The organism is Lelliottia sp. JS-SCA-14 (genome assembly GCF_035593345.1).
GTDB lineage: Bacteria > Pseudomonadota > Gammaproteobacteria > Enterobacterales > Enterobacteriaceae > Enterobacter > Enterobacter wanjuensis.
In genome coordinates, this window is record NZ_CP141606.1 from 4765290 (window position 1) to 4822960 (window position 57671).

Sequence of the window (57671 nt, forward strand, 5' to 3'; positions counted from 1 at the left end):
AGCATAATGGAGGGGATCACACGCAACGGATCGGCGGCAGCAAAGGGAATCGCCCCTTCCGTCACGCCCACGCAGCCCATCACCAGCGCCGCTTTACCCGCTTCGCGCTCTTCCGCATTGAAATTCTTACGATTAATCAGCGTCGCCAGGCCGAGACCTAAAGGCGGGACGCAGATCCCGACCGCCGCAATAGCGACCACCGTATACACCCCCTGCGCCACGCAAATCAGCATGAAGGCGTAGGCCACTTTGTTGATAGGGCCACCCATGTCGAAGGCCAGCATCAGCCCCATGATGACGGCGAGAACTACGATGCTTCCCTGCTGCATGCCCTGCAGCCAGTGCGTTAAGCCGGTGGTGAGCGCGCCGACAGGTTCGCCGAGACCCCACATCATGATCCCTGCGGTCACAAATGTGCCAATGATAGGAATGATGAAAATCGGCATTACCGAGCGCAGCACTTTCGGCACCGGCAGTTTTTTCAGGTAGAAGACCACGATACCGCCGAGGATCCCGGCGATGATGGCACCGAAGAAACCGGCACCGAAGCTGTTACCGACCCAGGCCGCGATAGCACAGGGCGCGAGCGCCGCACGTTCGGCAATGGAGTAACCGATATAGGCCGCCAGGAATGGCACCATCAGCGTTAAGCCCGCCACGCCGAGATCGAACAGTTTTTTCAGATTGGGATCGGTGGCGGCGTCCGGGACCGCGCCCTTACCGTAAAGCATGACCGAAACGGCCAGCAAAATACCGCCTGCGACGACGAAGGGGATCATGTGCGACACCCCAGTCATCAGATGCTGCCGCGTGTTCTTGAGAATATGCACCAACTCTTTCATGTGTCGCTCCCGGGCTTTTATCTGCCCATATCCATAGAGATGTTGTGGCAAACAATAGGCAATCGGGAAGACGGCTGACAGTGGACAAAAAGGCCATTTGCTGGATTTTTGTAATGTAGAAAGAAAAATGCGATCCGCCTCGTAATTTCCGTCCCGCGTCGAATCGCCCAAAAACAGAGAACCTGTGAGTCAAATCTCACTTTTAGCCTGACATTACATTTGTCCAGCGTTTGGCAGTTTTGTCACATGGCGCGGTTCGTCGTCACGCTCGTATGCTTTCCCCTAATAGTGGTTTGGGATTTCAGGAGTGTGCGTATGACCCAGGTAGTAGAGTTTGTCTGTGAGTTGCCCAATGGCGTCCATGCCCGTCCGGCAAGCCATGTTGAAACGCTGTGCAATACCTTTGCCTCGCAGATTGAGTGGCACAATCTGCGCAGCGATCGTAAAGGGGACGCCAAAAGCGCGCTGGCGCTGATCGGCACCGACACCCTGACGGGCGATGCCTGCCGACTGCTCATTACAGGCGCAGACGAGCTGAACGCCCATCAGCGTCTGACGCAGTGGCTCAAAGAGGAGTTCCCGCACTGCGACGCCCCGCTGGCCGCCGCCATCAGTACCGATCTCGATCCGCTGCCGGAATCCCTGACCCGCCTCAATCCGACGCTCTTTCGCGCCCTGCCGGTGTGCAGCGGGAGCGGTCGCGGCGTACTGACGCTACTCACTTCACTCGATCTCAACGCGCTAACGTCTCTTCCTGCTGCGAAAAGCCGCGAAGAGGAGCAATCTTCGCTGGATCAGGGTCTGACGCTGCTGGTGAAAAGCATCGAACTTCGCGCCCTGGACAGCGACAGCACGGCGAGTGCGATTCTGGAAGCCCATCGCTCGCTGGCGACAGATACCTCGTTGCGCCAGCACCTGCTGGCGGGCGTCAATCAGGGGCTGAGCAGCGCCCAGGCGATCATCGCCACCGCAAATCATTTCTGCGCCGAGTTTTCTCGTTCCAGCAGCAGCTATTTACAGGAACGCGTGCTCGACGTGCGTGATGTCTGCTATCAGCTGTTACAGCAGATCTACGGCGAACAGCGATTCCCGGCTCCGGGCCAGCTGACTCAGCCGTCCATTTGTCTTGCCGAGGATCTCACGCCAGGTCAGTTCCTCGAGCTGGATAAAACCCTGCTGAAAGGTTTGCTGCTGAAAAGCGGCGGTACCACCTCTCATACGGTGATTCTGGCGCGTTCCTTTAACATCCCGACGCTGGTCGGCGTGGACAGCGACAGCCTGCTTTCGTGGCGCGACCAACCGGTGTTTATTGACGGCAATGCCGGAGCGGTGGTGGTGAATGCCAGCCCGGCGGTTGCCCGTTATTACCAGCAGGAACAGGCGGTACAGAAAGCACTGCGCGAACAGCAAAGCGTCTGGCTCGATCGCGAGGCGAGAACCGCAGACGGGTTGCGCATTGAAATTGCCGCTAACATTGCCCATTCGGCAGAAGCACAGGCCGCCTTTGGCAACGGCGCAGAGGGGGTGGGCCTGTTCCGCACCGAAATGCTCTACATGGACCGCGCCAGCGCGCCTTGCGAAAACGAGCTGTATAACATTTTTTGCCAGGCGCTGGAGAGCGCGAACGGGCGTAGCATTATCGTGCGCACCATGGATATCGGCGGCGACAAACCCGTTGAGTATCTGAATATCCCGGCGGAGAACAATCCGTTCCTCGGCTATCGCGCGGTGCGTATTTATGAAGAGTATGCCGCGCTGTTCACCACCCAGCTCAGGGCGATCCTTCGCGCCTCGGCCCACGGCAGCCTCAAGATCATGATCCCGATGATCTCCTCGATGGAGGAGATCCTGTGGGTGAAAGAGAAACTTGCCGAAGCCAAACAGCAGCTGCGCGCGGAGCATATTCCGTTTGAGGAGAAGATCCCGCTCGGCATCATGCTCGAAGTGCCGTCGGTGATGTTTATCATCGACCAGTGCTGTGAAGAGATTGATTTCTTTAGCATCGGCAGCAACGACCTGACGCAATATCTGCTGGCGGTCGACCGGGATAACGCCAAAGTCACACGCCATTACAACAGCCTGAATCCGGCGTTCCTGCGGGCGTTCGATTTCGCCGTGCAGGCCGTGCATCGTCAGGGGAAATGGATTGGGCTTTGCGGCGAGCTGGGGGCAAAAGGGTCGGTGCTGCCGCTGCTGGTCGGGCTGGGGCTGGATGAGCTCAGTATGGGTTCGCCGTCGATTCCGGCGACCAAAGCACGCCTGGCCCAGCTCGACAGCCGCGCCTGCCGCCAGTTGCTCAACCAGGCGATGGCGTGTCGCACCTCGCTGGAAGTGGAGCATCTGTTAGCCCAGTTCCGCATGAATCAGCAGGACACGCCGCTGGTGACGCCGCGCTGTATTTCACTCGATAACGACTGGGCCAGCAAAGAAGAGGTCATGAAAGGCATGACCGACAAGCTGCTGCTGGCCGGGCGCTGCCGCTATCCGCGCAAGCTTGAAGCCGATTTATGGGCGCGCGAAGCCGTGTTCTCAACCGGTCTGGGTTTCAGTTTTGCCATTCCCCACAGCAAATCTGAGCACATTGAACAATCCACCATCAGCGTCGCGCGCCTCAAAGCGCCCGTGCAGTGGGGTGACGAAGAGGCGCAGTTCATCATCATGCTGACCCTCAACAAACACGCCGCAGGCGACCAGCACATGCGCATTTTCTCGCGTCTGGCGCGGCGCATCATGCATGAAGATTTCCGCAACGCGCTGGTCAACGCCAGCTCCGAAGAGGCCATCGCGGCCCTGCTGCAACGTGAATTAGAACTGTAAACAGAGGAAGAGTCATGGAACTGTATCTGGATACCGCCAACGTGGCGGAAGTTGAACGCCTCGCCCGTATTTTCCCGATTGCTGGCGTCACCACCAACCCGAGCATTGTCGCCGCGAGCCGCGAATCGCTCTGGGATGTATTGCCGCGCCTGCAAAAAGCCATCGGCCCGGAGGGCATTCTGTTTGCTCAGACCATGGGCCGTGATGCCGAAACGATGGTCGCCGAAGCCAAACGACTGAGTAATGCCTTTCCCGATATCGTGGTCAAAATCCCGGTAACCGCTGAAGGTCTGGCGGCGATCAAGATCCTGAAAAAAGAAGGTATTACCACACTCGGCACCGCCGTTTACAGCGCAGCGCAGGGTTTACTCGCCGCGCTGGCAGGGGCGAAATATGTCGCGCCTTACGTGAACCGCGTCGATGCCCAGGGCGGGGACGGCATTCGCATGGTGCAGGAGCTGCAATCCCTGCTGGAACTGCACGCCCCCGAGAGCAAAGTGCTGGCCGCCAGCTTCAAAACTCCGCGCCAGGCACTCGACTGCCTGCTCGCCGGATGTGCGGCAATCACCCTTCCTTTAGATGTAGCGCAACAAATGCTCGGTACGCCCGCGGTAGAGTCGGCTATAGAGAAGTTCGAGCACGACTGGAAAAACGCGTTTGGTAACCTCAATCTCTAAGGGAGAAACGTTATGGACCGTATCATTCAATCACCGGGAAAATACATCCAGGGCGCGGATGTGCTTACCCGCCTCGGCGACTACCTGAAACCGCTGGCCACACGCTGGCTGGTCGTTGGTGATAAATTCGTTCTCGGCTTTGCCGAAGAGACACTGCGTCAAAGCTTCAAACATGCTGAACTGCACGTCGAAATTGCACCCTTTGGCGGCGAATGTTCCCAGAATGAAATCGACCGTCTGCGCAAGCTGGCGAAAAGCGCCGATTGCCAGGCTGTCCTCGGCATAGGCGGCGGCAAAACTCTGGATACCGCCAAAGCGCTCGCCCACTTTATGGATGTGCCCGTCGCCATCGCCCCAACCATTGCCTCTACGGATGCGCCGTGCAGCGCCCTTTCGGTTATCTACACCGACAGCGGCGAGTTTGATCGTTATCTGATGCTGCCGCACAACCCAAACATGGTAATCGTCGACACCAAAGTGGTGGCCGGAGCGCCTGCGCGTCTGCTGGCCGCCGGGATCGGCGATGCGCTGGCGACCTGGTTTGAAGCGCGCGCCTGTTCCCGCAGCGGCGCGACAACCATGGCGGGCGGGAAATGCACCCAGGCCGCGCTGGCGCTGGCCGAGCTGTGCTACAACACGCTTCTCGAAGAGGGTGAAAAGGCGATGCTCGCCGCCGAGCAGCACGTGGTAACACCCGCGCTGGAACGCGTGATTGAAGCCAACACCTACCTGAGCGGCGTGGGCTTTGAGAGCGGCGGGTTAGCCGCGGCGCATGCGATTCACAACGGCCTGACCGCCATCCCGGATGCACACCACTATTATCACGGTGAAAAAGTTGCGTTCGGTACGCTCACCCAGCTGGTGCTGGAAAACGCTCCGCTGGAGGAGATCGAAACGGTGGCCGCGCTGTGCCACAGCGTGGGCTTGCCGATTACCCTGGCGCAGCTGGATATCAAAGAGGATATTCCGGGGAAAATGCGTCTGGTGGCAGAGGCATCCTGTGCGGAAGGCGAGACGATTCACAACATGCCGGGCGGTGTGATACCGGATCAGGTGTACGCGGCATTATTGGTCGCCGACCAGTATGGGCAGCGTTTTTTGCATGAGTGGGAATAAAAGCGATCCATGGGTTTTGTAGGCCGGGTAAGGCGCAGCCGCCACCCGGCAATAAAAAAATCCCCGCCTCGGCGGGGATTTTCATGAGCTCAGAATCACTGCACGTCGAAACGGTCCAGGTTCATCACTTTCACCCAGGCGGCAACGAAGTCCTTCACGAACTTCTCACCGGCATCCTGGCTGGCATAAACTTCCGCAAGTGCGCGCAGAACCGCGTTAGAACCGAACACCAGATCGGCACGCGTTGCGGTGTATTTCACCTCTCCGCTCGCACGATCGCTGCCAGCAAACAGTTCGTTTGAACCATCGGTGGCTTTCCATTGGGTGTTCATATCCAGCAGATTGACGAAGAAGTCATTGCTGAGCACGCCCACGCGGTCGGTGAAGACGCCGTTCTGGCTGCCGTCAAAGTTGGCACCCAGCACGCGCATCCCGCCCACCAGCGCGGTCATTTCTGGCGCGGTGAGCGTCAGCTGCTGTGCTTTGTCGATCAGCAGAGATTCTGTTGTCGCGGCATCCTGCTGGGAACGGTAGTTACGGAACCCATCGGCAACCGGCTTGAGCAGATCGAACATCTCGATATCCGTCTGATCCTGACGCGCATCCACACGGCCCGGCGTGAACGGTACGTTGACGTAAACACCCGCCGCTTTCGCCGCCTGCTCAACGCCCACGACCCCGGCCAGCACGATAATGTCGGCGAGTGAGGCTTTGTGCGCCGATTTATAAATCGCTTCCAGCGTTGGCAGCGCTCGCGCCGCCGCCGCATTCACATCCCAGTCGCGCTGCGGAGCCAGGGCCAGACGCGCACCGTTCGCACCACCGCGCTTATCGCCGCCACGGAAGGTGGACGCCGACGCCCAGGCAACCGACACCAGTTCGCTGACCGTTAGCCCGGAAGCGGCAATATCCGCTTTCAGACTTTCAATATCCGCCGCCGTTGGCTGGAAGAACGCCTGTGGCAGTGGGTCCTGCCAGATCAGATCTTCTTTCGGTACTTCTGGTCCGATGTACCGTGCTTTTGGTCCCATATCCCGGTGCGTCAGTTTGAACCACGCGCGGGCAAAGGCTTCGTTGAACGCCTGCGGATCGTTGAGGAAACGACGAGAAATCTTCTCGAATTCCGGATCCATGCGCAGGGTCAGGTCGGTGACCAGCATGGTTGGTTTGCGTTTTTTCGACGGGTCGAACGGATCAGGAATCATCTCTGGCGCATCGACAGCTTCAAACTGAATCGCGCCTGCCGGGCTGCGCGTCTGTACCCATTCGAATTTGAACAGGTTCTCGAAGAAGTAGTTGCTCCACTGAGTTGGCGTTTGCGTCCAGACCACTTCCAGACCAGAGGTGATGGCGTCTGCGCCCACACCGCTACCGTGGGTGCTCGCCCAGCCCAAACCTTGTGATTCAATCGGAGCCGCTTCAGGGTCAACGCCGACGTGCGTCGCTTCTGCGGCGCCGTGGGTTTTACCCAGCGTGTGGCCGCCTGCGATCAGCGCCACGGTCTCTTCGTCGTTCATACCCATGTTGCCGAAGGTGGCGCGAATAGCCGCCGCCGCAGACAGCGGTTCACCGCTGGCATTTGGCCCTTCCGGGTTGACGTAAATCAGCCCCATTTCGGTGGCCGAGAGCGGGCGTTTCGCCAGCGCTTCAGGATCGCGATGCGCCAGCCAGGCTTTCTCGTCGCCCCAGTTCACATCCAGATCCGGTTCCCAGACGTCTTCACGCCCGGCACCAAAACCAAAGGTACGGAAGCCGGAGTTTTCCAGCGCCACGTTGCCCGCGAGGATAAACAGGTCGGCCCAGGAGATTTTCTGGCCGTATTTCTGCTTAATTGGCCATAACAGACGGCGCGCCTTATCGAGGCTGACGTTGTCCGGCCAGGAGTTCAAAGGAGCAAAACGCTGTTGACCGCGCCCTGCGCCGCCGCGACCGTCGACAGCACGGTAAGTGCCTGCGCCATGCCACGCCATACGAATAAACAGACCCGCGTAGCTGCCCCAGTCGGCTGGCCACCAGGGTTGGGAATCGGTCAGAAGGGCTTTGAGATCGCCTTTCAGTGCGGAGTAATCGAGTTTGCTGAATTCTTTGCGGTAGTCGAAGTCTTCACCCAGCGGGTTCGAACGGTCGGAATGTTGATTCAAAAGATCGACGCGGAGTTGTTTTGGCCACCAGTCGCGAGTGCTTGTTCCAGCCCCCGCGCTTTGGTCAGGCCCGCCGTGATGAAAAGGGCACTGTCCGGTTGATAACGTGTTATGGGTATCTTCTGTGCTCATATCTCTATGCTCCCTCTACTGTATTTACCTTAAAGATATACACCTCTGCTTAGAAGGTATAGTTGAGATAACGCACGGATTCGATAGTTATTTCCGTTTAATACACCCTGGAAATTATAAGTTCATTGTCAGGCGAGGCGGGAGCGTTGATATGGCAGGAAAAGCGGGAAAGTCTAAAAACAAAAAACCCTCCGGAGAGGGTTTTTAAATCACAGGCCAGGGCGGACGCCGAGGGTGTGACAGATGGCATAACTCATTTCGGCGCGGTTCAGGGTGTAGAAGTGGAAGTCTTTCACCCCTTCGCGGCTCAGGATTTTCACCATGTCCATCGCGATATTCGCCCCCACCAGCTTGCGGGTTTCGGCGTCATCATCCAGCCCTTCGTACATTTTCGACATCCACAGCGGGATGCGCACGTTGGTCATGTCGGCAAATTTCTTCGCCTGCTTGAAGTTCGACACCGGCAGGATGCCCGGAATAATTTCCACATCGATGCCCGCGGTGATGCAGCGGTCACGGAAACGCAGATAGCTTTCGACGTCGAAGAAGAACTGGGTGATCGCGCGGTTTGCACCGGCATCCACTTTGCGTTTCAGGTTGAGCAGATCCGCCTGCGCGCTTTTCGCTTCCGGATGCACTTCCGGATACGCCGCCACGGAGATATCAAAATCGCCGACCTCTTTCAGGAGCGCCACCAGATCGGTCGCGTACATGTCCGGCTTGCCGCTGCCCGGCGGCAGGTCGCCGCGCAGGGCCACGATATGGCGAATGCCGTTGTTCCAGTAATCCTGAGCGATAGTGCGCAGTTCGTCGCGGGTCGCGTCGATACAGGTCAGGTGCGGTGCCGCTTCAAGACCAGTGCGATCCTTGATGCCTTTAATAATGCTGTGCGTACGGTCGCGCTCACCGGAGTTCGCGCCGTAGGTCACCGAGACAAACTTCGGCTTCAGGCTGCTCAGGCGATCGATAGAGCTCCACAGGGTTTGCTCCATTTCACTGGTGCGCGGCGGAAAGAATTCAAAAGAGACGTTAATCTGGCCCTGCACTTCAGCCAGGCTCTGATTCAGGGCTTCCCGCTGGTTGGCGTGAAAAAAGCTCATACCTTACCTCATCAATCGCGTGTCATTGTTGTTGTGTTGTGAACTGCTATACGTTTAGACGTCTAGATGTAAAAATGACGGAAAAGCGGGATGCCGTCAACAGAAATCATTGGCAAACACGGTGAGGAATGTTCAGGGAAGATGAAGAAGGTTCATGATGGTGGGTGGGTGAGTGCGGCCTGAGCCCTCTCCCACAGGGAGAGGGAGAATATCGGCGTTGATTCTTGTAGGCCCGGTAAGCGAAGCGCCACCGGGCACAGACAAAACCTACAGCAGCTGCGCCAGACGATTAATATCCGACTGAATCGCCCCGGCGGTGACGTCGCGTCCCGCGCCTGGGCCGCGAATCACCAGTGGATTATCACGATACCAGCGGCTTTCGATGGCGAAGACGTTATCGCACGGCAGCAGTGCCGCCAGCGGATGCTCAGGACGAACCGCCTCCACGCCAACGCGCGCTTTGCCGTTGGCGTCAAAACGGGCCACGTAGCGCAGGACCAGCCCCATTTCGCGCGCGGCTTCCAGGCGTGAGACCATCTGTTCGTTCAGCTCGTCGCCGTTCTCGAAGAAGTGATCGACAGATCCCTCTTCGCAGCCCGACGGCACCAGCGATTCCACCCGCACCTGGCCCGGCTCGATGTCGTAACCCGCTTCACGCGCCAGGATCACCAGCTTGCGCATCACGTCTTTCCCGGCGAGATCCACGCGCGGGTCGGGCTCGGTCAGCCCCTGCTGCCAGGCTTGATCCACCAGGTCCGTAAACGGAACCGTACCGTCGAACTGCAGGAACAGCCAGGAGAGCGTGCCGGAGAAAATTCCGCTGATAGCCAGAATGCTGTCGCCGCTGTCAATCAGGTCGCGCACGGTGTGGTTAACAGGCAAACCGGCGCCCACGGTGGCGTTATACAGCCAGTGACGACCGGTTTTTTCAAACGCGTCGTGGATCTGGCGGTATTTATCGGTGCTGCTTGCGCCTGCCAGTTTATTGGCGCTGATGACGTGAAAACCGTGGCTGGCGAAATCGAGGTACTGATCGGCCAGCTGCTCGCTGGCGGTGACATCCAGCACCACCAGATCGTCGTACGGGTGCGCACGCATCCACAGGAACAGGGACTCTTCGTCCTGCTCGACCGCTTCATCGTTGAAGAAGGCCAGCGCACGGCTGGCGTCGAGACCCTCGTAGTTCAGCAGACTGCGGCGGCTATCCACCACGCCAGCCAGCACAAATTCGAATCCGGTGCGCGCAGAGAGCGTGGTTTGCTCGCGGGCAAACAGCTCCAGCCAGCGGGAACCGATGTTGCCCTTCCCGAACAGCACCAGACCGATGCGTTTTTCGGCTCGGAACAGGGTGGTGTGCAGCCCCTGAATCAGGCTCTCGGTTGGGCCTTTACGCAGTACGGCCACCAGGCTGATGCCCTCTTCCGACTGCCAGGTGAACTCCACCGGCTGGCCTTTCAGCTGTTGCCAGAAACGGTGGCAGTGCAGCGGATTACGGGTGACACCCGCGCCGACCATCGCGACCAGCGCCAGCCCCTGACGCAGGCGAAGTTCGCCCGGCAGACCCGCTTCATCAAGAATTTTCAGCGCGCTGTCCGCCACTTCTGCGGTGTAGCAGAACTGCAGCAGCTGGCGGTCATTGTGTACGCCAACGGCCAGCGGACGCACCTGAGCGCGCTTGAGGATCAGGTCGATATCTTTGTGCGCCAGTTTGAAATCTTGTCCGGCAGGCACCTGGAATTCGATCAGGCAAATATCATCGTGGCTGGTGACGATACGCGCGCCTGTGCCTGAGGCCAGCACGCGTTCGATGCGGGTCGAGCCCTTATCCGGCGTGTAGCTGCAGCGCAGTTGCAGGTCGATATCGCTGCCGGAAACCGGCTGTAAGGTACGCGCGTGAAGCACCGGCGCGGCCAGACGGGCCAGCTCGCTGGCTTCGTCGAGACGCAGGAGCGGCAGCAGACAGGCATCTTTCACTTTGCGCGGGTCGGCGCTGTAAACCCCCGCCACGTCGCTCCAGATGGTGACGCGTGATGCGCCTGCCAGGGCACCGATTTGCGTTGCCGAGTAGTCCGAACCGTTACGGCCCAGTAGCACGGTTTCGCCCGCATTACTGCGGCTGATAAAGCCCGTCACGACGATGCGTTTGCCCGGATGCTGCACTAACAGCTGTTGCAGAAGCGGATAAGAGAGGCCTTCGTCGACCTGCGGCTGTGCCGCACGTTCCGCGCGCAGGAAATCACGCGCGTCGAGCCACGCCGCTTCCAGCCCTTGCTGTTCGAGGACCGCAGCCATCAGGCGCGCAGACCAGACTTCGCCGTGGCCTACTACCTCAGCGTAAACCGCATCGGTAATGCCGCTGTCCAGCAGTCCGGCCAGACGCTCAAGGTCGTGCACAAAAGCGCTGATAAGAGCATCTGCCGCGTCCGCTGGCAGGAGACCCGAAATCAAATCGCTCTGATAGCGGCGTAATGTTTGTTGAACCTGATGCGCAGAAAGGCGATCGGTCTGGCTTAATTTCAGCCAGCTAATCAACTGGTTGGTAGTGCTGCCTGCCGCCGAGACAACCATCATGTCGCCCGGCATCGAATACTCCGCCATGATCCCTGCGACACGCAGGTAACATTTCACATCAGCAAGACTACTACCACCAAACTTGTGCAGCTGACGACCCTTCGCCCCTGCCTGCGCTATCACACTCATGATTACCCCTTGGCTGCGACCCGGAAGGCATTTTCCAGATCGGCAATTAAATCTTCACAGTCTTCAATACCGGTTGAGATGCGTAACAGCGTCTCGGAAATTCCGGCGGCGGCACGCGCCTCTGGCGCCATGCCTGCGTGCGTCATGGTCGCGGCGTGGGAGATCAAGCTCTCGACTCCCCCTAAGGATTCCGCCAGCGTAAACAGTGACAACCCGCTCAGGAAGCGACGCAGCGTTTGCTCATCGCCATCCAGTTCAAAACTTAACATCGCGCCAAAACCTTTCTGCTGGCGCGCGGCAATCTCGTGGCCCTGGTTTTCCGGCAGCGACGGGTGATACAGCTTTTTCACCAGCGGCTGGTTCTTCAGGAACTCGACAATCGCCTGGGCATTGCGCTGCGCCACTTCCATGCGCGGCGACAGCGTACGCAGACCGCGCAGCAGCAGATAGCTGTCGAACGCTGCCGCAGTGACACCAATGTTATTGGCCCACCATGCCAGTTCGGTGACAACATCAGGATCTTTGGCAATCACCACCCCGGCGACCACGTCAGAGTGGCCGTTCAGATATTTAGTGCATGAATGCAATACCAGATCCGCACCCAGAGAAAGTGGGTTCTGTAGCGCCGGACTGAGGAACGTATTATCCACTACACTTATCGCTCCCGCATCCCTTGCGAGCTGACAAATTTTCGCAATATCGACGACGCGCAATAATGGATTGCTTGGACTTTCCACCAGGACCAGCTTTGGCTTTTCGGCCAGCGCCGATTTTAGTGCCTGCTCATCGTTCTGATCGACGAATAAAACGCGATAACAGCCGCGTTTCTCCAGGCTGTCGAACAGACGGTAGCTGCCACCGTAGCAGTCGTGCGGGGCCACCAGCAGATCGCCAGGTTTCAGGAACACGGTGGTCACCAGGTGAATGGCCGACATGCCGGTATTGGTCAGGACTGCGCCTGCACCGCCTTCCAGCTCCGCCAGCGCGCGTTGGGTCACGTCACGCGTAGGGTTACCACGACGCGAGTAGTCATGCGCACGGGGTTCATTAAATCCGGTGAAATTGTAAGTACTGGAAAGATGAATCGGCGGGACAACGCAGCCGTACTGCTCGTCATCATTCAATCCGCTACGCACTGCGATAGTGGCCTGTTTACGCGTCATGGTGAAGGCTTCCTGGCTAATGAGTTGAAAAGTCAGGCACCAGAGTAAACACTGAAACTATAGACGTCAATACATCTGGACATCTAAACTTCTTTGCGTATAGATTGAGCAATGCGAGAATAGCCGTTAAAATTACATGCTTTAGTGCACGCCGCAGTGGCAATATCCGTGTCACGGTATCGTCCTTACGGTAAACTACGCGAGATTACGGTTGAAAGCCTTATCGAATGTAAGGTTTTAGCCTTTATTAATGACAAAGAGGATTAAAGGTCTCATGGCTGAATGGAGCGGCGAATATATCAGCCCATACGCTGAGCACGGTAAGAAGAGTGAGCAAGTAAAGAAAATTACGGTTTCCATTCCTCTGAAGGTGTTGAAGATCCTCACCGATGAACGCACGCGTCGTCAGGTGAACAACCTGCGTCATGCGACCAACAGCGAACTGCTGTGCGAAGCATTTTTGCATGCGTTTACTGGTCAGCCGTTGCCGAACGATGAAGACCTGCGCAAAGAGCGTAGCGATGAAATCCCGGAAGCGGCGAAAGTGATCATGCGTGAACTGGGTATCGACCCGGATACGTGGGAATACTGAATTGCAGATACAAAAAAAGCGCCTTTCGGCGCTTTTTTTTCGGGTAGCTTATTTAGCGCCCGGGATGCTGAAACGCTTGTTGAAGCGGTCAACACGGCCACCGGTTGCAACGTCACGCTGCTTACCAGTGTAGAACGGGTGGCACTGACCACACACGTCCAGGTTCAGATCGTGACCCACTGTAGAGCGGATTTTGATCGCGTTACCGCAAGAGCAGTTTGCAGTAATAAAATCGTATTTCGGGTGAATATCTTTTTTCATGGGGAGAACCTCAGTTAAGGCCGCGTCGCTCTTCCAGCCCTAACGCCAGACACCACGCGATGTTGAATGTATGTTCTTTGAAGCAAAATGCACCAAAGGCGGCGAATCATACAGAATATGACCAGCGGTTGCAAACTGATCCGCACACCTCCAGCATCTAATGTGTATACTAACGCGCCACTTTTCAAGTCAGGAAGATTCGATGCCCGTCGCTCACGTTGCCCTGCCCGTTCCGCTTCCCCGCACCTTTGACTACCTGCTGCCCGACAGCATGAGCGCCAAGGCGGGCTGTCGCGTGAGCGTGCCGTTTGGTAAGCAACAGCGCGTCGGGATCGTGGTGTCCGTGAGCGACAAAAGCGAGCTGCCGCTCAATGAACTCAAAGCGGTGGTGGAAGTGCTGGACGACGAGCCCGTTTACTCGTCCAGCGTCTGGCGACTGCTGCTGTGGGCCGCGGATTACTATCATCATCCAATTGGCGACGTGCTGTTCCACGCCCTGCCGATTCTGCTGCGTCAGGGCAAAAGCGCCAGCCACGCGCCGATGTGGTACTGGTTTGCCACCGAGCAGGGTCAGGCGGTGGATATCAACAGCCTGAAGCGCTCCCCTAAACAGCAGCAGGCGCTCTCCGCGCTGCGTCAGGGACGGATCTGGCGGCATCAGGTGACAGAGCTGGATTTTAACGACGCGGCGCTGCAAGGGTTAAGAAAGAAAGGTCTGTGCGAGCTCGCCAGCGAATCCCCGGCGCTGCTGGACTGGCGCGACGGGTTTTCCGTGTCGGGCGACAGGCTGCGTCTCAACACCGAACAGGCCACCGCCGTCGGGGCAATTCACAGCGCGTCGGATCGTTTCTCCGCGTGGTTATTAGCGGGCGTCACCGGTTCCGGTAAAACGGAAGTCTATCTGAGCGTTCTCGAAAACGTCCTCGCCCAGGGCAAACAGGCGCTGGTGATGGTCCCGGAAATCGGCCTGACGCCGCAAACCATCGCCCGTTTTCGCGAGCGCTTTAACGCTCCGGTGGAAGTGCTGCACTCCGGTTTAAATGATACCGAACGCCTCAGCGCCTGGCTGAAAGCCAAAAACGGCGAGGCGGCGATTGTGATTGGTACTCGCTCGTCACTCTTTACACCCTTTAAAAATCTCGGCGTCATCGTGATCGACGAAGAGCACGACAGCTCCTATAAACAGCAGGAAGGCTGGCGCTATCACGCCCGCGATCTGGCGGTGTATCGCGCCCACAGCGAACAGATTCCGATCATTCTTGGCTCGGCAACGCCCGCGCTGGAAACGCTGCACAACGTGCGCCAGCGGAAATATCACATGCTGCGCCTGACGCGCCGCGCGGGGAATGCCCGCCCGGCCACGCAGCACGTACTGGATCTGAAAGGTCAGCCGGTGCAGGCGGGCCTCGCGCCCGCACTCATCAGCCGTATGCGCCAGCATTTGCAGGCCGATAATCAGGTGATCCTGTTTCTGAACCGCCGCGGATTCGCCCCGACGCTCTTGTGCCACGACTGCGGCTGGATCGCCGAGTGTCCGCGCTGCGACCACTATTACACTCTGCATCAGGCGCAGCATCACCTGCGCTGTCACCACTGCGACAGTCAGCGCCCGGTGCCGCGCCAGTGCCCGTCGTGCGGCTCTACACACATGGTGCCGGTGGGTCTGGGTACCGAACAGCTCGAACAGGCCCTCGCGCCGTTTTTCCCCGGCGTGCCGCTGTCGCGTATCGATCGCGATACCACCAGCCGCAAAGGGGCGCTTGAGCAACAGCTGGCCGAAGTGCATCGCGGTGGCGCGCGGATCCTGATTGGCACCCAGATGCTGGCGAAAGGCCACCACTTCCCGGACGTGACGCTGGTCGCCCTGCTGGACGTTGACGGCGCGCTGTTCTCCGCCGATTTCCGTTCCGCCGAGCGCTTTGCCCAGCTTTATACCCAGGTCGCAGGTCGCGCCGGACGCGCCGGAAAACAGGGCGAAGTGGTGCTGCAAACCCATCACCCTGAACATCCGCTGCTGCAAACCTTGCTGCATAAAGGCTACGACGCCTTTGCCGATCAGGCGCTCGCCGAGCGTCAGACGCTGCAACTGCCGCCGTGGACCAGCCACGTGATTATCCGCGCGGAAGATCATAACAATCAGCAGGCGCCGCTTTTCTTACAGCAGCTGCGCAATCTGCTGCAGGCCAGCCCGCTGGTCGATAATCAGCTGTGGATTTTAGGCCCGGTCCCGGCGCTGGCCCCTAAACGCGGCGGCCGCTATCGCTGGCAGATTCTGCTCCAGCACCCGTCGCGCGTGCGTTTGCAGCACGTTATCAGCGGCACGCTGGCGCTGATCAACACCCTGCCCGAAGCGCGCAAAGTGAAGTGGGTTCTCGACGTCGATCCCATCGAAGGTTAAAGAACGGTGCGAGAGCGATCGAAAAGTTGAACGCATCTCACACTTTTTATGAAAATTCTGTAACCGCTTCCACAAACTATCTGTAAAAATGGATGAGTCAGAAGTTCTGTGGTCCTGCGAGGAGAAGACGTTGAAGTCCAGGAAAGAGGTTGCTTCGGCGACCATGAAAGACGTTGCCCAGAAAGCCAAAGTATCCACGGCAACGGTGTCCCGCGCATTAATGAACCCGGATAAAGTCTCTCAGGCGACGCGCAATCGCGTCGAGCAGGCGGCGCTGGAAGTCGGCTATTTGCCGCAGGCCATGGGGCGTAATGTTAAGCGTAACGAATCGCGTACCATTCTGGTTATCGTGCCGGACATTTGCGATCCCTTCTTCAGCGAAATTATCCGCGGCATTGAAGTCACCGCCGCGGAGCAAGGCTATCTGGTGCTGATTGGCGACTGCGCCCACCAGAATCAGCAAGAAAAAACCTTTATTGACCTGATTATCACCAAGCAGATCGACGGCATGCTGCTGCTCGGCTCGCGCCTGCCGTTTGACGCCAGCATCGAAGAGCAGCGCAATCTGCCGCCGATGGTGATGGCGAACGAGTTCGCACCAGAGCTGGAACTGCCGACCGTCCACATCGATAACCTGACCGCCGCCTTCAACGCCGTGAACTATCTTCAGGAGCTGGGGCACAAGCGCATCGGCTGTATCGCCGGGCCGGAAGAGATGCCGCTGTGTCACTACCGGTTGCAGGGCTACGTTCAGGCGCTGCGCCGCGCGGGCGTGACGGTCGATCCGCATTATATTGCCCGGGGCGATTTCACCCTCGAAGCGGGTGGACTGGCGCTGGAAAAATTACTCGCGCAGCCTGAACCGCCGACCGCTGTGTTCTGTCACAGCGATGTGATGGCGCTGGGCGCGTTGTCCTATGCCAAACGTCGCGGTCTGCGGGTGCCACAAGACTTGTCGATCATCGGCTTCGATAACATTTCGCTCTCCGAGTTTTGCGACCCGCCGCTCTCGACGGTCGCCCAGCCGCGCTACGATATCGGCCGCGAAGCGATGCTGTTGCTGCTCGATCAGCTGCACGGCCAGGCGGTCAGCAGCGGCTCGCGTTTGCTCGATTGCGAACTGATCATTCGCGGCTCCACACAGGCGCTTACTTAAAGTAAACGCCTTTCAGACTCCCGTATCTGGTCAAAGGCCCGCCGCTTAAGTAACATGGCGGGCTGACGAACGAATAAATACAGCGAAACGATAGTGGCACAACGAGATTATGTACGTCGCGGCCAGCCGGCACCTTCGCGACGCAAAAAGAGCACCTCACGGAGCAAGCAGCGTAGTCTGCCTTCTGTCTCGCCAGCAATGGTCGCGATTGCTGCCGCCGTTCTGGTGGCCTTCATCGGTGGTCTGTACTTTATTACTCACCACAAGAAAGAAGATGCTGAAGCCCTTCAGGGCAGCAAAGTGGTGGGAAATGGTTTGCCGCCGAAACCTGAAGAGCGCTGGCGCTACATCAAAGAGCTGGAAAGCCGCCAGCCGGGCGTGCGTGCGCCCACCGAGCCTTCTGCCGGTGGTGAGGTGAAAAACGCCGATCAGCTCACCAACGAACAACGCCAGTTGCTGGCCCAGATGCAGGCCGATATGCGCCAGCAGCCGACGCAGCTGAACGAAGTGCCGTGGAACGAACAGACGCCGCAGCAGCGCCAGCAAACCTTGCAACGTCAGCGTCAGGTTCAGCAACAGGTGCAGCAGCAACAGCAGTGGACGCAAACGCAGCCAGTGCAGCAGCCTCGTACTCAGCCTCGCGTGACGGAACAGCCGTATCAGCAGCCGCAGCAGCAAACGCGCACGGCGCAGACCCAGCCGGTTCAACAGCCGCCGAAAGCACAAACGCAAAAACCTGCGACGTCGACTCAGCCGTATCAGGATCTGCTGCAAACGCCTGCCCATACCGCCGCGCAGCAGCCGAAAGCACAGCCTCAGCAGAGCGCCCCGGTGACTCAGACTACCGAAGCACCGAAGCAAACGGCAGAGAAAAAAGACGAGCGCCGCTGGATGGTGCAGTGCGGTTCGTTTAAAGGCGCAGAGCAGGCCGAAACCGTCCGCGCCCAGCTCGCGTTCGAAGGATTTGATTCACGCATTACCACCAACAATGGCTGGAATCGCGTGGTGATTGGCCCGGTGAAAGGCAAAGATAACGCGGATGGCACCATCAGCCGTCTGAAGGTCGCTGGCCACACAAACTGCATTCGACTCGCCTCTGGGGGTTGAAACCCCCAAAATCCCCCCCATCTATCATTCTATTCAGCCCCGAGCTCAGGCTCGGGGTATCTGTTCCCAATTTGTAACCAGGGGGTCTGCTCGTGACAACAATTGTAAGTGTACGCCGTAACGGCCATGTGGTAATCGCCGGCGACGGCCAGGCCACGCTGGGTAATACCGTCATGAAAGGCAACGTGAAGAAAGTTCGCCGTCTGTATAACGACAAAGTGATCGCCGGTTTTGCAGGCGGCACCGCAGACGCCTTCACGCTGTTTGAACTGTTTGAACGTAAGCTGGAAATGCATCAGGGCCATCTGGTCAAAGCCGCCGTTGAGCTGGCGAAAGACTGGCGTACCGACCGCATGCTGCGCAAACTAGAAGCGCTGCTGGCCGTCGCCGATGAAAACGCCTCCCTGATCATCACCGGGAACGGCGACGTCGTTCAGCCTGAAAACGATCTGATTGCTATCGGCTCCGGCGGTCCTTACGCCCAGGCCGCAGCGCGCGCTCTGCTGGAAAATACCGATTTGAGCGCCCGCGAAATTGCCGAGAAGGCGTTGGGTATTGCAGGTGATATCTGCATCTACACCAACCACTTCCATACCATCGAAGAATTGAACTCTAAAGCGTAAGGATCTCCCATGTCTGAAATGACCCCACGCGAAATTGTCAGCGAGCTGAACAAGCACATCATTGGCCAGGATAACGCCAAACGCTCCGTTGCCATTGCCCTGCGTAACCGCTGGCGCCGCATGCAGCTCGACGAAGAGCTGCGCCATGAAGTGACGCCAAAAAACATTCTGATGATCGGCCCGACCGGTGTCGGTAAAACCGAAATCGCCCGTCGTCTGGCGAAACTCGCCAACGCGCCGTTCATCAAAGTCGAAGCGACTAAGTTCACCGAAGTGGGCTATGTTGGTAAAGAAGTGGACTCCATCATCCGCGATCTGACCGACTCGGCGATCAAAATGGTCCGCGTTCAGGCGATTGAGAAAAACCGCTATCGTGCCGAAGAGATGGCGGAAGAGCGTATTCTCGATGCCCTGATCCCACCGGCGAAAAATAACTGGGGCCAGTCAGAGCAACCGGCTGAGCCATCCGCGGCGCGCCAGTCTTTCCGCAAGAAACTGCGTGAAGGTCAGCTTGACGACAAAGAGATTGAGATCGATCTCGCGGCGGCACCGATGGGCGTCGAAATCATGTCCCCTCCGGGCATGGAAGAGATGACCAGCCAACTGCAGTCCATGTTCCAGAACCTGGGCGGCCAGAAGCAAAAACCGCGTAAGCTGAAAATCAAAGACGCGATGAAGCTGCTGATTGAAGAAGAAGCGGCGAAACTGGTGAACCCGGAAGAGCTGAAGCAGGACGCGATCGACGCGGTTGAGCAGCACGGCATCGTGTTTATCGACGAAATCGACAAGATCTGTAAACGCGGCGAATCCAACGGCCCGGACGTGTCTCGCGAAGGCGTTCAGCGCGACCTGCTGCCGCTGGTCGAGGGCTGCACCGTGTCGACCAAGCACGGCATGGTCAAAACTGACCACATCCTGTTTATCGCGTCCGGCGCATTCCAGGTGGCGAAGCCTTCCGATTTAATCCCGGAACTGCAGGGTCGTCTGCCGATTCGCGTTGAACTCCAGGCGCTGACCACCGAAGATTTCGAGCGCATCCTGACCGAGCCAAATGCCTCCATCACCGTGCAGTACAAAGCGCTGATGGCGACCGAAGGCGTGAACATCGAGTTCACCGAAGACGGTATCAAACGTATCGCTCAGGCCGCATGGCAGGTGAACGAAACCACCGAGAACATCGGTGCGCGTCGTCTGCACACGGTGCTGGAGCGTCTGGTGGAAGATATCTCTTACGAAGCCAGCGATCTGACCGGTCAGAGCATTACCATTGATGCAGATTATGTGAGTAAACATCTGGATGCGTTAGTGGCAGATGAAGATCTAAGCCGTTTTATCCTATAATCGCGCTTAATGTAATTTCATCATCATTGATGGGGGCTACTGCCCCCATTTTTATTGGCTAAATACTATGACTGATATCAGCCGTACTCAGGCGTGGCTTGAAAGCCTGCGTCCTAAGACCTTACCCCTGGCGTTTGCCGCCATCGTTGTGGGCACCGCTCTGGCCTGGTGGCAAGGGCATTTCGATCCCCTGGTGGCAGTCCTGGCGCTGATCACCGCCGGTTTGCTGCAAATCCTCTCGAACCTCGCCAACGACTATGGCGACGCGGTGAAAGGTAGCGACAAACCTGACCGCATCGGGCCGCTGCGCGGGATGCAGAAAGGGGTGATTACCCAGGCGCAGATGAAGCGCGCGCTGATTATCACCGTGGTGCTGATCTGCCTGTCAGGGCTGTCGCTGGTGTCGGTCGCCTGTAAAACCACCGCGGATTTTATTGGCTTTATGGTGCTGGGGCTGCTGGCGATTATCGCGGCGATTACCTACACCGTCGGCACACGCCCGTACGGTTACATTGGCCTGGGTGATATCTCCGTGCTGGTGTTCTTCGGCTGGCTGAGCGTGATGGGAAGCTGGTATCTGCAGGCTCACACGCTGATCCCGGCGCTGTTCCTCCCGGCAACTGCCTGCGGTTTACTCGCGGCGGCGGTGTTGAACATCAACAACCTGCGCGATATCGACAGCGATCGTCTGAACGGCAAAAACACCCTGGCGGTACGCTTAGGCCCGGTGAATGCACGTCGCTATCACACCGGTCTGCTGATGGGCGCGCTGGTCTGCCTGGCGCTGTTTAACCTGATTTCCCTGCACAGCATCTGGGGCTGGTTGTTCGTCCTGGCCGCACCGCTGCTAGTCAAACAGGCGCGCTTCGTGATGCGCGAGAAAAGCCCCGCTGCGATGCCGCCGATGCTCGAACGCACGGTAAAAGGGGCGCTGCTGACTAACCTGTTATTTGTTATCGGAATTGTGCTGAGTCAGACGGTCGGTTAACTGACAAATATCAATTAACAATTGATGATTTTGCAAACAATGCGATTCGCGCGATATACTGAACACATTCGCAGCAACCAGACAGTAAACCTATGAAATACGATACTTCCGAGCTTTGTGACATCTACCAGGAAGATGTCAACGTCGTGGAACCGCTGTTCTCCAACTTTGGTGGACGGTCGTCGTTTGGCGGACAGATCATCACGGTAAAATGTTTCGAGGATAACGGGTTGCTGTATGAACTTCTCGAACAGAACGGCCGGGGTCGCATTCTGCTGGTCGATGGCGGGGGTTCAATGCGTCGCGCGTTAATCGACGCCGATCTTGCCCGTCTTGCCGTGCAAAACGAGTGGGAAGGCCTGGTGGTGTACGGTTCTGTGCGCCAGGTGGACGATCTGGAAGAGCTGGATATTGGCATCCAGGCCATCGCGGCCATTCCAGTGGGCGCGGCGGGTGACGGCATCGGCGAAAGCGACGTGCGCGTCAACTTCGGCGGCGTGACCTTCTTCTCCGGCGACCATCTCTACGCCGACAATACCGGTATTATCCTTTCCGAAGATCCGCTGGATATCGAGTAAAAAAAAAGCCGGGTGGCGCTTGCGCTTACCCGGCCTACTTTTCTGTATAAGCTACGGAATTAAACCTCTTCCATACGCCCCAGCAGCGCCTGCAGACGATCCTGCCAGCCGTTCTGCTGCTCACGCAGCTGGCTGTTTTCGCGCTCTAACTCTTCGCGGCCGTGCTGAGCAGACTGCACTTCCTGCGACAGCGAATTATTCTTTTCTTTCAGCTCTTCGATTTCCATCTGCAGCAGCGTGATGGTGTCAATCGCCTGCTGTACTTTCGATTCCAGTTTCTCAAACACTTCTAATGACATGGTCATACCTCTCCTGAATTGCAAGGCGACGCTTTAACGAAAACGCGCACGACATATAGTTGTCGATTGTATGGAGCGCCGTCGTCCCTGTCCAGCGGCACGCCGCGCAGATTGCGGTTTGCAACACTTTTCGGCCTGGTCCTGGTGCGTTCGCCGCATATACCCCTAAATTGTTAATACTTTAGTTAATGAAATTATTCAGCTCTCATTTTCAGAATGATGCAAAAATGCGCTTTATGGCGCGATAACGCTCATTTTATTGACGCAGCACACACATTTTGATTTCGATATTTCTCGTTTTTGCTCGTTAACGATAAATTAACACCATGTCTACAGGACATCGTGGCTGTCCGCTGTCGCTGCGCTAACAATAACATTCATCTTTCTTCAGGATTCCGATTATGAGTCAGACATCAACCTTAAAAGGCCAGTGCATCGCCGAGTTCCTTGGTACCGGGTTGTTGATTTTCTTCGGGGTAGGCTGTGTCGCAGCACTGAAAGTGGCGGGCGCCACCTTCGGTCAGTGGGAAATCAGCATTATCTGGGGTCTGGGCGTGGCGATGGCCATCTACCTGACCGCAGGGGTTTCCGGTGCACATCTCAACCCGGCGGTGACCATCGCGCTGTGGCTGTTCGCATGCTTCGACAAACGCAAAGTCGTACCCTACATCATTTCACAATTTGCCGGCGCCTTTTGCGCAGCGGCATTAGTTTACGGGCTTTATTACAATCTTTTCATCGACTTCGAACAGACGCATCATATGGTGCGCGGCAGCGTCGAAAGTCTTGATCTGGCCGGTATCTTCTCCACTTATCCGAACCCACATATCAATTTTGTGCAGGCGTTCGCGGTTGAGATGGTGATTACCGCTATTCTGATGGGCGTCATTATGGCGCTGGGCGATGACGGCAACGGCATTCCGCGTGGCCCGCTGGCACCGCTGCTGATCGGCCTGCTGATTGCGGTGATCGGCGCATCCATGGGGCCGCTGACCGGCTTTGCGATGAACCCGGCGCGTGACCTTGGACCGAAAACCTTCGCCTTCTTCGCAGGCTGGGGCGACGTGGCCTTCACCGGCGCGAAAGATATTCCTTACTTCCTGGTGCCGCTGTTCGGCCCGATTGTAGGGGCTGCGCTGGGTGCGTTCGGCTATCGTAAATTAATTGGTCGCCACTTACCGTGCGACACCTGTGTGGAAGAAGAGAAGGAAACGACCTCTGCCACACAACAAAATGCTTCGCTGTAATCTGACTACGGGACACATACTATGACCGACAAAAAATATATCGTTGCGCTCGACCAGGGCACTACCAGCTCCCGCGCTGTCGTAATGGATCATGACGCGAATATCGTCAGCGTGTCACAGCGCGAATTCGAACAAATTTACCCTAAGCCAGGCTGGGTTGAGCACGACCCGATGGAGATTTGGGCGACGCAGAGCTCCACGCTGGTCGAAGTGCTGGCGAAAGCCGACATCAGCTCCGACGAAATTGCCGCGATCGGCATTACCAACCAGCGTGAAACGGCGATTGTCTGGGAACGCGAAACCGGTAAGCCAATTTATAACGCCATCGTCTGGCAGTGTCGCCGTACCGCGGACATCTGCGAAAAGCTCAAGCGCGACGGCATGGAAGAGTACATCCGCAGCGCCACCGGCCTGGTGGTTGACCCGTACTTCTCCGGCACCAAAGTGAAGTGGATTCTGGACCACGTGGAAGGCTCCCGTGAGCGTGCGAAACGCGGCGAACTGCTGTTCGGTACCGTCGATACCTGGCTTATCTGGAAGATGACGCAGGGGCGCGTACACGTGACGGATTACACCAACGCCTCTCGTACCATGATGTTCAACATCAACACCCTCGAGTGGGATGACAAGATGCTGGACGCACTGGATATTCCACGCGCCATGCTGCCGGAAGTGCGCAAGTCTTCCGAAGTCTACGGTCAGACCAACATCGGCGGGAAAGGCGGCACGCGTATTCCGATCTCCGGCATCGCCGGTGACCAGCAGGCGGCCCTGTTTGGCCAGCTGTGCGTGAAAGAAGGGATGGCGAAAAACACCTACGGCACCGGCTGCTTTATGCTGATGAACACCGGCGAGAAAGCGGTGAAATCAGAAAACGGCCTGCTGACCACCATCGCCTGCGGTCCGAAAGGTGAAGTGAACTACGCCCTGGAAGGCGCGGTATTCATGGCGGGTGCGTCTATTCAATGGCTGCGCGACGAAATGAAGCTGATCAGCGACGCGTTCGATTCCGAGTATTTCGCAACCAAAGTGAAAGACACCAACGGCGTGTACGTGGTGCCAGCATTCACCGGCCTGGGCGCGCCGTACTGGGACCCGTATGCCCGTGGCGCCATCTTCGGCCTGACGCGTGGTGTGAACTCCAACCACATCATTCGCGCCACGCTCGAATCCATCGCCTACCAGACGCGCGACGTGCTGGAAGCGATGCAGGCCGACTCCGGCATTCGTCTGCACGCCCTGCGCGTGGACGGCGGTGCGGTGGCGAACAACTTCCTGATGCAGTTCCAGTCCGACATTCTGGGCACCCGCGTGGAGCGTCCGGAAGTGCGTGAAGTGACGGCGCTGGGCGCGGCGTATCTGGCCGGTCTGGCGGTGGGCTTCTGGCAGAACCTGGACGAGCTGCAGGAGAAAGCGGTTATCGAACGCGAATTCCGCCCAGGCATCGAAACCACCGAGCGTAACGTTCGCTACAGCGGCTGGAAAAAAGCGGTGAAACGCGCGCTGGCGTGGGAAGATCACGACGAGTAATTCGACCATTCCCCTCACCCTAACCCTCTCCCAAAGGGAGAGGGAACTCGCCGGTTTTCTCCCTCTCCCCGTGGGAGAGGGCCGGGGTGAGGGCATCAAACCGCACCCTCGACCACTCTGTGATAAACTTCGTGCAATTCCTTTTGACTGCACGAGTATCTGATGAGACGTGAACTTGCTATCGAATTCTCCCGCGTAACCGAAGCCGCCGCCCTGGCGGGCTACAAATGGTTAGGCCGCGGCGATAAAAATATCGCTGACGGTGCTGCCGTCCACGCGATGCGCATTATGCTCAACCAGGTCAACATTGACGGTACCATCGTCATCGGCGAAGGCGAGATCGACGAAGCGCCGATGCTTTTCATCGGTGAAAAAGTCGGGACCGGCAACGGCGACGCCGTGGATATCGCCGTCGACCCGATCGAAGGCACCCGCATGACCGCCATGGGTCAGGCCAACGCGCTGGCGGTACTGGCCGTCGGCGACAAAGGCTGCTTCCTCAACGCCCCTGATATGTACATGGAAAAGCTGATTGTCGGGCCGGGCGCAAAAGGATCTATCGATCTTAACCTGCCGCTGGAAGAGAACCTGCGCAATGTCGCTGCCGCGCTGGGTAAACCGCTCGGCGAACTCACCGTCACCATTCTGGCAAAACCGCGCCACGACGCCACCATTGCGCAGATGCAGCAGCTGGGCGTGCGGGTGTTTGCCATTCCTGACGGCGACGTCGCGGCGTCGATTCTGACCTGTATGCCAGACAGCGAAGTCGATGTGCTGTATGGCATCGGCGGCGCACCGGAAGGTGTGGTGTCTGCCGCGGTCATTCGCGCGCTGGACGGCGATATGCAGGGCCGCCTGCTGGCGCGTCATGACGTCAAAGGCGACAGCGAAGAGAACCGTCGCATCGGCGAAGACGAGCTGGCACGCTGCAAAGCGATGGGCATCGAGGCCAACAAAGTGCTGCGCCTCGACGAGATGGCGCGCAGCGATAACGTCATCTTCTCCGCCACCGGCATCACCAAAGGCGATCTGCTGGACGGCATCACCCGCAAGGGCAATATGGCGACCACCGAAACCCTGCTGATTCGCGGCAAATCCCGCACTATCCGCCGCATTCAGTCGATTCACTATCTCGATCGCAAAGACCCGAACGTACAGACGCACATTCTGTAAGGCAATTTGTTCGAATGAGCTTTCCAGCCGCAGCAGGCTGGAAATCTCCCTCGCAAGAATGGAAGATAGCGTAAGAAAACAGCTCAGGAGAATGTTATGGCGGAGTGGGTAACAGGAAAAGTCACTAAGGTAGAGTTCTGGACCGATGCACTATTTAGCCTCACCGTGCATGCTCCCATTCACCCTTTTACCGCCGGGCAATTCGCCAAGCTGGGGCTGGAGATTGACGGCGAACGCGTGCAGCGCGCCTATTCCTACGTCAATGCGCCCGATAATCCGGATCTGGAGTTTTATCTGGTCACCGTGCCTGACGGTAAACTAAGTCCGCGTCTGGCAGCGTTGAAACCGGGCGATGAAGTTCAGATCGTCAGCGAAGCGGCGGGTTTCTTCGTGCTGGAGGAGATTCCAGACTGCGACACCCTGTGGATGCTGGCGACCGGCACCGCCATCGGGCCATATCTGTCCATTTTGCAGTACGGACAGGATCTGGAGCGGTTCAACAATATCGTGCTGGTTCACGCCGCGCGCTATGCCGCCGACCTGAGCTATCTCCCGCTGATGCAGGAACTGGAAAAGCGTTACGAAGGGAAGCTGAAAATCCAGACCGTGGTGAGCCGCGAAACGGCGGAAGGCTCGCTGACCGGGCGCGTTCCGGCGCTGATTGAGAGCGGAGAGCTTGAAGCAGCCGTTGGGCTGACGATGACCACCGAAAACAGCCACGTGATGCTGTGCGGTAACCCGCAGATGGTGCGCGATACCCAGCAGTTGCTGAAAGATTCCCGGCAGATGACCAAACACTTGCGTCGTCGACCGGGCCATATGACCGCTGAACACTACTGGTGATCAGAGGTACTTCACGTCCAGGGTGTCTTTCCCGTATTTATTTTCGCCCTGGGTGCCAACAAACGCGCCCAGGTCGATCACGGTCATCACAAAAATGACGGTCGGGATCAGTTTGCCCACCACCCACGGCAGAATGGACGGCAACATCGACCAGTTTCCTGCGACCAGCATCCACGCCAGAATGATCAGCAGCGCCCACAGGCCGGAGCGTCCGCGATCGTGCAGACGTTTAACCATCACCGACGCCGTTGGCCAGAGCAGACACACCAGCGCAAACGCCGCCGTTTGGGTGCCCAGCCAGTTGCTGTAGGCCAGGCCGAAAAGCACCAGCATCGCGACAATCCACGTACTAATCCAGATCCAAAAATCACGGCGTCCAATACGCCCTTTGAATGAAAACAACCACTGCTGTATGGTCATGTCAGGTTCCTTATTATCGTATGGCGCGTAGTTTACCCTGGAGTGGTGACTTTTTGACAAGCAGACCAGATATCGTTTTAATCATGAACAGTAACGTACAGGGACAATCTTCATGAAAAGTTGGGCTTACTCTTTTTGGCTGTGTTGCACCCTGCTGAGCGCCAGCTTTTCCATTTTCGCCGCCGACGCGCCGGCGACTGCGCCCTATCTTTTGCAGGGCGCGCCGTCGTTTGATCAGTCGATCAGTGAGTTTCGCGAAGCCTTCAACAAAGAGAACCCGAAACTGCCGTTGGGCGAATTCCGCGCCATCGACAGCGCCCGCGATACCCCTACCCTGACCCGCGCCGCCAGCAAAATTAACGAAAACCTGTACGCCTCCACGGCGCTGGAGCGCGGCACGCTGAAGATCAAAAGCATGCAAATCACCTGGTTGCCGATTCAGGGGCCAGAGCAAAAAGCCGCGAAAGCCAAAGCGCTGGAGTACATGAGCGCCATTTTGCGCGCCTTCACCCCGATTCTGACCAAAGCCCAGAGTCAGCAAAAGCTGCAAAAACTGCTGACCAGCGGCAAAAACAAACGCTACTACGCCGAAACGGAAGGCGCGATCCGCTATGTTGTCGCAGATAACGGCGAAAAGGGACTGACCTTCGCTGTTGAACCGATTAAGCTGGCACTATCTGACGCACTCGGAGGGGCGAATTAATGACAAAAAGCAAAGCCTTTCGAGGGAAAATCTCTATACTGATTCACAGACCATGCTGCTCTCACGGGCGGCCATAATCCTTAATTCGCTTATTGAGCGTGGAGAATTGAAATGCGACATCCTTTAGTGATGGGTAACTGGAAACTGAACGGCAGCCGCCACATGGTAAACGAGCTGATTGCCAACCTGCGTAAAGAGCTGGCTGGCGTGACCGGCTGTGCGGTAGCGATCGCTCCACCAGACATCTATCTGGATCTGGCTAAACACGCCGCTGACGGCAGCCACATCGTGCTGGGCGCACAGAATGTGGACGTTAACCTGTCTGGCGCATTCACCGGTGAAACCTCTGCAGAAATGCTGAAAGATATCGGCGCACAGTACATCATCATCGGTCACTCTGAGCGTCGTACTTACCACAAAGAATCCGACGAGTTCATCGCGAAGAAATTCGCTGTGCTGAAAGAACAGGGTCTGACTCCGGTTCTGTGCATCGGTGAAACCGAAGCAGAAAACGAAGCGGGCAAAACCGAAGAAGTGTGCGCACGTCAGATCGACGCAGTGCTGAAAACTCAGGGCGCAGCAGCGTTCGAAGGCGTGGTTATCGCTTACGAACCAGTCTGGGCGATCGGTACCGGCAAATCTGCGACTCCAGCGCAGGCACAGGCTGTTCACAAATTTATCCGTGACCACATTGCTAAAGCCGACGCGAAAGTGGCTGAGCAAGTGATCATTCAGTACGGCGGTTCTGTAAATGCGTCTAACGCAGCAGAGCTGTTCACCCAGCCGGACATCGACGGCGCGCTGGTTGGCGGCGCATCCCTGAAAGCAGACGCTTTCGCGGTGATCGTTAAAGCAGCAGAAGCGGCTAAACAGGCTTAATTGCCGATGTGGCGGGTGAGCCCCGCCCATGAGTCGTAGGCCCGGTAAGGCGAAGCCGCCACCGGGTTTTTTTACAGCCGTCCCAACACGCTAAACCACAGATAATCCAGCGGCAGCAGCACCACATACGTCGCCACCGCCAGCGCCAGACACAGCAACATCCCCGCTCTCGCAGGCACTTTCCCGAGCCCCATCGCCACCACAATCGGCGACGCCTGATACGGCAGCAGCGGCGTGGAATATCCCAGCACCTGAATCATAATCACCGACAGCAGCGGAAAACCGGTCGCATCCGAGAAACTTTGCGCCAGGGTGGTGTACAGCGCGGGCACGCCGTTGGCGGTCATGATGAAGTTGAGCGCCGTGGTGATGCCAGTCAGGGCAAGGAAACTGGTGAAGGGTTTATCCGCATCGAGCGGCATCAGGCGCAGCAGCGCCTCACCGACGGCGCTACCGATACCCGTTTGCGTCACGGTGATCGCCAGCCCCAGAATTCCTGCCACATAGATGCAGGTGCGCATATTCACCCCCGCCGAAAACTCTTCGCCGGTGATAAACCCAATGCGCGGCAGCATCACAATCACCGACGCCGCCAGCCCCGTCCAGGCCGGGCCTACGCCGTGCCAGCTCTCCGTCACCCACATCACCAGCACCACCGCCAGCAGCCACGCCAGACGCTTCTCATCGCGCCCCATCGGCTCAGCGGGGACGAGATCCCGCGCGGGTTTCGGCGCGCCTGGGAACAGCCAGCAGATCAGACCGATCAGAATCAGTCCTTTGAGAATACCGAGTACCGGCGTATGCAGCAGCAGATAGGGCACGTAGTTCAGGTGGATACCGTATGAGCCTTCCGCCGCGCCGCTCATCACGAGGTTCGGGACGTTAGCGGGCAGGATGGTCGCCGAGAGTTGAAAAGTGCCGAACCCGACGGCCAGCGCCAGGCCATACCACGCCCGCGAGCCGTCCGCGATGCTGGCCCGTTTCGCCATCGCCGCCACAATCGGCATCAATAGCGCGATGCGGCCCATATTCGACGGCATCACGAACGCGAGGGCGTAACTCAGCAACACCACGCTCGCCACCATCAGCGGCCACGAATCGGTGAGTTTCGCCGAGAGCGCCCGCGCGGCCCTGTCCGCCAGGCCCGTTTTACGGATCGCCACGCCGAGCACGAATCCGCTGAACACCAGCCAAAACGCCGAGGACGCAAAGCCGCCAAAAATCACATCCGGTGGCGCGATTTTGGCGGTCATCGCCGCCGTGAAGAACAGCAGCGCGGTGATAAATTCCGGCAGGAGCGAGGTCGCCCACAGCACGATGGTGACGCCAACGATAACCGAGGGCAGGAACAGTGGGTGGGTAAACCAGAGCGACATACCTGTCTCCTGTAGATTTTTTCAGCAAGTCTACGGGGACAGGCAGCGCGAGTAAACGCGATTTATGGTGGGGTTACTGGAGGATACGGCATTGATGATCCTGCAATTCCTCAGCGGACGCGCGGTTAAGCAGCAGCAGATTGCGCTCCGTCGCCAGCAGCACAAAGGAGCCGTCGGACTGCTGGGCCATCGCCAGCGCAAAGCGGCCCATGTGCTCGCGCGCTTCCGGCAGTTCATCGGCAAGCATCATAAACGGACTGCGCTGCACCAGCTCGTTTTCCGTCACCCGTCGCGCCAGATATTCATGCCCTTCCAGCCCGCCGGGGAACGGCAGCCACTGGGTGCTGATCTGCCCCTGATTCGCATCCAGCTTTTCCCGCACGTCGGCGCGCAGGCAGGAGATGTGGATATGGAAGTGATTCTGCGTGCGTCCGGTCGGGGAGTTGATGGTCAGGGAGACCGCGCTGTCAGGCACATCTGCCCCGCGTTTCATGCTCATAAAATTGCGCGACTGCCACGCCAGCCAGAAGAAGTTCGGCGTTTGCGGCTCGGTCAGCAGCGGGCTTTCGGTGCCGTTGATGCGGTACGTCGGCATCAGGAGATACTGCAGCGGGCCGTTACGGTCTTTAAACACCACATACCCGGCGTCCGGTTTAACCTGCGCGCACGGCGCGGGCTGACGGTTGTTCAGCTGATTCGGCACACACTGGTCGAGAACGATGTGGCGTAACGCGTCGGGATTGCCGGTCTTCATCCACAGCAAGCCGCCAGCGGCGAGGACAACGACAGCCACAATGAGGGCAATGATCTTCTTCATAACGCGTTCCCTGTTTTCGTAAGAGGCGAAAGAGTAACGCAAAATCATGACAAATAAAAAAGCCCGGCGGATTTCTCGCGCCGGGCCACCGTGTCATGCGTTGATTAGCGTTTGCTGATCTGGTCGAAGGTACCGCCGTTAGAGAAGTGCTCTTTCTGCGCTTTCGCCCAGCCGCCAAACTCCTCGTCGATGGTGTACAGCTTCAGTTTCGGGAACTCGCTGTCATATTTCTTCGCCACCGCCGCATCGCGTGGACGGTAGAAGTTCTTCGCGGCGATCTCCTGGCCTTCAGGCGAGTAGAGATATTTCAGGTAGGCTTCTGCCACCGCTTTGGTGTCTTTCTTCTCGACCACTTTGTCGACGATGGAAACGGTCGGTTCCGCCAGAATCGATTCGCTTGGCGTCACGATTTCAAACTTGTCTTTACCGAGTTCGTTGGTCGCCAGCAGCGCTTCGTTTTCCCACGCAATCAGCACGTCGCCGATACCGCGTTCAACGAAGGTATTGGTCGAGCCGCGCGCGCCGGAGTCCAGTACTTCAACGTTTTTGAACAGGGATTTGACGAAATCCTGGGCTTTGGCCTGGTCGCCGTTGTTGTGATGCAGGGCGTAGCCCCACGCCGCCAGATAGTTCCAGCGTGCGCCGCCAGAGCTTTTCGGGTTCGGGGTGATGACCGACACGCCTGGTTTAATCAGGTCGTTCCAGTCATGAATCTGTTTTGGGTTGCCTTTACGCACCAGGAAGACGATGGTCGAGGTGTACGGCGCAGAGTTGTCCGGCAGGCGTTTGATCCAGTTTTTATCAATACGACCACGTTCCGCAATGGCGTCAACGTCATAGGCCAGCGCCAGCGTGACCACGTCGGCTTCAATGCCGTTGATGACGGAGGTCGCCTGTTTGCCTGAGCCGCCATGCGACTGGCGAATCACCACGTTATCGCCGGTTTCTTGTTTGTAGTGGGCCGCAAAGGCTTTGTTGTATTGATCGTAAAGCTCACGCGTCGGATCGTACGACACGTTCAGTAGCTGGATATCCTTCGCCAGAACGCTGCTTGATGCCAGCAATAACGTTAACCCCACGCCCCATTTATTCATCTTCCAACTCTCATTGTGTTGTGTTTGATGAATGCAGCGTGCCAGAAAGCGAACCAATGATTAAAGAATAAAAAAAGATTGGCTATAACGGAGTGGAATAAAAAATGTTCAAAGGGAGAAAAAAGTAGGGCGGATAAGCGCAGCGCCATCCGCCTTTTTTTGCCCGGTGGCGCTGACGCTTACCGGGCCTACGATGTTCGCGAGAGCTAATTAATACAGCTTTTTCGCGCAGTCCAGCCAGTCACCTTTGAACGGACGCTTCATGTTTTCAATCGCGTCGATGATGTCATGGTGAACCAGTTTTTCGTTCTGAATACCGACGCAACGACCGCCGTGGCCCTGCAGCAGCAGATCGATGGCATACGCGCCCATACGGGAAGCCAGGATGCGGTCGTAAGGACCCGGTGAGCCGCCGCGCTGGATGTGACCCAGAACCGTGGCGCGGGTTTCGCGTTTGGTTTCGGTCTCGATGTATTTTGCCAGCTCGTCAACGTCGCAGATGTGCTCGGTAATCGCCACGATGGCGTGTTTCTTACCTTTCGCGATGCCCGCTTTGATTTCGTTAACCAGATCTTCGCGGCTGAATTCCACTTCTGGTACCACGATGAACTCACAGCCGCCCGCGATCGCTGCCGCCAGGGTCAGGTCGCCACAGTAACGGCCCATCACTTCTACGATGGAGATACGCTGGTGAGATGAAGAGGTGTCACGCAGACGGTCAATCGCTTCAACAACGGTACCCAACGCGGTGAAGAAGCCGATGGTGTAGTCAGTGCCTTTGATGTCGTTGTCGATGGTGCCCGGTAGACCAATGCATGGGAAGCCCATTTCAGTCAGACGTTTTGCACCCATATAGGACCCGTCACCGCCGATAACCACCAGCGCGTCGAGGCCGCGTTTCTTCATGTTTTCGATAGCCACTTCGCGGATGTGCTCTTCGCGGAATTCCGGGAAGCGCGCAGAACCGAGGAAGGTACCGCCACGGTTAATCATGTCAGATACGCTGTAGCGATCCAGTTGCACCATGCGGTCTTCATAAAGACCCAGGTAACCGTCATACACGCCAAAAATTTCCAGACCTTCTGTCAGCGCTGCACGCACAACTCCACGAATGGCAGCGTTCATGCCTGGCGCATCACCGCCGCTTGTCAACACACCGATTTTCTTAATCATGACTACCTCTGAACTTAGGAATGCAAAAATGAAATCTGTTGCCGGAAGACGTCTATTCGACCAACCAATACTGCAAATAGTATATCAATCACTTCCAGCTGAATTGATTCAGGTCAGACCCAATGGCGGTAATTTATCCACAAAATGCTGGCCTGGCTCACTTTTTTACAACGAATTACGAAAGCTCAAAATGTCCTTTGCCTTCCCTGGGTACGACTGAGCAGGGGTCCTGGTGAATAATCACGTCCGAACCCGGGAAACGCTGCAAAATCGCCTGCTCTACCTGTTCAGCCACTAAGTGGGCCTGAACCAGCGGTAAATTGTCTTCCATTTCTAAATGAATCTGAATAAAGCGGGTCGGCCCTGACTGCCGCGTACGAAGATCGTGAGCCCCGCTGACGCCGGGCCAGGAGGTGACGATTTCAAAGATTTCTTCTCGTTCGGTATCGGGAAGCGCGCGGTCGAGAAGCGATTGCACCGCTTCATACCCCATGCGCAGGGCGCTGTATAAAATATAAACCCCAATCCCTAACGCGAACAATGCGTCGGCACGATGCCATCCGTACCACGCCAGTCCGAGCGCAATAAGAATCGCGCCATTCATCATAACATCAGACTGATAATGAAGCATATCCGCCCGTACCGCCTGACTTTGCGTCCTGCGAACTACCCAGCGCTGGAAAGTTACCAGAACAATTGTGCTAATAAGTGCGATAACGGTGACCACCACGCCGACGCCCGGATCTTTCATCGGCGTCGGTGACGCCAGATGCTGAATCCCGGTCAAAAACAGGAACAGCGCCGAGCCGGAAATAAACATACTTTGCGCCAGCGCCGCCAGCGATTCCGCCTTGCCGTGGCCGAACGTGTGCTCTTCATCCGCCGGTTGCAGCGAATAGCGCACCACCAGCAGGTTAGTGAGGGACGCGGCGATATCCACCAGCGAATCCACCAGCGCCGCCAGAATACTGACCGAGCCCGTATACCACCACGCAAAAATTTTGATGATCAGCAAACACGACGCCATGACCGTCGCGGCGATTGCGGCACGGCTTACCAGCCTGCCATAGGATTGATTCATAAACACTCCTGTCATGCCATGCCGCTAGTATAACGGATGGAAAAGGAGTCAAAGGATGAATAAACGGTTAACAAACTTGAATGAAGGGCAAAAAAAACCCCCACATCATGTGGGGGAAGACAGGGATGGTGTCTATGGCAAGGAAAACAGGGTCTACTGGTTACTACGGGTATTGCTACTGAAAAACTTTGTCTCAGAGCTTTGTTGCATCCGGGCAACCTCACGCAACTGGTCCATCCGTTGCTGATGTTTGTCGTTCAAAACCGCTTGCTGCTCGGGCGATAGCAGGTGGAACATCTGGTTGCGAACCCTGGCCATTTCGACCTGGCGGGCAACTTGTTCCTGCGCCATCTTTTCTGCCTGAGCGCGTACAGCGCTTTCGTCAAAATTTTCTGCGGTGACAAGGCGATGCATTGTCTCCATTTCGCTAACATTAACAGGGAGTCGATCGTGTCGTGCCCTGTGCATCAGATCTCGCATCTGTTGACGCTGATGTTCGGTTAAACTTATGCCGTCAAACATGTTGCTTTGGCCACTGTGCTGCGTAATACCCTCTGCCGAGGGACCGTTATCGCCGGTGATGACTCCAGCAGCCTGGCTAAGAGCACTAAACGCCAGTGTTGAGGCCATGACGGCAGCGGTAACTTTGCGCATCACTTGCTCCCAAAATCTTTCGTGTCGCGATTCAACGAGAGCTAGTTTACGATTCGGGCTGCAAACATGCGTCAGGGGGTGTAAAACAACGTAAAGTCATGGATTAGATAGCCTTGATGTCGTAATTTCTGCCTCGGAGGTATTTAAACAATGAATAAAATCCTGTTAGTTGATGATGACCGAGAGCTCACATCCCTTTTAAAAGAGTTGCTCGACATGGAAGGCTTTAACGTTCTGGTTGCCCATGACGGGGAACAGGCGCTGAGTCTGCTTGACGACAGCATTGATTTGCTTTTGCTTGACGTGATGATGCCGAAGAAAAACGGTATCGATACGCTGAAAGAATTACGCCAGACACACCAGACTCCCGTTATCATGCTGACCGCGCGCGGCAGCGAACTGGATCGCGTTCTCGGCCTTGAGCTGGGCGCGGATGACTATCTGCCTAAACCCTTTAACGACCGTGAACTGGTCGCCCGTATCCGCGCGATCCTACGCCGTTCCCACTGGAGCGAGCAGCAGCAGAATACGGACAACAGTTCTCCGACCTTAGAAGTGGACTCCCTGAGCCTGAACCCAGGTCGCCAGGAAGCAAGCTTCGACGGCCAGACGCTGGAACTGACCGGCACCGAGTTCACCCTGCTGTATCTGTTAGCGCAGCATCTCGGCCAGGTCGTCTCGCGTGAACATTTAAGCCAGGAAGTGCTCGGCAAGCGCCTTACGCCGTTTGACCGCGCCATCGACATGCACATCTCTAACCTGCGCCGTAAGCTGCCGGAGCGCAAAGACGGTCACCCATGGTTTAAAACCCTGCGTGGTCGCGGTTATCTGATGGTTTCCGCTTCATGATAGGCAGTTTAACCGCCCGCATCTTCGCCATTTTCTGGCTGACGCTGGCACTGGTTTTAATGCTGGTTTTGATGTTGCCTAAACTCGACTCACGCCAGATGACGGAGCTTCTCGACAGCGAGCAACGTCAGGGCGTGATGATCGAGCAACACGTGGAAGCCGAACTGGCAAACGACCCGCCTAACGATTTGATGTGGTGGCGCAGGCTGTTTCGCGCTATCGACAAGTGGGCGCCGCCCGGACAACGCCTGCTGCTGGTCACCAGCGAAGGCCGCGTGATTGGCGCGGAACGCAATGAAATGCAGATCATCCGCAACTTCATTGGCCAGGCGGATAACGCCGATCACCCGCAGAAAAAGAAATATGGTCGGGTAGAGATGGTAGGGCCATTTTCCATCAAGGATGGGGAAGATAATTACCAACTCTATCTGATTCGCCCGGCGAGCAGCTCCCAGACCGACTTTATCAACCTGCTGTTTGACCGACCGCTGCTGCTGCTGATTGTCACCATGCTGCTGAGTTCTCCCCTGCTGTTATGGCTGGCGTGGAGCCTGGCGAAACCGGCGCGTAAGCTGAAAAACGCCGCCGATGAAGTGGCGCAGGGCAACCTGCGACAGCACCCGGAACTGGAAGCCGGGCCGCAAGAGTTCCTCGCCGCCGGGGCCAGTTTTAACCAGATGGTGACCGCGCTCGAGCGAATGATGACCACTCAGCAACGCCTGCTGTCGGACATCTCCCACGAGCTGCGCACGCCGCTGACGCGCTTACAGCTGGGCACCGCGCTGCTGCGTCGTCGCAGTGGTGAGAGCAAAGAGCTGGAGCGTATCGAGATGGAAGCGCATCGTCTGGACAGCATGATCAACGATCTGCTGGTGATGTCGCGCAATCAGCAGAAAAACGCGCTGGTGAGCGAAACGGTGAAAGCCAATCACCTGTGGCACGAGGTGCTGGACAACGCGGCGTTTGAAGCGGAACAGATGGGCAAGTCGTTCACCGTCAACTTCCCGCCTGGCCCATGGCCGCTGTACGGTAACCCCAACACGCTGGAGAGCGCGCTGGAGAATATCGTGCGTAACGCCCTGCGGTACTCGCATACGAAGATTGAGGTGGCGTTCTCGGTCGATAAAGACGGCATCACCATCAACGTGGATGATGACGGTCCTGGCGTGAGCCCGGAAGACCGCGAGCAGATTTTCCGTCCGTTCTATCGCACCGATGAAGCGCGCGATCGCGAATCCGGTGGGACAGGGCTGGGGCTGGCGATTGTTGAGACCGCCATTCAGCAGCATCGCGGCTGGGTGAAGGCCGATGATAGTCCGCTTGGTGGATTGCGGTTGACGCTGTGGTTGCCGCTGTACAAGCGTTCGTAGTCGCTGTGGTGCCGGGTGGCGGCTGCGCCTTACCCGGCCTACAGGTTCGGTTTGGGTTTTGTAGGCCCGGTAAGCGTAGCGCCACCGGGCAACGCAAGCCGCACGGAACCCCCTATTTCCCCCACAACCTCCGTGAATTATCCTCGATCTGTGCGCTAATACGCCGCTTCTGCATCGTTCTCGTCCAACTGGTGGATAACCCCGCTGCCGACAACAAACGACGATACTGCTCATCATCAAACGGCATATGCCACGCAATCGCGCAGGCATCATAAACCGACACATCGCTCAGGCGAGAAGCCAGCTCCAGGGGCGCATCTGCCGACACCTGCCCTGCCAGAATCACCCGATACAGCCAGCCGGTTTTACCCGCCGTTTGCAGCTGCGCGGACATATCGCTGATGCCGAAATGGTAGTTAAGCTTAAAGCACGGCGAGCGCGGCTGCGTCACCTGAATCAACGCATCACCCCAGCGGAAAATATCGCCGATAAACACGTTCTGTTCGGTCATCCCGTCCGTCGACAGATTTTCACCAAACGCCGGGGCAACGAACAGATCCGCCTGCTCGGGAAATTCCCGCGCCCAGTGCTGATAGTGCTCGCGCGGATAGTGGCACAGCGCGCGCTCTGGCCCGCCGTGGATTTTCTTCTCGGCCTGCTCATCTCCCGCCAGCCCGAGTTCGGTCAGAGTCAGTTCGCCGTCGACCTGGACTTTGGCAATAGCGCTCGGGCGGCTGCCGTCGTAGTCCCTGATCTTCCCTGTAAACACATTCACCGGATAGTGCATGGTTCGTTGCTCCTTGAGGCAAAAAAAGCGAGCCCTCAGACTCGCTTTTCCCTCTTCTGCGTGCAAGCTTTTTTGCCGCTATTGCACCGTCAGATCGACCGTCAGTTTGTAGTCAAACGTATAGCTGGAGTACCAGTCTTCGCCCCTGAAATTGATAATCCCGATGTAGTGCCCGGCTGGTAACGTCGGGTTATCCGCCTTATCGAAGGTAAAGACCGCATAGATTGGCGCATCGGTCACCTCACAGGTTACCGCAGCGTTCAGTGGCCGCCGCGTGCAAAGAGACTGGCGATAGCCTTTAACATTCACGCTGTACTGCTTTCCATCAGTGGCGACAAGGGCGATCGGCGTAGAGACACTCGCATAGCCCGAAGGCGCCCAGTCCAGTGACGTGGGTCCCACGGTCGGCGAGACGGTCACAAACCCTTGCGACGGGAAACCGACGATAGGCGGCGATTTGTATTCCGAGGTGGCAGAATTAATCACCCAGCTATCGTTGATGTTATTGATAAACACCACGTTATCCACTTTCAGCGTTGAGCCACCCGCAGAAGCTTGTGCTGTGACGGCGGCCAGGCCGATGTCGTGACCTGAAAGGCTGACGTACGCCAAGCCATCATTGCTGGTCAGGGTGCTTGCTGCTGTCAGCTTGTTGAGCGACGTCGTCCACACCACTTCTGCATTCGGCACCAGGTTTCCGTGGGAATCTTTCACCGTGGCGGTATATTTCACCGTGTCCGCACCGTTAGCCGCGACGGTTGTTTTATCCGACGTTAATGTCACCACCGTAGCGGTTTTGCTGTCGCCGATAAAACTCACTTTGGCGGCGTGCATCACTCCCCCCGTGACCGGCAGCGTTGCGGTAACCACCGCATCCCCGGCCTGGGTTGTCGAGCCCAGAATGCTCGCATTCCCCATCGCATCGGTGACGCTGCTGGTCCCGCTGAGCCCCAGAGAGGCACTGTCGCTGCTCCAGTTGACCGTGACGCCCGACAGATTATTCCCGTTACCGTCCTTCACGTTGGTCACCCAGGTCACTTTCTCCTGACCGTCCGCAACGGCCTTCGTTTTATCCGCTTTCAGGGTCTTAAGCGTGGCGCTGCGCGGATCGGCAATGTAATCGACCGTCAGCGTTTGCTTGCTGTTGTTGATCCCCACGCCGACGACCGTGGGCTTCGCGGTCGTCGCCATAAACGACGTCTCAGCGATACCATTGATATTGGTCACGCTGGACTCGCCTAACTGGAACACAACGCTGTCGTTGTCCGTGCGCCAGTACACTACCGCGTTGCGGACCGGGTTATCGTTTTCATCTGTGACCAATGCCTGCAGCGAGACGGTATCGACCCCCGCCACCAGCCCTGTCGTCTGGCTCGCCACCAGCGACGCCACTTTCTCCGTGGCGGTATCAGATATGTAAACCATTATTGGCGAGGTTTTTTGCGTGCTGTTAAAGGTGGCAACAGCTCTCAGCGGCCCACGGTCTGTCGAGGTTATCGTGACGCTCGACTGGCCATTGGCATCCGTCGGCTGATTGTCCGCTGATAAGCTGTAATCCATCGATGAAATCACCGCATGCCAGCTGACCATCGCCTGCTTCACCACGTTGCCGTACTGATCTTTCACCACGGTCGACAGGGTAATGGGATCGCTGCCGTTAGCCGTGGCGGTGTTTTTATCGACATCAATCGCCCCCGGCGTCGCGCTCTGCAGATCGGGCACGATGTCTAAGGTCAGCATTTTTGGGTTCTTATTGATCGCCCTCGCGGTAATCTGCGTCGGCATGGCCAGCGTGCTGCCATAGGTCACCGAAGCGATCCCATTACTGTCCGTCATGCTGTTCTCAGCACTGAATTCCCCGCTGGCATTATCGCCGCTCCAGGTCACTTTCATGCCCTCAATCGGCAGACCATTGTCGTCTTTCACCACCGCAGCAAGCGTTACGGTATCCCTGCCCGCGGTGATGTCCGCCGTTTTATCGGCGGTCAGCGTACGCACTGCGGCCGTGGCGACATCTGCGGTAAAAGTGACGGGCTGTGAGGTCTCTTCATCGCCGTTCACGACGCCTTTAACGAGATAGCTACCCAGTTGGTTAGCGCTCAGTTCGACGGAGACCTGACCTTGAGCGTCGCTGGTTACTGTGCTTTGCGAGAGCAAACCGGTGGACGGCGTGACCGACCACGCCACCGGGATGTTGTTCAGGGGATTGCCCGTTCTGTCCGTCACCTGGCCGCTGATGATGACTTTATCGACGCCATTCGCCACCGCCGTTGACTTGCTGGTTTTCAGACCGCCCAACTGTGCCGTCGAGACATCCCCAATCAACGTCACCACTGGCGCATTCCAGGCCGTGCCGCCCCCGGCTTTGGCGCTGACATTCACATCCCCGGTTGTCTTCGAGGTCATGGTGACGGTCGCCACGCCGGTGGCATCCGTCCGGGACGTCGCCCCGGACAATTTCGCCGTCGCAGGCGTCGCCGCCCAGTTCACCAGCTGATCGTTGAGCGGATTCCCCTCGGCATCTTTCACCGTTGCGCTGTACGTCACCACATCGGTCCCGTTTGCCAGCGCCTGGGTTTTATCGACCGTCACCGCCGTCACTTTGGCCGTTGCCGTATCGGCGATAAAGGTCATTTCCGCCGAGTTCACCGCCGCGCCCGCCGTTGAACTGGCCGACACGACCACCGTGCCAGGATGTTCAGAGGTCACAGTGATGACGCTCTCGCCCTGCGCGTTCGCCGTGGTCTGCGCGTCACTCAGCGTGGCCTGGCCCTGAACCACCGTCCATTTCAGCGGCGCTGTCGCCACCGGATGATCGCTGGCATCGACCACTTTTGCCGTCAGCGTCACCCAATCGTTACCATTCGCCGTAGCCTGGGTTTTGTCGGCCTGCACGGATTTGGCGGTAGCCGTGGTGCTGTCAGAGGTAAAGCTCAGCGTGGCCGAGGTCTGCGTTTGCTCCCCCAGCTTCGCCGAAACCTCCAGCGCTTCGACGGTAGATGAGGTCAGGCTGATACTGGCCTCGCCCTTGTCATCCGTGGTCGCCGTTGCAGCGGAGAGATGCGCCGTGGCGCTGGCCGTCTGCCAGGTCACTTTTGCCCCCTGAACCGGGTTCTTATTGGCATCGACGACTTTCACGCTCAGGGCGATCCCATCCTGGCCGTTAGCCAGTCCGGAGGTTTTGCTGACGGAAATCGCGCCCATCACCGCGCTGTCAGCATCGGCGGTGAAGGTTAATGTCTTCGATGACACCGCTGCGCTGCTGCCCGTGGCGGCAGAAATCACCGCGTCACCGGCCTGCGCCGCCGTCAGCGAGATCGTCGCCACGCCGTTGTCGTCCGTTGTGCTCTGGCTGTCCGATAAGTGGACGGCGTTTGTAGACGAAACAATCGCCCATTTAACCGGCTGGTTAGCCAGCGGATGTTCACTCGCATCGACCACGTGAGCGCTGAGGGTGATCGTCTCCTGCCCGTTCGCTTTCGCGCGCAGCTTATCCGCATCCACCTCAGCCACTTTTGCCGTTTGCAGGTCCGTCGTGAACTGCAGGACGCTGCTCTTCACCGTCTCGCCGTTTTCCAGCCCGGCGGTGACCGTCGCCCCCAGCACCGCTTTGCTGGTCAACATCACCGTCGCATGGCCCTGCGCGTCACTCACGCTTTGCTCTGCCGATAAAACCGCGTCGGGGTTATCCACCTGCCATGTCACCGGAACGCCCGCCGCGGGCTGGTTAGTGCGCGTGTTGGTCACCCGCGCCGTCAGGGTGATCGCATCCTGGCCGTTCGCCAGCGCGGCCGGTTTGGTCGCATCCAGCTGGACGAAGTGATACTGCGTATTGGCCGCCAGCAGCGTGATGGTCGCCTTGCTGAGCAGCGTGCTGTTATAGCGAGACTGAATGATGACCGTACCCGGCGTCGTGCCGCTGGTGTAGGTGCTGACGTAGACGCCAGGGCTTTGTTCGACGAATGGCGAGATATGTTCGACCGCAGACGGCGCTGCGCTCAGGCGTTTAACGCTCATCTTTTTCGCACTGACGGGATGGATGAGCTGGGCACTAAGCTGATCGGCTACGCCGCCGATCGGTTTTCCGGTTCCGGACATGACCGTCAATGTCACCGGCGTGGAGCTGACGCCGTCGGCAATGAGATTATCGCTGGAGACGGTGGTCTGCGTGGTCGCCGTCACCGGGTTATAGCCTTTCACTTCCACGCTAATCCAGGCTTTATCTGAGGCGTTACCTTTGCTGTCATAGGCCGTCGCGGACATAACATAAATATTCTTTTCCGCACCCTCTGGCTGATATTCCGGAAGAACAATCGACCATGCGCCGTTGTTTTCACTTATTTTTCCGCCATGGCTCATCAGCTCAGAATCCTGCCAGATAATATGACTTAAGGGATATTTCGTAGCTATTTTCACGGCGACAGGTAATGTCTGAGATTCAACCCCTTCAATATGCTGAGGAAGTGAAAGTGAGATTAATTCTTTTTTCCGATATTCCAGCACAATATTATTATTGCGGCTGACCAGATCTAAACGACTGCCGCGTAATGTCCGACGCGCCTGAACATTATCCGCATCCAGCTGATCGGCAAACGGCACACCCGCCATCCAGTTAATATTCATTTCGACCTGGCTTTCGTGCTGATCGCCCTTCCCGGCTTTATGATTCACGCCCAACGTTACCAGCGGAACCGGGGTGTAATTCAATCCTGCGGTCACAGCATAGGGATTGCGCTGGCGCTGGTCTTTATCGCTGCCCATCAACGCCACGTCTTTGCCGTAATACTGCTCCCACATCAGCTGCATGCCCAGCTGCGGGTAAGCGGGCAGATACCCTTCCGCCCGCAGGTCATAACCGTTCGCCACGCGTTCTTCGTAGTCCTTGTGCGCGGTGGAGTCTTTCCAGCCGGAGAGGCGCGCATAACCGTTGGCGCTGAGTTTGAGATAGTCCCAGCCCAGTTCGCCGCCCACGCCGAGACGCTGGTGCGTGTTGTCGGAAATCTGTTGATCGTAGAAGGTGTTCACCCCCCACATCCAGCTGTCGGAGAAATGGCGATAGCCGACGCCCAGATTGATCACATTGCGGTCGTCTGCGCGACGAATGCCCGACTGGGTGAAAATCAGGTGCTGATCTTTATCATAGAGTGGTAGCAGAAAATCGAAGTCAGCGCTGGCAAGCGAAAACTGCCTGTCGACGCCCACGTTGACGCGCGCCGTCCCATACTGCTGGAGCCATTGCTGAACTTCAGAGGTGGCTTTTCCGCTGGTGCTGTTGACCAGGCTATTAATGACGGCATCCATGCGGTCATTCTGACTTAATAGCGTTCCCGCGGATGAAACATCCGCCGCCAGCGTTTTTTCATCCGCCTGAGCCGGAAAAGAAAATAAGAAAGAATGAAAGACTAATAAATAACAATAGAGAATAATATTCAGAGAGGCTGTTATTTTTCCAGTACCGCGCATAAATACACCTGAAACATCCGGAAATAAGAATTTTCGCAATAATGTCTCAAAAGCGCACGCATTACCAATACAGAACCTGAGGTCTATCCGAAGAATAAATAATACGCCCGTAAATAAAGATAATTTAAAAATAGGCGTTGGGAAAAGTTGAGCGTTGGGGAGAGTAGTTTCAGCGTTGCTCAAAAACGCGCAGACAAAAAAAAGCCTGACCCACAGGCCAGGCTTTCGAACTCAGTGACGACTTACTTTTTAGCAGCGAAACGTGCTGCTGCTTCGTCCCAGTTCACCACGTCCCAGAAGGCTTTGATGTAGTCCGGGCGACGGTTCTGGAATTTCAGGTAGTAAGCGTGTTCCCACACGTCCAGGCCCACGATTGGGAAGCCGGATGCGCCAGAGATCGCTTCACCCATCAGCGGGGAGTCCTGGTTCGCAGTGGAAACCACAGCCAGTTTGTCACCTTTCAGTACCAGCCATGCCCAGCCAGAACCGAAACGGGTCGCGGCCGCTTTTTCAAACTCAGCTTTGAAGTTGTCCACGGAACCGAAGTCGCGCTCGATAGCGGCTTTCAGATCGCCCTGCAGGGTAGTGCCGGTTTTCAGGCCTTTCCAGAACAGGCTGTGGTTAGCGTGACCGCCAGCGTTGTTACGCAGAACGGTTTTCTTGTCAGCTGGCAGTTGATCCAGTTTGGTGATCAGCTCTTCAGCAGACAGGCTGGCGAATTCTGGCAGGCTTTCCAGCGCTGCGTTCGCGTTGTTCACGTAAGTCTGGTGGTGTTTAGTGTGATGGATTTCCATCGTCTGCTTGTCGAAATGCGGTTCCAGTGCGTCATAGGCATACGGCAGGGATGGCAGTGTATAACTCATAATCCTCTCCATTATTGTCGGGCGGCACAGCTGTTAATGCCGCGTAAGCAGTTGGTTCATTATAGTTAATTAAATGATATTGAAAATGATTATCAATGCCGTAGTTTTTATAAGGTTATTCGTTTTTGTACCAATGCCGAATTTGTGAGTCTGCTCACGCGGTTAACGCGCTGATTGCCATAGACAAGAAAAGTGCGGCAACCTTCTGAAGGTTCGCTCGCCGCTTAATTTTTACACTCATCGGGTCGGAGGGAAGCCACCGGCCTATAAAAACGATGAGGACGTAAAAAAATGAATCATGCGATTACGATGGGTATTTTCTGGCATTTGATAGGCGCAGCCAGTGCAGCCTGTTTCTATGCCCCGTTTAAAAAGGTGAAACACTGGTCATGGGAAACCATGTGGTCCGTGGGCGGTACGGTCTCCTGGCTGATCCTGCCGTGGACCATCAGCGCCATTCTGTTGCCCGATTTCTGGGGGTATTTCTCCTCCTTTAGCGCCTCCACGCTGCTGCCGGTCTTTCTGTTCGGCGCGATGTGGGGCATCGGCAACATCAACTACGGCCTGACCATGCGCTATCTCGGCATGTCGATGGGCATCGGGATTGCGATTGGCATCACCCTGATTGTCGGCACGCTGATGACGCCAATCCTGAACGGTAATTTCGACGTACTGATCAACACCAAAGGCGGCCAGATGACGCTGCTGGGCGTGCTGGTGGCGGTGGTCGGCGTGGGGATTGTCACCCGCGCGGGGCAGTTGAAAGAGCGCAAAATGGGTATTCGTGCGGAAGAGTTCAACCTGAAGAAAGGGCTGATTCTGGCGGTGATGTGCGGCATTTTCTCCGCCGGGATGTCGTTTGCCATGAACGCCGCCAAACCGATGCATGAAGCGGCGGCCGCGCTGGGCGTGGATCCGCTCTACGTTGCCTTGCCAAGCTACGTGGTGATCATGGGCGGCGGTGCGCTGGTTAACCTCGGCTTCTGCTTCATTCGTCTGGCAAAAGTGAAGAACCTGTCGGTAAAAGCCGACTTCTCGCTGGCAAAACACCTCATCATCAGCAACGTGCTGCTGTCGGCACTCGGCGGCCTGATGTGGTATCTGCAGTTCTTCTTCTATGCCTGGGGCCACGCCAGCATTCCGCCGCAGTATGACTACATGAGCTGGATGTTGCACATGAGCTTCTACGTGCTGTGCGGCGGGATTGTCGGGCTGGTGCTGAAAGAGTGGAACAACGCCGGACGGCGTCCGGTGAGCGTGCTGAGCCTGGGTTGCGTGGTGATTATTATTGCCGCCAACATTGTCGGTCTTGGCATGGCGAATTAATCACGCCGCTTTTCGACTGTGATGACGCCACTGAACCGGCGTCATCCCCACCTCGCGATTGAACACCACCGAAAAGTAGTTACTGTCCTCAAAGCCGCAGCGCGTCGAGACCTCACTCACCATCAGCTCCGTATGTTGCAGCAGATACTGCGCGTGGCAGATACGCAGCTGGCGCAGGTAGTGGTTCACCGTCATCCCCGTCTGGGTGCGGAACTGCTGGCGCAACGCGCGCTCGCTGCACTGCTCCTGCTCACAAAATTTCTCCAGCACAAAGCTACGGTTCAGACTTCCCGCGAGCGTGGTGATGAGCTTATCCAGCAGCGCTTCCTGCTCGGTGGCTGAAGGGTTGTCCGTGGCGTAGCGGTAGCGTTTGAGGGTCATCACCAGCTGGGCGAAGAGCAGCTCGGCCATCTCGTTCGCGCCCGGCTCGGCCTTCAGGCTCTCCTGTTCTAACTGGGTGATGACGTGGCGCACCTGGGTCATGCCGTTACTACTCAGGCGCCATTGCGGGGCGGTGTGCGCCTCATTAAATCCGGGGATATGCCCTGCCCAGTCGACATTGAGTTTGAGCCGGTCCGGGCAGTAAATCACGTTCTGTAAAACCAGGTCGTTGACCGAGGCGTAGGAGTGCTTGTCTTCCGCGCGGATATAAAACAGATCGCCGCGGGTGATGCGATACGGGCGGTCGTTGAGGACGTGCAGGCCGTTGCCGCGCCACACCAGCACCAGCTCGCAAAACTCGTGCGTGTGCTCGGCAAAGACGTTTTGCGGATAGCGATCGGCCACCGCGACGGCCTGCCCGGCGTTAGCAAAGAAATCGGTTTTACGAAGGATTAACGGAGCGCCCACAACACACCTCAGCGGCTAATAACCTGCCATTATTAGCCGTTTTGCGCTGAAAAAACGGTGATTGTCCTCGCGTTACTGAAGTGACGCATCCCGTCCCTGGCGGATTTCACGCGGCGACCAGCTAAATTCCCGGCGAAACAGCGTCGAAAAGTGGTTACTGTCGCCAAACCCGCAGCGATAAGCGATATCCGTCACGCTCTCGTCCGTGTGGCGCAGCAGGTGGCGGGCTTTGATCAGCCGCAGCCGGTTGAGATAGCGCTGCGGCGTCAGGCCCGTGTGCTGCTTGAGCTGGCGATGCAGCGTGCGCAGGGAGAGTGAAAACCTGTCTGCCACCGTCTCCCAGCACACCTCTTCCGCGAAGTGATCTTCCAGCCACGCCATCAGCAGATTGAGGCGCGCATCGTTGTTTTCCGCCCCTTCCACCAGGCTACTGCGGCGCAGCAACACCAGCAGCTGCATAAACAGCAGCTCCCGGCTGGCGCGGGCGTGGGTTTCGGCATTGTCTTCGGCGTTTTCCATCTGCCCCACCAGCTGACGCACCTGTTGCAGCGTCGACTGATTCACTCGCCAGTGCGATGGGTAGTGCCCGTCCTGCTCCTGCGGCAGCAGCTGGTTGAGCCCGGAGAGAAACTGGAACGCATCCGGAGAACGGTAGAGCACGTTGGTCAGGCACAGATTGTCCGTATGTTCATACAAGTGCCGGTCATGGTCACGCACGAAGCATACCGTCCCGCCGCTGATGGTGTAGGGCTGGCCGTTAAACACGTGAATGCCCGTCCCGTGCTCAACAATCACAATCTCATGAAAATCATGATGATGTTCAGGAAAAGCCGCCTGAGGCAGCCGCGGCTCGATCGCCACCGGCGAACTTCCTGAAGGGAAAAAATCCACGCTGTGCAGTACGGTCATAACGGCCACCACCAATGAGAAATGTTCTCAAAATAGTAATTAAGGGCCGGGTTTCTCACCTTCAATTTTCGACGTCAAAGCGTGCAAAGCCTGTCCGTTTTTCAAGAAACGGCGGGAAAGATCGGGAAATGCGGCAACGGTCACACGGCCTGAAAACCGCGTCATGACTGGAAACTGTGAACTCCCTCACGTTCATCTTTGCTTTCTTGCCAGCGCGGGATTTTGCCTGTCAGTGGCGAGAAGGTGCGTTTTTCTTCCCTTTCTTAGACTGTTTCGCAATGACTCCAAGAAGGACCGAATTATGACCTCTCGCCATTGTGTGGCTGTCGATTTAGGCGCATCCAGCGGGCGCGTAATGCTCGCCAGCTACGTGCCTGCACAGCGCGCACTTTCGCTTCGTGAAATCCATCGCTTCGGTAACTGCCTGCAAAAGCAGGACGGCGTGGAGACCTGGGATATTGACAGTCTGGAAGCGGAAATCCGCACCGGCCTGAACAAGGTCTGCGACGAAGGGATTCTGATCGACAGCATCGGGATTGACACCTGGGGCGTCGATTTTGTCCTGCTCGACCGCAACGGCAACCGCATCGGCCTGCCCGTCTCCTACCGCGACAGCCGGACCGACGGCGTGATGGCCCGCGCCATTGACCAGCTCGGCAAAGCCGACATCTACGGGCGCAGCGGCATCCAGTTCTTACCCTTTAACACCCTCTATCAGCTGCGCGCCCTGGTGGAACAGCAGCCGGAGCTGGTGGCGAACGTCGCCCACGCCCTGCTGATCCCGGATTACTTCAGCTACCGCCTGACCGGGAAAATGAACTGGGAATACACCAACGCCACCACCACCCAACTGGTGAACATCAATTCCGATACCTGGGATGAACACCTGCTCGGCTGGACCGGCGCCGCAGCCAGTTGGTTCGGTACGCCGACCCATCCCGGGAATGTGATCGGTCACTGGATTTGCCCACTGAAAAATGAAATCCCGGTGGTCGCCGTCGCCAGCCACGATACCGCCAGCGCGGTGATTGCCTCGCCGCTGGCAGACAAAAACGCGGCCTTTCTCTCATCCGGCACCTGGTCGCTGATGGGCTTTGAGAGCAAAACGCCCTACACCTGCGAAAAGTCGCTGGCGGCGAACATCACCAACGAGGGCGGCGCGGAAGGCCGCTACCGGGTGCTGAAAAATATCATGGGGCTGTGGCTGCTCCAGCGAGTGCTGAAAGAGCAAAACATTACCGACCTGGCGCGCCTGATTGCCGACACGGAAAAGCTGCCCGCCTGTCGTTTCGTCATCAACCCGAACGACGATCGTTTTATCAATCCGCGCAACATGAGCGCCGAGATCCAGGCCGCCTGCCGCGAGAGCGCGCAGCCCGTGCCGCAGACTCCGGCTGAGCTGGCGCGCTGCATTTTTGACAGCCTCGCCCTGCTCTACGCCGACGTCCTGAACGAGCTGGCGGCGCTTCGCGGTAAGCCCTTCAGCCAGCTGCACATTGTCGGCGGCGGCTGCCAGAACCAGCTGCTGAACCAGCTCTGCGCCGACGCCTGCGGGATCACCGTGGTCGCCGGCCCCGTGGAGGCCTCGACGCTGGGCAATATCGGCATTCAGCTGATGACCCTGGACGAGCTTTCCAGTGTTGACGATTTCCGGGCGGTGGTGACTCACAACTACCCGCTCACCATTTTTACCCCTAATCCCTGCCATGAAATTGCCCGCTATCAGGCGCAGTTTCTGCAAAAACGACTGACAAAGGAGCTTTGCGCATGACCACTCAACTTGAACAAGCCTGGGAACTGGCTAAACAGCGTTTCGCCGCCGTGGGCGTGGATGTCGAAGAGGCGCTGCGTCAGCTCGACCGTCTGCCGGTCTCCATGCACTGCTGGCAAGGCGACGACGTCGCTGGCTTTGAAAACAGCGGTGGCGCGCTGACGGGCGGCATTCAGGCGACCGGCAACTATCCGGGCAAAGCGCGCAATGCCACCGAACTGCGGGCCGATCTGGAGCTGGCGCTGAGTCTGATTCCTGGCCCAAAACGCCTGAACCTGCACGCGATTTACCACGAAGCCAGCGAGCCGGTGGCGCGTAATGAAATCAAACCGGAACACTTTAAGAACTGGGTGGAGTGGGCCAAAGCCAACAAACTGGGGCTGGATTTTAACCCGTCCTGCTTCTCACATCCCCTGAGCGCCGACGGTTTTACCCTCTCGCACGCCGACGATGAAATTCGCCAGTTCTGGATCGACCACGTCAAAGCTAGCCGCCGCGTGTCGGCGTACTTCGGTGAACAGCTCGGCACGCCGTCGGTGATGAACATCTGGATCCCGGACGGCATGAAAGACATCACCGTGGACCGCCTGGCCCCGCGCCAGCGTCTGCTGGAAGCGCTCGACGAAGTGATCAGTGAGAAACTCAACCCGGCGCACCACATCGATGCGGTGGAAAGTAAGCTGTTCGGCATTGGCGCGGAGAGCTACACCGTCGGCTCGAACGAGTTCTACATGGGTTACGCCACCAGCCGCCAGACCGCTCTGTGCCTGGACGCGGGCCACTTCCACCCGACCGAGGTGATCTCCGACAAAATCTCCGCCGCCATTCTGTACGTCCCGCGCCTGCTGCTGCACGTCAGCCGCCCGGTGCGCTGGGACAGCGACCACGTGGTGCTGCTGGATGACGAAACTCAGGCCATCGCCAGCGAAATCATCCGCCACGACCTGTTCGACCGCGTGCACATCGGTCTCGACTTCTTCGACGCCTCCATCAACCGCATCGCGGCGTGGGTGATCGGCACCCGCAACATGAAAAAAGCCCTGCTGCGCGCCCTGCTGGAGCCCACGGCGGCCCTGCGTACGCTCGAAGAGCAAGGCGACTACACGGCGCGTCTGGCGCTGCTCGAAGAGCAAAAATCCCTGCCGTGGCAGGCCGTGTGGGAGATGTACTGCCAGCGCAACGATGCGCCAGCGGGCAGCCAGTGGCTGGACAACGTGCGGGCGTATGAGAAAGAGGTTTTAGCGGCTCGCAGCTAAAACAACCCTCACCCCTGCCCTCTCCCTGAGGGAGAGGGAGAAAAACCAGCGCACCTCCCTGTGTGTGAGGGAGAAAACCAGCGCTCCGAACAGTCCCCTCTCCCTGTGGGAGAGGGTTAGGGTGAGGGCATCAGGCCTCGCCGAATTAACAGGAACATGAACACTATGCACACCATCACCAACGCCTGGTTCGTCCAGGGCATGATCAAAGCCACCACCGACGCCTGGCTGAAAGGCTGGGACGAGCGCAACGGCGGCAACCTGACGCTGCGCCTCGACGATGCCGATATCGCACCGTTCGAAGCCGATTTCCACCAGAAACCGCGCTATATCGCCCTGAGCCAGCCGATGCCGCTGCTGGCCAACACGCCGTTTATCGTCACCGGTTCCGGCAAATTCTTCCGCAACGTCCAGCTCGATCCAGCCGCCAATTTAGGCATCGTAAAAGTGGACAGCGACGGCGCGGGCTACCACATTCTTTGGGGGCTGACCCACGAAGCGGTACCGACCTCTGAGCTTCCGGCGCACTTCCTCTCCCACTGCGAGCGCATCAAGGCGACGGACGGCAAAGACCGCGTGATCATGCACTGCCACGCGACCAACCTGATCGCCCTGACCTATGTGCTGGAAAACAGCACCGATTTCATCACCCGCAAACTGTGGGAAGGCAGCACCGAGTGTCTGGTGGTGTTCCCGGACGGCGTGGGCATTCTTCCGTGGATGGTGCCAGGCACGGATGAAATCGGCGAAGCCACCGCGCAAGAGATGCAGAAACATTCCCTGGTTCTGTGGCCATTCCACGGCGTGTTCGGCAGCGGCCCGACGCTGGATGAAGCGTTTGGCCTGATCGACACCGCCGAGAAGTCGGCGGAAGTGCTGGTGAAGGTCTATTCCATGGGCGGAATGAAGCAGACCATCACCCAGGAAGAGCTGATTGCGCTGGGTAAACGCTTCGGCGTCACCCCGCTGAAATCGGCGTTAGAGCTGTACAAATAACAACATCGCGCCCCGCTCATTGAGACGGGGCGAAAAAACACCTGCAAACCCTACACATGTCATCTATCTAGTGGAGTAAAAGCAATGAAAACAAAGATAAGCTTAATCCTCACCGTTGCCGCTCTGGCGTTGTCCGGTTCCGCACTTGCAGAAGTGAAAATCGCCCTCGTGGCGAAATCTCTCGGAAATGGATTCTTCGAGGCAGCGAACGTTGGCGCGCAGGAGGCGGCCAAAGAATTGGGTGATGTGAAAGTAATTTATACCGGCCCGACCACCACCACCGCCGAAGCGCAGATCGAAGTGCTGAACGGCTTGATCGCCCAGGGGGTAGATGCGATCGCCATCTCCGCCAACGATCCTGACGCGCTGGTGCCGGTGCTGAAAAAAGCGATGCAGCGCGGGATCAAAGTGGTTTCATGGGATTCCGGCGTGGCGAAAGCCGGGCGTCAGATCCACCTCAATCCCTCCAATAATGCGCTGATCGGTGAAACCAACGTCAAGCTGGCCGCCGAGGCGTTGAAAGCCCTGAACGTCGACAAAGGCGAAGTGGCCGTTCTGAGCGCCACCCCGACCTCCACCAACCAGAACACCTGGATTGCCGAGATGAAAAAGGTGCTGCCGCAGTACCCGTCCGTCAATCTGGTGACCGTGGCCTATGGCGACGATCTGTCGGACAAGAGCTACCGCGAAGCGGTCGGCCTGCTGAAAACCTACCCGGATCTGAAAGTGATCGTCTCCCCGTCGTCGGTCGGGATCGTGGCCGCTGCGCAGGCGGTGAAGGATCAGGGCAAGATTGGCAAAGTGTACGTGACCGGCCTGGGCCTGCCGTCTGAAATGGCCGGCGCGGTGAAATCCGGGGCGAGCAAAAGCTTCGCCATCTGGAACCCGATCGACCTGGGCTACGCCGCCACCTATTTAGCCGACGATCTGGTGAAAGGCACCGCCACCAAAGACGAAGCCAGCATGGGCAAACTGGGCAAAGTGAAGCTCGATGCCGACGGCAGCGGCGCAATGGCCGAGCCGTTCGTCTACGATGCGAGCAATATTGATAAGTTCTCAAAAATCTTCTGATGTGTTTTGTAGGCCGGATAAGCGTAGCGCCATCCGGCAAAACGGCGGGTGGCGCTGCCGCTTACCCGCCCTACAAAATCCCCTTTGATGGAGAACTCTCATGACCGCATCCACCCCGCTGCTGGAGCTCAAGGGCATCACCAAGGTTTTCCCTGGTGTGCGCGCCCTGGAGAACGTGCAGCTTGAGCTTTGGCCCGGCAAAGTCACCGCCCTGATCGGCGAGAACGGCGCGGGCAAATCGACGCTGGTCAAAGTGATGACCGGGATTTACCAGCCCGAAGAGGGCGAAATCCTCTATAAAGCGATCCCCATTCATCTCCCGACGCCCGAATCGGCGCACAAGGTTGGGATTACCGCGATTCATCAGGAAACCGTGCTGTTCGATGAGCTGTCGGTGACCGAAAACATTTTTGTCGGCCAGTACCTGCACAAAGGCTTTTTCAAAAAGCTCGACTGGCCAGAGATGCACCGCCGGGCGCAGGAGATCCTCACGCGTCTGGAGGTGCAAATCGACCCGCGCGCGACGCTCAAAACCCTGAGCATCGCCCAGCGGCATATGGTGGCCATTGCCCGCGCCCTGTCGTTTGAGGCGCAGGTGGTGATCCTCGACGAACCCACCGCCGCCCTGTCGCAGCACGAAATCCTAGAGTTTTATCAGATCGTTGAGCGCCTCAAGCAGGAGGGGAAAGCGATCCTGTTTATCTCGCACAAGTTCGACGAGATTTTTGAGCTGGCAGACCACTACACCATTTTGCGCGACGGCGTGTTCGTCGGCGCAGGGGCGATCAACGACATCACCGAAGAGCGGATGGTGGCGATGATGGTGGGCCGGGCGATCACCCAGACCTTCCCGAAAGTGGCGTGCGAAAAAGGGGCGACGGTGCTGGAGGTGAAAGACCTCTGCCACCCGACCGAGTTCGCGCACATCTCGTTTTCTCTGCGCAAAGGCGAAATCCTCGGCTTTTACGGGCTGGTCGGCGCCGGGCGGACCGAACTGATGCAGGCGCTTTCCGGCGTGACCCGCCCCTCTTCCGGCGAAATCGTCCTCAACGGCATCGCGCAGCATTTCCGCCAGCCTGCCGACGCGATCCGCGCGGGGATTGTCTGCGTGCCGGAGGAGCGGCAAAAGCAGGGGGCGATTATTGAGCTGTCGATTGCCCAGAACATCAGTCTGCCGCAGCTGAGTAAACTCAACCCCGGCGGCGTGTTGAACCAGGATCGCGAATGGGCGCTGGCCGATGAGTACGCCCGACGCTTGCAGGTGAAAGCCTTTAGCTGGAAACAGCCGGTCGAGGCGCTCTCCGGCGGCAATCAGCAAAAAGTGGTGATCGGCAAATGGCTGGCGACGCATCCAGAGGTGATCATCCTCGATGAGCCGACAAAAGGCATCGATATTGGCTCGAAAGCGGCCGTTCATCAGTTTATGTCCGAGCTGGTCGGCCAGGGGCTGGCGGTGATCATGGTCTCGTCGGAACTGCCGGAAGTGATGGGCATGGCCGATCGCATCATCGTCATGCACGAGGGGCTGATGGTGGCGGAATACCCGGCAGGCGGCGCGACGGCGGAAACCATCGTCAGCGCGGCCAGCGGCGCAAAACAGGAGGCCGCGTAATGTTCCAGTCACTCCTGAAACACCGCGAAGCCCTGCTGGGCGGCGTCATCGTGCTGATGATACTCGCCATCGGCAGCCGGGTGCCGTCGTTTATCGCACCGGGAAATCTGGTCGAGATGTTTAACGACACCTCGATTCTGATCATCCTCGCGCTGGGCCAGATGATGGTCCTGCTGACCAAAGGCATCGACCTGTCGATGGCGGCCAATCTGGCGTTGACCGGGATGATTGTCGCCCTGATTAACTTCCACTACCCCGACGTGCCGGTCTGGGCGCTGCTGTTTCTCGCCACCGTACTCGGCCTGCTGATGGGTGTCATCAACGGCCTGCTGGTGTGGAAACTGGGGATCCCGGCGATTGTGGTGACGCTCGGCACCATGAGCATCTATCGCGGGATTATCTTTTTACTCACCGGCGGCGGCTGGGTGAACTCCAACCAGATGGGGGCGGATTTCCTCGCTCTGCCGCGCGCCTCCCTGCTCGGCCTGCCGGTCCTGAGCTGGTGTGCGATTGCCGCCCTGCTGCTGGTCGGCTATTTCCTGCGCTACAGCCGCACCGGACGCGCTCTGTACACCGCGGGCGGCAACGCCACGGCGGCGTATTACACCGGGATCAACGCGGGCAAAATGCAGTTCGTCAGCTTCTGCCTCTCGGGCGCGCTGGCCGGGTTCTGCGGCTATCTGTGGATCTCACGCTTCGCCGTCGCCTATGTCGACGTTGCCAACGGCTTTGAGCTGCAGGTCGTCGCCGCGTGCGTGATCGGCGGCATCAGCACCATGGGCGGCACAGGCCGGGTGTTGGGCTGCCTGTTTGGCGCGTTGTTCCTTGGGGTGATCAACAACGCCCTGCCGGTGATCGGCGTTTCGCCGTTCTGGCAGATGGCGATTTCCGGAACGGTGATCGTGATTGCGGTGCTGCTCAATGAGCGCGGCAACAAACGCAAAGGACGGCTGATCCTGCGCGATGCCGCCCTGGCGCGGCAGAAACAGGCGGTGAACTCATGAGCAAAATGATGACTACCGAAGAGATCAAAAACCAACCGACTTCGACGGGGATTTTCCAGCGCCTGCTGTGCTGGGAGGGCTTCCTGCTGGCGGTCACGCTGGCGGTGTTTATCGTCAACGCGATGGCCTCGCCCTACTTCCTCGACATCTGGAACCTGTCGGATGCCACCTTCAACTTCACCGAAAAGGCGATCATCGTGCTGCCGATGGCGATGCTGATTATCGCCCGTGAAATCGACCTGTCGGTGGCGTCGACCATCGCGCTCAGCTCGACGGCGATGGGCTTTTGCGCGGCGGCGGGGGTGGATACGCCGCTACTGGTCTGCGTGGGATTAGGCGTCGGGCTGCTGTGCGGGCTGTTCAACGGCTTTCTGGTGACGCGCTTTAACCTGTCGTCGATCGTGATCACCATCGGCACCATGAGCCTGTATCGCGGCATTACCTACATTTTGCTCGGCGATCAGGCGCTGAACACCTGGCCGGAGAGCTTCGCCTGGTTCGGGCAGGGCTACGTGTGGGGCGCGCTGTCGTTTGAGTTCGCGCTGTTTATCGTCCTGGCGGCGGTGTTTGCCTTCGTGCTGCATCGCACCAACTTTGGCCGCCGGACCTACGCCATCGGCAACAACCCGACCGGGGCGTGGTATTCGGGCATCAACGTAAAACGTCACAACCTGCTGCTGTTTGCGCTGGTGGGGCTGATGTCGGGCCTGGCCTCGGTGCTGCTCACCTCACGTCTCGGCAGCACCCGCCCGACCATTGCGATGGGCTGGGAGCTGGCGGTGGTGACGATGGCGGTGCTTGGCGGCGTCAATATTCTCGGCGGGTCCGGCAGCATGGTGGGCGTGATTATCGCCGCCTTCCTGATGGGGCTGGTGACCTTTGGCCTGAGCCTGCTCAACGTGCCCGGCATTGTGATGTCGGTGATTATCGGCGCGATGCTGATTGTGGTGATTTCACTGCCGATTATGACCCGCCGGATGTTGCAGCGAAGACGGATCTAAAGCCGGGTGGCGCTGCGCTTACCCGGCCTACTTAACCGTAGGCCCGCGCAAGCGCAGCGCCGCCGGGCATAAAAATCACAGTAATTAAGGAGAATTATCATGAGCTTTATGTTGGCACTTCCGAAAATCAGCCTGCACGGCGCAGGCGCTATCGGCGATATGGTTAATCTGGTGGCGAGCAAACAGTGGGGCAAAGCGCTGATCGTCACCGACGGCCAGCTGGTCAAAATGGGCCTGCTCGACAGTCTGTTTACCGCTCTGGACGCCCATCAGATGTCATATCACCTGTTTGATGACGTGTTCCCGAATCCGACGGAAGCGCTGGTGCAAAAAGGCTTCGCGGCGTATCAGAGCGCCGAATGTGACTACCTGATCGCCTTCGGCGGCGGTAGCCCGATTGATACGGCGAAAGCGATTAAAATCCTCACCGCCAACCCTGGCCCGTCGACCGCCTATTCTGGCGTCGGCAAGGTGAAAAACGCCGGTGTGCCGCTGGTGGCGATCAACACCACGGCAGGCACCGCGGCGGAGATGACCAGCAACGCGGTGATCATCGACAGCGAGCGCCAGGTGAAAGAGGTGATTATCGACCCGAATATCATCCCGGATATCGCCGTGGACGACGCCAGCGTGATGCTCGATATTCCCGCCTCCGTCACCGCCGCTACGGGGATGGACGCCCTGACCCACGCTATCGAAGCCTATGTTTCCGTGGGCGCGCACCCGCTCACGGACGCCAACGCCCTGGAGGCGATTCGCCTGATCAGCCTCTGGCTGCCGAAAGCCGTCGACGAGGGACACAATCTGGAAGCACGCGAGCAGATGGCCTTCGGCCAGTATCTGGCGGGCATGGCCTTTAACAGCGCCGGTCTGGGCCTGGTTCACGCCCTGGCGCATCAGCCGGGCGCGACGCACAACCTGCCGCACGGCGTATGCAACGCCATCCTGCTGCCGATCATCGAAAACTTTAACCGCCCTAACGCCGTAGCCCGTTTTGCCCGCGTGGCGCAGGCGATGGGCGTGGAGACGCGCGGGATGAGTGACGAAGCGGCCAGCATGGAGGCGATCAACGCCATTCGCGCCCTGAGTACGCGCGTCGGCATTCCTTCCGGGTTCAGCAAACTCGGCGTCACCAAAGCCGATATCGAAGGCTGGCTGGACAAAGCCCTCGCCGACCCGTGTGCGCCGTGCAACCCGCGCACCGCCAGCCGCGACGAAGTCCGCGAGCTGTATCTGGAGGCCTTATGATCCGCAAAGCTTTTGTGATGCAGGTAAACCCGGACGCCCACGAGGAGTATCAGCGCCGCCACACCCCGATCTGGCCGGAGCTGGAGTCGGTGCTGAAAGACCACGGCGCGCACCACTACGCCATTTATCTCGACAAAGAACGTCACCTGCTGTTTGCGACCGTGGAGATTGAATCGGAAGAGCGCTGGAACGCGGTGGCCAATACCGACGTGTGCCAGCGCTGGTGGAAACATATGCGCGACGTGATGCCCGCCAACCCGGACAACAGCCCGGTG

48 protein-coding genes (2 of these 48 cut by a window edge) are annotated in these 57671 nt (G+C 57.8%); 29 read left to right on the top strand and 19 right to left on the bottom strand.

The genetic code is table 11. From position 1 onward, the window contains the following. A protein-coding gene (locus U9O48_RS22270; protein WP_285146538.1) for a PTS fructose transporter subunit EIIC crosses the window boundary here: on the bottom strand, nt 1-842 show its 5' portion. It extends 238 nt beyond the left edge of the window; only the first 842 of its 1080 coding nucleotides appear in the window; its start codon is at nt 840-842; its stop codon lies off the left edge, out of view. 315 nt (nt 843-1157) lie between these two features. Here U9O48_RS22270 and ptsP point away from each other — a divergent pair, with 315 nt between their 5' ends. The 3 genes from ptsP to gldA are packed head-to-tail and all read left to right on the top strand — an operon-like array spanning nt 1158 to nt 5452. Beyond that, complete coding sequence (gene ptsP, locus U9O48_RS22275; RefSeq protein WP_324723216.1) at nt 1158-3659, top strand: phosphoenolpyruvate--protein phosphotransferase; 2502 nt, start codon at nt 1158-1160, stop codon at nt 3657-3659. A gap of 14 nt (nt 3660-3673) precedes the next feature. Further along, on the top strand, nt 3674-4336 hold the full coding sequence (gene fsa, locus U9O48_RS22280) for a fructose-6-phosphate aldolase (protein ID WP_324723217.1): 663 nt from the start codon (nt 3674-3676) through the stop codon (nt 4334-4336). A 12-nt stretch (nt 4337-4348) separates the two neighbouring features. Further along, nucleotides 4349-5452 (top strand): bifunctional L-1,2-propanediol dehydrogenase/glycerol dehydrogenase, encoded by a 1104-nt coding sequence (gene gldA, locus U9O48_RS22285; RefSeq protein WP_324723218.1) that lies wholly within the window; start codon nt 4349-4351, stop codon nt 5450-5452. Nucleotides 5453-5547: 95 nt separating this feature from the next. Here gldA and katG read toward each other — a convergent pair whose 3' ends face one another. The 4 genes from katG to metB form a co-directional block, all read right to left on the bottom strand. Next, nucleotides 5548-7725, bottom strand: a complete 2178-nt coding sequence (gene katG, locus U9O48_RS22290; protein WP_324723219.1) for a catalase/peroxidase HPI — start codon at nt 7723-7725, stop codon at nt 5548-5550. Between the two features lie 209 nt (nt 7726-7934). After that, entirely contained in the window at nt 7935-8825 is an 891-nt protein-coding gene (gene metF / locus U9O48_RS22295; RefSeq protein ID WP_282492139.1) for a methylenetetrahydrofolate reductase, read from the bottom strand. A 267-nt stretch (nt 8826-9092) separates the two neighbouring features. Further along, nucleotides 9093-11525, bottom strand: a complete 2433-nt coding sequence (locus U9O48_RS22300) for a bifunctional aspartate kinase/homoserine dehydrogenase II (protein WP_285146531.1) — start codon at nt 11523-11525, stop codon at nt 9093-9095. A gap of 2 nt (nt 11526-11527) precedes the next feature. Then, nucleotides 11528-12688: a cystathionine gamma-synthase gene (gene metB / locus U9O48_RS22305; protein ID WP_282492141.1), complete on the bottom strand. Its 1161-nt coding sequence runs from the start codon at nt 12686-12688 to the stop codon at nt 11528-11530. Between the two features lie 274 nt (nt 12689-12962). Here metB and metJ point away from each other — a divergent pair, with 274 nt between their 5' ends. After that, nucleotides 12963-13280 (top strand): met regulon transcriptional regulator MetJ, encoded by a 318-nt coding sequence (gene metJ / locus U9O48_RS22310; RefSeq protein WP_015960995.1) that lies wholly within the window; start codon nt 12963-12965, stop codon nt 13278-13280. A gap of 48 nt (nt 13281-13328) precedes the next feature. On the opposite strand, the gene rpmE is transcribed toward metJ, so the two are convergent. Next, nucleotides 13329-13541, bottom strand: a complete 213-nt coding sequence (rpmE, locus tag U9O48_RS22315; RefSeq protein WP_015960996.1) for a 50S ribosomal protein L31 — start codon at nt 13539-13541, stop codon at nt 13329-13331. A gap of 202 nt (nt 13542-13743) precedes the next feature. On the opposite strand from rpmE, the gene priA reads away from it, so the two are divergent. From priA to rraA, 7 genes are all read left to right on the top strand, one after another. Continuing rightward, nucleotides 13744-15939 carry a primosomal protein N' gene (priA, locus tag U9O48_RS22320; protein ID WP_285148572.1) on the top strand — a complete coding sequence of 732 codons (2196 nt, stop codon included), beginning with the start codon at nt 13744-13746 and terminating at the stop codon, nt 15937-15939. A 130-nt stretch (nt 15940-16069) separates the two neighbouring features. Next, entirely contained in the window at nt 16070-17095 is a 1026-nt protein-coding gene (gene cytR, locus U9O48_RS22325) for a DNA-binding transcriptional regulator CytR (protein ID WP_282492143.1), read from the top strand. 93 nt (nt 17096-17188) lie between these two features. Then, on the top strand, nt 17189-18202 hold the full coding sequence (gene ftsN, locus U9O48_RS22330; protein WP_324723221.1) for a cell division protein FtsN: 1014 nt from the start codon (nt 17189-17191) through the stop codon (nt 18200-18202). 92 nt (nt 18203-18294) lie between these two features. Beyond that, nucleotides 18295-18825, top strand: a complete 531-nt coding sequence (gene hslV, locus U9O48_RS22335) for an ATP-dependent protease subunit HslV (protein ID WP_282492145.1) — start codon at nt 18295-18297, stop codon at nt 18823-18825. A 9-nt stretch (nt 18826-18834) separates the two neighbouring features. Beyond that, nucleotides 18835-20166 (top strand): HslU--HslV peptidase ATPase subunit, encoded by a 1332-nt coding sequence (hslU, locus tag U9O48_RS22340; RefSeq protein WP_282492146.1) that lies wholly within the window; start codon nt 18835-18837, stop codon nt 20164-20166. 67 nt (nt 20167-20233) lie between these two features. Beyond that, nucleotides 20234-21154: a 1,4-dihydroxy-2-naphthoate polyprenyltransferase gene (menA, locus tag U9O48_RS22345; RefSeq protein WP_285154625.1), complete on the top strand. Its 921-nt coding sequence runs from the start codon at nt 20234-20236 to the stop codon at nt 21152-21154. 92 nt (nt 21155-21246) lie between these two features. Next, complete coding sequence (gene rraA / locus U9O48_RS22350; RefSeq protein WP_095283960.1) at nt 21247-21732, top strand: ribonuclease E activity regulator RraA; 486 nt, start codon at nt 21247-21249, stop codon at nt 21730-21732. A gap of 59 nt (nt 21733-21791) precedes the next feature. Here rraA and zapB read toward each other — a convergent pair whose 3' ends face one another. Then, entirely contained in the window at nt 21792-22037 is a 246-nt protein-coding gene (gene zapB, locus U9O48_RS22355; protein ID WP_282492148.1) for a septal ring assembly protein ZapB, read from the bottom strand. Between the two features lie 395 nt (nt 22038-22432). Here zapB and U9O48_RS22360 point away from each other — a divergent pair, with 395 nt between their 5' ends. The 4 genes from U9O48_RS22360 (at nt 22433) to fpr (ending at nt 26824) form a co-directional block, all read left to right on the top strand. Beyond that, nucleotides 22433-23278, top strand: coding sequence for an MIP/aquaporin family protein (locus U9O48_RS22360; RefSeq protein WP_282492149.1), 846 nt, complete (start codon nt 22433-22435; stop codon nt 23276-23278). A 21-nt stretch (nt 23279-23299) separates the two neighbouring features. Continuing rightward, nucleotides 23300-24808, top strand: a complete 1509-nt coding sequence (gene glpK / locus U9O48_RS22365; protein ID WP_095283965.1) for a glycerol kinase GlpK — start codon at nt 23300-23302, stop codon at nt 24806-24808. Nucleotides 24809-24970: 162 nt separating this feature from the next. Beyond that, on the top strand, nt 24971-25981 hold the full coding sequence (gene glpX / locus U9O48_RS22370) for a class II fructose-bisphosphatase (protein ID WP_282492150.1): 1011 nt from the start codon (nt 24971-24973) through the stop codon (nt 25979-25981). Nucleotides 25982-26077: 96 nt separating this feature from the next. Further along, entirely contained in the window at nt 26078-26824 is a 747-nt protein-coding gene (gene fpr, locus U9O48_RS22375) for a ferredoxin--NADP(+) reductase (RefSeq protein WP_324723222.1), read from the top strand. Here the strand turns inward: fpr and U9O48_RS22380 are convergent, their stop codons facing one another. Further along, a complete protein-coding gene (locus U9O48_RS22380; RefSeq protein ID WP_324723224.1) occupies nt 26825-27244 on the bottom strand; it encodes a DUF805 domain-containing protein in 420 nt (139 codons plus the stop codon). Between the two features lie 112 nt (nt 27245-27356). Here U9O48_RS22380 and U9O48_RS22385 point away from each other — a divergent pair, with 112 nt between their 5' ends. Both U9O48_RS22385 and tpiA read left to right on the top strand, forming a co-directional pair. Then, nucleotides 27357-27947: a DUF1454 family protein gene (locus tag U9O48_RS22385; RefSeq protein WP_282492152.1), complete on the top strand. Its 591-nt coding sequence runs from the start codon at nt 27357-27359 to the stop codon at nt 27945-27947. 111 nt (nt 27948-28058) lie between these two features. Then, nucleotides 28059-28826: a triose-phosphate isomerase gene (gene tpiA / locus U9O48_RS22390; RefSeq protein WP_100778367.1), complete on the top strand. Its 768-nt coding sequence runs from the start codon at nt 28059-28061 to the stop codon at nt 28824-28826. 71 nt (nt 28827-28897) lie between these two features. Here tpiA and U9O48_RS22395 read toward each other — a convergent pair whose 3' ends face one another. The 6 genes from U9O48_RS22395 to cpxP all read right to left on the bottom strand — a co-directional run bounded on the left by U9O48_RS22395 (nt 28898) and on the right by cpxP (nt 35021). Beyond that, the gene (locus tag U9O48_RS22395; protein WP_324723225.1) at nt 28898-30202 is read right to left on the bottom strand and encodes an SLC13 family permease; all 1305 of its coding nucleotides are present in this window, start codon (nt 30200-30202) and stop codon (nt 28898-28900) included. A 73-nt stretch (nt 30203-30275) separates the two neighbouring features. Continuing rightward, a complete protein-coding gene (locus U9O48_RS22400; protein ID WP_324723226.1) occupies nt 30276-31019 on the bottom strand; it encodes a CDP-diacylglycerol diphosphatase in 744 nt (247 codons plus the stop codon). A gap of 104 nt (nt 31020-31123) precedes the next feature. Then, nucleotides 31124-32113, bottom strand: a complete 990-nt coding sequence (locus tag U9O48_RS22405) for a sulfate ABC transporter substrate-binding protein (protein WP_282492156.1) — start codon at nt 32111-32113, stop codon at nt 31124-31126. Nucleotides 32114-32323: 210 nt separating this feature from the next. Further along, the gene (gene pfkA, locus U9O48_RS22410; protein WP_100778363.1) at nt 32324-33286 is read right to left on the bottom strand and encodes a 6-phosphofructokinase; all 963 of its coding nucleotides are present in this window, start codon (nt 33284-33286) and stop codon (nt 32324-32326) included. Nucleotides 33287-33461: 175 nt separating this feature from the next. Then, complete coding sequence (gene fieF, locus U9O48_RS22415; RefSeq protein ID WP_282492157.1) at nt 33462-34367, bottom strand: CDF family cation-efflux transporter FieF; 906 nt, start codon at nt 34365-34367, stop codon at nt 33462-33464. A gap of 153 nt (nt 34368-34520) precedes the next feature. After that, a complete protein-coding gene (gene cpxP / locus U9O48_RS22420; RefSeq protein WP_248859345.1) occupies nt 34521-35021 on the bottom strand; it encodes a cell-envelope stress modulator CpxP in 501 nt (166 codons plus the stop codon). Between the two features lie 150 nt (nt 35022-35171). On the opposite strand from cpxP, the gene cpxR reads away from it, so the two are divergent. Next, entirely contained in the window at nt 35172-35870 is a 699-nt protein-coding gene (cpxR, locus tag U9O48_RS22425) for an envelope stress response regulator transcription factor CpxR (RefSeq protein WP_006179159.1), read from the top strand. After that, nucleotides 35867-37240, top strand: coding sequence for an envelope stress sensor histidine kinase CpxA (gene cpxA / locus U9O48_RS22430; RefSeq protein ID WP_095283986.1), 1374 nt, complete (start codon nt 35867-35869; stop codon nt 37238-37240). The genes cpxR and cpxA overlap by 4 nt, the downstream gene beginning before the upstream one ends. A 112-nt stretch (nt 37241-37352) precedes the next feature. Here the strand turns inward: cpxA and yiiM are convergent, their stop codons facing one another. From yiiM to sodA, 3 genes are all read right to left on the bottom strand, one after another. After that, entirely contained in the window at nt 37353-38027 is a 675-nt protein-coding gene (yiiM, locus tag U9O48_RS22435) for a 6-hydroxyaminopurine reductase (protein ID WP_285148585.1), read from the bottom strand. A 78-nt stretch (nt 38028-38105) separates the two neighbouring features. Then, nucleotides 38106-43490: an Ig-like domain-containing protein gene (locus U9O48_RS22440; protein WP_324723227.1), complete on the bottom strand. Its 5385-nt coding sequence runs from the start codon at nt 43488-43490 to the stop codon at nt 38106-38108. 242 nt (nt 43491-43732) lie between these two features. After that, complete coding sequence (sodA, locus tag U9O48_RS22445; protein ID WP_063144341.1) at nt 43733-44353, bottom strand: superoxide dismutase [Mn]; 621 nt, start codon at nt 44351-44353, stop codon at nt 43733-43735. Between the two features lie 291 nt (nt 44354-44644). Here sodA and rhaT point away from each other — a divergent pair, with 291 nt between their 5' ends. After that, nucleotides 44645-45679: an L-rhamnose/proton symporter RhaT gene (gene rhaT / locus U9O48_RS22450; RefSeq protein WP_282492161.1), complete on the top strand. Its 1035-nt coding sequence runs from the start codon at nt 44645-44647 to the stop codon at nt 45677-45679. Here the strand turns inward: rhaT and rhaR are convergent, their stop codons facing one another. Continuing rightward, complete coding sequence (rhaR, locus tag U9O48_RS22455) at nt 45680-46528, bottom strand: HTH-type transcriptional activator RhaR (protein WP_285157824.1); 849 nt, start codon at nt 46526-46528, stop codon at nt 45680-45682. Nucleotides 46529-46600: 72 nt separating this feature from the next. Continuing rightward, nucleotides 46601-47437, bottom strand: coding sequence for an HTH-type transcriptional activator RhaS (gene rhaS / locus U9O48_RS22460; RefSeq protein ID WP_282492163.1), 837 nt, complete (start codon nt 47435-47437; stop codon nt 46601-46603). A gap of 301 nt (nt 47438-47738) precedes the next feature. Here rhaS (U9O48_RS22460) and rhaB point away from each other — a divergent pair, with 301 nt between their 5' ends. From rhaB to rhaM, 9 genes are all read left to right on the top strand, one after another. Continuing rightward, on the top strand, nt 47739-49208 hold the full coding sequence (gene rhaB / locus U9O48_RS22465; protein WP_285157823.1) for a rhamnulokinase: 1470 nt from the start codon (nt 47739-47741) through the stop codon (nt 49206-49208). Then, nucleotides 49205-50464, top strand: a complete 1260-nt coding sequence (rhaA, locus tag U9O48_RS22470; RefSeq protein ID WP_285148591.1) for an L-rhamnose isomerase — start codon at nt 49205-49207, stop codon at nt 50462-50464. Before rhaB ends, rhaA begins: the two co-directional genes overlap by 4 nt. A gap of 165 nt (nt 50465-50629) precedes the next feature. Next, on the top strand, nt 50630-51460 hold the full coding sequence (rhaD, locus tag U9O48_RS22475) for a rhamnulose-1-phosphate aldolase (RefSeq protein WP_282492166.1): 831 nt from the start codon (nt 50630-50632) through the stop codon (nt 51458-51460). Between the two features lie 84 nt (nt 51461-51544). After that, nucleotides 51545-52531 (top strand): rhamnose ABC transporter substrate-binding protein, encoded by a 987-nt coding sequence (gene rhaS, locus U9O48_RS22480; RefSeq protein ID WP_285146470.1) that lies wholly within the window; start codon nt 51545-51547, stop codon nt 52529-52531. Between the two features lie 100 nt (nt 52532-52631). Further along, entirely contained in the window at nt 52632-54143 is a 1512-nt protein-coding gene (locus U9O48_RS22485; protein ID WP_285148593.1) for a sugar ABC transporter ATP-binding protein, read from the top strand. Next, complete coding sequence (locus tag U9O48_RS22490; protein WP_285148594.1) at nt 54143-55147, top strand: ABC transporter permease; 1005 nt, start codon at nt 54143-54145, stop codon at nt 55145-55147. The genes U9O48_RS22485 and U9O48_RS22490 overlap by 1 nt, the downstream gene beginning before the upstream one ends. Continuing rightward, entirely contained in the window at nt 55144-56148 is a 1005-nt protein-coding gene (locus U9O48_RS22495; RefSeq protein WP_285148596.1) for an ABC transporter permease, read from the top strand. Before U9O48_RS22490 ends, U9O48_RS22495 begins: the two co-directional genes overlap by 4 nt. A gap of 99 nt (nt 56149-56247) precedes the next feature. After that, the gene (gene fucO, locus U9O48_RS22500; protein ID WP_285146466.1) at nt 56248-57396 is read left to right on the top strand and encodes a lactaldehyde reductase; all 1149 of its coding nucleotides are present in this window, start codon (nt 56248-56250) and stop codon (nt 57394-57396) included. Continuing rightward, nucleotides 57393-57671, top strand: the 5' portion of a protein-coding gene (gene rhaM / locus U9O48_RS22505) for an L-rhamnose mutarotase (RefSeq protein ID WP_285146465.1). 36 nt of this gene lie beyond the right edge of the window; the window shows 279 of its 315 coding nt (coding positions 1-279); the start codon lies at nt 57393-57395; its stop codon lies off the right edge, out of view. Before fucO ends, rhaM begins: the two co-directional genes overlap by 4 nt.

Coding starts and splice junctions, on each gene's coding strand:
- ptsP (WP_324723216.1), top strand. CDS start 1,158: ATGACCCAGGTAGTAGAGTTTGTCTGTGAGTTGCCCAATGGCGTCCAT.
- fsa (WP_324723217.1), top strand. CDS start 3,674: ATGGAACTGTATCTGGATACCGCCAACGTGGCGGAAGTTGAACGCCTC.
- gldA (WP_324723218.1), top strand. CDS start 4,349: ATGGACCGTATCATTCAATCACCGGGAAAATACATCCAGGGCGCGGAT.
- katG (WP_324723219.1), bottom strand. CDS start 7,725: ATGAGCACAGAAGATACCCATAACACGTTATCAACCGGACAGTGCCCT.
- metF (WP_282492139.1), bottom strand. CDS start 8,825: ATGAGCTTTTTTCACGCCAACCAGCGGGAAGCCCTGAATCAGAGCCTG.
- U9O48_RS22300 (WP_285146531.1), bottom strand. CDS start 11,525: ATGAGTGTGATAGCGCAGGCAGGGGCGAAGGGTCGTCAGCTGCACAAG.
- metB (WP_282492141.1), bottom strand. CDS start 12,688: ATGACGCGTAAACAGGCCACTATCGCAGTGCGTAGCGGATTGAATGAT.
- metJ (WP_015960995.1), top strand. CDS start 12,963: ATGGCTGAATGGAGCGGCGAATATATCAGCCCATACGCTGAGCACGGT.
- rpmE (WP_015960996.1), bottom strand. CDS start 13,541: ATGAAAAAAGATATTCACCCGAAATACGATTTTATTACTGCAAACTGC.
- priA (WP_285148572.1), top strand. CDS start 13,744: ATGCCCGTCGCTCACGTTGCCCTGCCCGTTCCGCTTCCCCGCACCTTT.
- hslU (WP_282492146.1), top strand. CDS start 18,835: ATGTCTGAAATGACCCCACGCGAAATTGTCAGCGAGCTGAACAAGCAC.
- menA (WP_285154625.1), top strand. CDS start 20,234: ATGACTGATATCAGCCGTACTCAGGCGTGGCTTGAAAGCCTGCGTCCT.
- rraA (WP_095283960.1), top strand. CDS start 21,247: ATGAAATACGATACTTCCGAGCTTTGTGACATCTACCAGGAAGATGTC.
- zapB (WP_282492148.1), bottom strand. CDS start 22,037: ATGACCATGTCATTAGAAGTGTTTGAGAAACTGGAATCGAAAGTACAG.
- U9O48_RS22360 (WP_282492149.1), top strand. CDS start 22,433: ATGAGTCAGACATCAACCTTAAAAGGCCAGTGCATCGCCGAGTTCCTT.
- glpK (WP_095283965.1), top strand. CDS start 23,300: ATGACCGACAAAAAATATATCGTTGCGCTCGACCAGGGCACTACCAGC.
- glpX (WP_282492150.1), top strand. CDS start 24,971: ATGAGACGTGAACTTGCTATCGAATTCTCCCGCGTAACCGAAGCCGCC.
- fpr (WP_324723222.1), top strand. CDS start 26,078: ATGGCGGAGTGGGTAACAGGAAAAGTCACTAAGGTAGAGTTCTGGACC.
- U9O48_RS22380 (WP_324723224.1), bottom strand. CDS start 27,244: ATGACCATACAGCAGTGGTTGTTTTCATTCAAAGGGCGTATTGGACGC.
- U9O48_RS22385 (WP_282492152.1), top strand. CDS start 27,357: ATGAAAAGTTGGGCTTACTCTTTTTGGCTGTGTTGCACCCTGCTGAGC.
- tpiA (WP_100778367.1), top strand. CDS start 28,059: ATGCGACATCCTTTAGTGATGGGTAACTGGAAACTGAACGGCAGCCGC.
- U9O48_RS22395 (WP_324723225.1), bottom strand. CDS start 30,202: ATGTCGCTCTGGTTTACCCACCCACTGTTCCTGCCCTCGGTTATCGTT.
- U9O48_RS22400 (WP_324723226.1), bottom strand. CDS start 31,019: ATGAAGAAGATCATTGCCCTCATTGTGGCTGTCGTTGTCCTCGCCGCT.
- U9O48_RS22405 (WP_282492156.1), bottom strand. CDS start 32,113: ATGAATAAATGGGGCGTGGGGTTAACGTTATTGCTGGCATCAAGCAGC.
- pfkA (WP_100778363.1), bottom strand. CDS start 33,286: ATGATTAAGAAAATCGGTGTGTTGACAAGCGGCGGTGATGCGCCAGGC.
- fieF (WP_282492157.1), bottom strand. CDS start 34,367: ATGAATCAATCCTATGGCAGGCTGGTAAGCCGTGCCGCAATCGCCGCG.
- cpxP (WP_248859345.1), bottom strand. CDS start 35,021: ATGCGCAAAGTTACCGCTGCCGTCATGGCCTCAACACTGGCGTTTAGT.
- cpxR (WP_006179159.1), top strand. CDS start 35,172: ATGAATAAAATCCTGTTAGTTGATGATGACCGAGAGCTCACATCCCTT.
- cpxA (WP_095283986.1), top strand. CDS start 35,867: ATGATAGGCAGTTTAACCGCCCGCATCTTCGCCATTTTCTGGCTGACG.
- yiiM (WP_285148585.1), bottom strand. CDS start 38,027: ATGCACTATCCGGTGAATGTGTTTACAGGGAAGATCAGGGACTACGAC.
- U9O48_RS22440 (WP_324723227.1), bottom strand. CDS start 43,490: ATGCGCGGTACTGGAAAAATAACAGCCTCTCTGAATATTATTCTCTAT.
- sodA (WP_063144341.1), bottom strand. CDS start 44,353: ATGAGTTATACACTGCCATCCCTGCCGTATGCCTATGACGCACTGGAA.
- rhaT (WP_282492161.1), top strand. CDS start 44,645: ATGAATCATGCGATTACGATGGGTATTTTCTGGCATTTGATAGGCGCA.
- rhaS (WP_282492163.1), bottom strand. CDS start 47,437: ATGACCGTACTGCACAGCGTGGATTTTTTCCCTTCAGGAAGTTCGCCG.
- rhaB (WP_285157823.1), top strand. CDS start 47,739: ATGACCTCTCGCCATTGTGTGGCTGTCGATTTAGGCGCATCCAGCGGG.
- rhaA (WP_285148591.1), top strand. CDS start 49,205: ATGACCACTCAACTTGAACAAGCCTGGGAACTGGCTAAACAGCGTTTC.
- rhaD (WP_282492166.1), top strand. CDS start 50,630: ATGCACACCATCACCAACGCCTGGTTCGTCCAGGGCATGATCAAAGCC.
- rhaS (WP_285146470.1), top strand. CDS start 51,545: ATGAAAACAAAGATAAGCTTAATCCTCACCGTTGCCGCTCTGGCGTTG.
- U9O48_RS22485 (WP_285148593.1), top strand. CDS start 52,632: ATGACCGCATCCACCCCGCTGCTGGAGCTCAAGGGCATCACCAAGGTT.
- U9O48_RS22490 (WP_285148594.1), top strand. CDS start 54,143: ATGTTCCAGTCACTCCTGAAACACCGCGAAGCCCTGCTGGGCGGCGTC.
- U9O48_RS22495 (WP_285148596.1), top strand. CDS start 55,144: ATGAGCAAAATGATGACTACCGAAGAGATCAAAAACCAACCGACTTCG.
- fucO (WP_285146466.1), top strand. CDS start 56,248: ATGAGCTTTATGTTGGCACTTCCGAAAATCAGCCTGCACGGCGCAGGC.